Annotated in this window: 55 protein-coding genes (2 of these 55 only partly in view); 40 read left to right on the top strand and 15 right to left on the bottom strand. The window is 61.7% G+C overall.

Going from position 1 to position 56,165, the window contains the following annotated elements:
- The 16 genes from fliR to AB4O09_RS22650 form a co-directional block, all read left to right on the top strand.
- Nucleotides 1-779, top strand: partial view of a flagellar biosynthetic protein FliR gene (fliR, locus tag AB4O09_RS22725; RefSeq protein WP_038858958.1) — the 3' portion only. It extends 4 nt beyond the left edge of the window; the window shows 779 of its 783 coding nt (coding positions 5-783); its start codon lies beyond the left edge, outside the window; its stop codon occupies nt 777-779.
- Between the two features lie 3 nt (nt 780-782).
- Entirely contained in the window at nt 783-1,919 is a 1,137-nt protein-coding gene (gene flhB, locus AB4O09_RS22720; protein ID WP_038858959.1) for a flagellar biosynthesis protein FlhB, read from the top strand.
- Nucleotides 1,920-2,054: 135 nt separating this feature from the next.
- On the top strand, nt 2,055-4,184 hold the full coding sequence (flhA, locus tag AB4O09_RS22715) for a flagellar biosynthesis protein FlhA (protein WP_038858961.1): 2,130 nt from the start codon (nt 2,055-2,057) through the stop codon (nt 4,182-4,184).
- 11 nt (nt 4,185-4,195) lie between these two features.
- Nucleotides 4,196-5,545 carry a flagellar biosynthesis protein FlhF gene (flhF, locus tag AB4O09_RS22710; RefSeq protein ID WP_003199121.1) on the top strand — a complete coding sequence of 450 codons (1,350 nt, stop codon included), beginning with the start codon at nt 4,196-4,198 and terminating at the stop codon, nt 5,543-5,545.
- A 116-nt stretch (nt 5,546-5,661) separates the two neighbouring features.
- Complete coding sequence (gene fleN / locus AB4O09_RS22705; protein WP_003184001.1) at nt 5,662-6,492, top strand: flagellar synthesis regulator FleN; 831 nt, start codon at nt 5,662-5,664, stop codon at nt 6,490-6,492.
- A complete protein-coding gene (fliA, locus tag AB4O09_RS22700; protein WP_003199123.1) occupies nt 6,489-7,232 on the top strand; it encodes an RNA polymerase sigma factor FliA in 744 nt (247 codons plus the stop codon). Before fleN ends, fliA begins: the two co-directional genes overlap by 4 nt.
- Before the next feature lie 167 nt (nt 7,233-7,399).
- Nucleotides 7,400-7,771: a chemotaxis response regulator CheY gene (locus tag AB4O09_RS22695; RefSeq protein WP_003199125.1), complete on the top strand. Its 372-nt coding sequence runs from the start codon at nt 7,400-7,402 to the stop codon at nt 7,769-7,771.
- A gap of 18 nt (nt 7,772-7,789) precedes the next feature.
- Nucleotides 7,790-8,575, top strand: a complete 786-nt coding sequence (locus tag AB4O09_RS22690) for a protein phosphatase CheZ (protein ID WP_003199127.1) — start codon at nt 7,790-7,792, stop codon at nt 8,573-8,575.
- A gap of 30 nt (nt 8,576-8,605) precedes the next feature.
- A complete protein-coding gene (locus AB4O09_RS22685; protein WP_003199130.1) occupies nt 8,606-10,867 on the top strand; it encodes a chemotaxis protein CheA in 2,262 nt (753 codons plus the stop codon).
- 48 nt (nt 10,868-10,915) lie between these two features.
- Nucleotides 10,916-12,049 carry a protein-glutamate methylesterase/protein-glutamine glutaminase gene (locus tag AB4O09_RS22680; RefSeq protein ID WP_013692540.1) on the top strand — a complete coding sequence of 378 codons (1,134 nt, stop codon included), beginning with the start codon at nt 10,916-10,918 and terminating at the stop codon, nt 12,047-12,049.
- Complete coding sequence (locus AB4O09_RS22675) at nt 12,049-12,789, top strand: flagellar motor protein (RefSeq protein WP_003199135.1); 741 nt, start codon at nt 12,049-12,051, stop codon at nt 12,787-12,789. The genes AB4O09_RS22680 and AB4O09_RS22675 overlap by 1 nt, the downstream gene beginning before the upstream one ends.
- A 15-nt stretch (nt 12,790-12,804) precedes the next feature.
- The gene (gene motD / locus AB4O09_RS22670) at nt 12,805-13,689 is read left to right on the top strand and encodes a flagellar motor protein MotD (RefSeq protein ID WP_003199137.1); all 885 of its coding nucleotides are present in this window, start codon (nt 12,805-12,807) and stop codon (nt 13,687-13,689) included.
- A gap of 49 nt (nt 13,690-13,738) precedes the next feature.
- On the top strand, nt 13,739-14,530 hold the full coding sequence (locus tag AB4O09_RS22665) for a ParA family protein (protein ID WP_003199140.1): 792 nt from the start codon (nt 13,739-13,741) through the stop codon (nt 14,528-14,530).
- 96 nt (nt 14,531-14,626) lie between these two features.
- Complete coding sequence (locus AB4O09_RS22660) at nt 14,627-15,502, top strand: CheW domain-containing protein (RefSeq protein WP_003199142.1); 876 nt, start codon at nt 14,627-14,629, stop codon at nt 15,500-15,502.
- A gap of 72 nt (nt 15,503-15,574) precedes the next feature.
- The gene (locus AB4O09_RS22655) at nt 15,575-16,060 is read left to right on the top strand and encodes a chemotaxis protein CheW (protein WP_003199144.1); all 486 of its coding nucleotides are present in this window, start codon (nt 15,575-15,577) and stop codon (nt 16,058-16,060) included.
- A 1-nt stretch (nt 16,061) separates the two neighbouring features.
- Complete coding sequence (locus AB4O09_RS22650; protein WP_003183966.1) at nt 16,062-16,457, top strand: DUF2802 domain-containing protein; 396 nt, start codon at nt 16,062-16,064, stop codon at nt 16,455-16,457.
- 167 nt (nt 16,458-16,624) lie between these two features.
- Here AB4O09_RS22650 and AB4O09_RS22645 read toward each other — a convergent pair whose 3' ends face one another.
- Both AB4O09_RS22645 and fliK read right to left on the bottom strand, forming a co-directional pair.
- Nucleotides 16,625-16,954, bottom strand: coding sequence for an EscU/YscU/HrcU family type III secretion system export apparatus switch protein (locus tag AB4O09_RS22645; RefSeq protein WP_460107538.1), 330 nt, complete (start codon nt 16,952-16,954; stop codon nt 16,625-16,627).
- The gene (gene fliK / locus AB4O09_RS22640; RefSeq protein WP_003199148.1) at nt 16,951-18,522 is read right to left on the bottom strand and encodes a flagellar hook-length control protein FliK; all 1,572 of its coding nucleotides are present in this window, start codon (nt 18,520-18,522) and stop codon (nt 16,951-16,953) included. Before fliK ends, AB4O09_RS22645 begins: the two co-directional genes overlap by 4 nt.
- A 198-nt stretch (nt 18,523-18,720) precedes the next feature.
- Here fliK and ccmA point away from each other — a divergent pair, with 198 nt between their 5' ends.
- From ccmA to AB4O09_RS22585, 11 genes are all read left to right on the top strand, one after another.
- Nucleotides 18,721-19,356 carry a cytochrome c biogenesis heme-transporting ATPase CcmA gene (gene ccmA / locus AB4O09_RS22635; RefSeq protein ID WP_003199149.1) on the top strand — a complete coding sequence of 212 codons (636 nt, stop codon included), beginning with the start codon at nt 18,721-18,723 and terminating at the stop codon, nt 19,354-19,356.
- Entirely contained in the window at nt 19,353-20,021 is a 669-nt protein-coding gene (gene ccmB / locus AB4O09_RS22630) for a heme exporter protein CcmB (RefSeq protein ID WP_003199151.1), read from the top strand. The genes ccmA and ccmB overlap by 4 nt, the downstream gene beginning before the upstream one ends.
- 94 nt (nt 20,022-20,115) lie before the next feature.
- Nucleotides 20,116-20,871 carry a heme ABC transporter permease gene (locus AB4O09_RS22625; RefSeq protein WP_003199153.1) on the top strand — a complete coding sequence of 252 codons (756 nt, stop codon included), beginning with the start codon at nt 20,116-20,118 and terminating at the stop codon, nt 20,869-20,871.
- Nucleotides 20,868-21,044, top strand: a complete 177-nt coding sequence (gene ccmD, locus AB4O09_RS22620; RefSeq protein ID WP_003199159.1) for a heme exporter protein CcmD — start codon at nt 20,868-20,870, stop codon at nt 21,042-21,044. The genes AB4O09_RS22625 and ccmD overlap by 4 nt, the downstream gene beginning before the upstream one ends.
- On the top strand, nt 21,041-21,496 hold the full coding sequence (gene ccmE, locus AB4O09_RS22615; protein ID WP_003199160.1) for a cytochrome c maturation protein CcmE: 456 nt from the start codon (nt 21,041-21,043) through the stop codon (nt 21,494-21,496). Before ccmD ends, ccmE begins: the two co-directional genes overlap by 4 nt.
- 3 nt (nt 21,497-21,499) lie before the next feature.
- Nucleotides 21,500-23,488 (top strand): heme lyase CcmF/NrfE family subunit, encoded by a 1,989-nt coding sequence (locus AB4O09_RS22610; RefSeq protein WP_003199162.1) that lies wholly within the window; start codon nt 21,500-21,502, stop codon nt 23,486-23,488.
- Nucleotides 23,485-24,021, top strand: coding sequence for a DsbE family thiol:disulfide interchange protein (locus tag AB4O09_RS22605; protein ID WP_003199163.1), 537 nt, complete (start codon nt 23,485-23,487; stop codon nt 24,019-24,021). Before AB4O09_RS22610 ends, AB4O09_RS22605 begins: the two co-directional genes overlap by 4 nt.
- Nucleotides 24,018-24,491 (top strand): cytochrome c-type biogenesis protein, encoded by a 474-nt coding sequence (locus AB4O09_RS22600; protein WP_003199166.1) that lies wholly within the window; start codon nt 24,018-24,020, stop codon nt 24,489-24,491. Before AB4O09_RS22605 ends, AB4O09_RS22600 begins: the two co-directional genes overlap by 4 nt.
- Nucleotides 24,484-25,686, top strand: coding sequence for a c-type cytochrome biogenesis protein CcmI (gene ccmI, locus AB4O09_RS22595; RefSeq protein ID WP_223523308.1), 1,203 nt, complete (start codon nt 24,484-24,486; stop codon nt 25,684-25,686). The genes AB4O09_RS22600 and ccmI overlap by 8 nt, the downstream gene beginning before the upstream one ends.
- A 14-nt stretch (nt 25,687-25,700) precedes the next feature.
- Nucleotides 25,701-26,108, top strand: a complete 408-nt coding sequence (locus AB4O09_RS22590) for a hypothetical protein (RefSeq protein ID WP_003199169.1) — start codon at nt 25,701-25,703, stop codon at nt 26,106-26,108.
- A gap of 325 nt (nt 26,109-26,433) precedes the next feature.
- The gene (locus AB4O09_RS22585) at nt 26,434-28,527 is read left to right on the top strand and encodes an LTA synthase family protein (protein WP_003199171.1); all 2,094 of its coding nucleotides are present in this window, start codon (nt 26,434-26,436) and stop codon (nt 28,525-28,527) included.
- Between the two features lie 62 nt (nt 28,528-28,589).
- Here the strand turns inward: AB4O09_RS22585 and AB4O09_RS22580 are convergent, their stop codons facing one another.
- The gene (locus AB4O09_RS22580; protein ID WP_003183939.1) at nt 28,590-28,742 is read right to left on the bottom strand and encodes a DUF3309 family protein; all 153 of its coding nucleotides are present in this window, start codon (nt 28,740-28,742) and stop codon (nt 28,590-28,592) included.
- Between the two features lie 232 nt (nt 28,743-28,974).
- Here AB4O09_RS22580 and AB4O09_RS22575 point away from each other — a divergent pair, with 232 nt between their 5' ends.
- The 3 genes from AB4O09_RS22575 to csrA all read left to right on the top strand — a co-directional run bounded on the left by AB4O09_RS22575 (nt 28,975) and on the right by csrA (nt 30,531).
- The gene (locus AB4O09_RS22575) at nt 28,975-29,790 is read left to right on the top strand and encodes an SDR family oxidoreductase (protein WP_003199173.1); all 816 of its coding nucleotides are present in this window, start codon (nt 28,975-28,977) and stop codon (nt 29,788-29,790) included.
- 57 nt (nt 29,791-29,847) lie between these two features.
- Complete coding sequence (locus tag AB4O09_RS22570; RefSeq protein ID WP_003199175.1) at nt 29,848-30,180, top strand: YnfA family protein; 333 nt, start codon at nt 29,848-29,850, stop codon at nt 30,178-30,180.
- Nucleotides 30,181-30,330: 150 nt separating this feature from the next.
- A complete protein-coding gene (gene csrA, locus AB4O09_RS22565) occupies nt 30,331-30,531 on the top strand; it encodes a carbon storage regulator CsrA (RefSeq protein WP_003199177.1) in 201 nt (66 codons plus the stop codon).
- On the opposite strand, the gene AB4O09_RS22560 is transcribed toward csrA, so the two are convergent.
- The 5 genes from AB4O09_RS22560 to mnmC all read right to left on the bottom strand — a co-directional run bounded on the left by AB4O09_RS22560 (nt 30,520) and on the right by mnmC (nt 38,103).
- Nucleotides 30,520-30,747 (bottom strand): YheU family protein, encoded by a 228-nt coding sequence (locus AB4O09_RS22560; protein ID WP_003199186.1) that lies wholly within the window; start codon nt 30,745-30,747, stop codon nt 30,520-30,522. The genes csrA and AB4O09_RS22560 overlap by 12 nt on opposite strands.
- Nucleotides 30,748-30,923: 176 nt before the next feature.
- Entirely contained in the window at nt 30,924-32,114 is a 1,191-nt protein-coding gene (locus AB4O09_RS22555) for an osmoprotectant NAGGN system M42 family peptidase (RefSeq protein WP_003199188.1), read from the bottom strand.
- Nucleotides 32,115-32,315: 201 nt separating this feature from the next.
- Entirely contained in the window at nt 32,316-34,061 is a 1,746-nt protein-coding gene (gene ngg / locus AB4O09_RS22550; protein WP_460107536.1) for an N-acetylglutaminylglutamine synthetase, read from the bottom strand.
- 3 nt (nt 34,062-34,064) lie between these two features.
- Nucleotides 34,065-35,837 carry an N-acetylglutaminylglutamine amidotransferase gene (locus AB4O09_RS22545; protein WP_013692545.1) on the bottom strand — a complete coding sequence of 591 codons (1,773 nt, stop codon included), beginning with the start codon at nt 35,835-35,837 and terminating at the stop codon, nt 34,065-34,067.
- 283 nt (nt 35,838-36,120) lie between these two features.
- Nucleotides 36,121-38,103, bottom strand: a complete 1,983-nt coding sequence (gene mnmC / locus AB4O09_RS22540) for a bifunctional tRNA (5-methylaminomethyl-2-thiouridine)(34)-methyltransferase MnmD/FAD-dependent 5-carboxymethylaminomethyl-2-thiouridine(34) oxidoreductase MnmC (protein WP_460107534.1) — start codon at nt 38,101-38,103, stop codon at nt 36,121-36,123.
- 150 nt (nt 38,104-38,253) lie between these two features.
- Between mnmC and pap the strand changes: the two genes are divergently transcribed.
- Complete coding sequence (gene pap, locus AB4O09_RS22535; protein ID WP_460107532.1) at nt 38,254-39,771, top strand: polyphosphate:AMP phosphotransferase; 1,518 nt, start codon at nt 38,254-38,256, stop codon at nt 39,769-39,771.
- Between the two features lie 103 nt (nt 39,772-39,874).
- Entirely contained in the window at nt 39,875-41,059 is a 1,185-nt protein-coding gene (locus tag AB4O09_RS22530; protein ID WP_027912730.1) for a thiolase family protein, read from the top strand.
- Between the two features lie 175 nt (nt 41,060-41,234).
- Here AB4O09_RS22530 and AB4O09_RS22525 read toward each other — a convergent pair whose 3' ends face one another.
- Nucleotides 41,235-41,432: a DUF6316 family protein gene (locus tag AB4O09_RS22525; protein WP_003199200.1), complete on the bottom strand. Its 198-nt coding sequence runs from the start codon at nt 41,430-41,432 to the stop codon at nt 41,235-41,237.
- A gap of 190 nt (nt 41,433-41,622) precedes the next feature.
- Between AB4O09_RS22525 and AB4O09_RS22520 the strand changes: the two genes are divergently transcribed.
- Complete coding sequence (locus tag AB4O09_RS22520; protein ID WP_027912729.1) at nt 41,623-42,573, top strand: DMT family transporter; 951 nt, start codon at nt 41,623-41,625, stop codon at nt 42,571-42,573.
- Between the two features lie 93 nt (nt 42,574-42,666).
- Here AB4O09_RS22520 and AB4O09_RS22515 read toward each other — a convergent pair whose 3' ends face one another.
- Nucleotides 42,667-44,061 carry a class II fumarate hydratase gene (locus tag AB4O09_RS22515; RefSeq protein WP_460107530.1) on the bottom strand — a complete coding sequence of 465 codons (1,395 nt, stop codon included), beginning with the start codon at nt 44,059-44,061 and terminating at the stop codon, nt 42,667-42,669.
- Between the two features lie 191 nt (nt 44,062-44,252).
- Between AB4O09_RS22515 and AB4O09_RS22510 the strand changes: the two genes are divergently transcribed.
- The 7 genes from AB4O09_RS22510 (at nt 44,253) to AB4O09_RS22480 (ending at nt 52,307) form a co-directional block, all read left to right on the top strand.
- Nucleotides 44,253-44,780: a DUF2059 domain-containing protein gene (locus AB4O09_RS22510; RefSeq protein WP_003199204.1), complete on the top strand. Its 528-nt coding sequence runs from the start codon at nt 44,253-44,255 to the stop codon at nt 44,778-44,780.
- A 12-nt stretch (nt 44,781-44,792) separates the two neighbouring features.
- Nucleotides 44,793-45,092, top strand: coding sequence for a BolA family protein (locus tag AB4O09_RS22505; protein WP_003199206.1), 300 nt, complete (start codon nt 44,793-44,795; stop codon nt 45,090-45,092).
- A gap of 317 nt (nt 45,093-45,409) precedes the next feature.
- A complete protein-coding gene (gene trhO, locus AB4O09_RS22500; RefSeq protein WP_003199207.1) occupies nt 45,410-46,351 on the top strand; it encodes an oxygen-dependent tRNA uridine(34) hydroxylase TrhO in 942 nt (313 codons plus the stop codon).
- A 36-nt stretch (nt 46,352-46,387) separates the two neighbouring features.
- Nucleotides 46,388-46,990 carry a DsbA family protein gene (locus AB4O09_RS22495; protein ID WP_172436066.1) on the top strand — a complete coding sequence of 201 codons (603 nt, stop codon included), beginning with the start codon at nt 46,388-46,390 and terminating at the stop codon, nt 46,988-46,990.
- Nucleotides 46,983-48,809 (top strand): ABC transporter ATP-binding protein, encoded by a 1,827-nt coding sequence (locus AB4O09_RS22490; protein ID WP_003199211.1) that lies wholly within the window; start codon nt 46,983-46,985, stop codon nt 48,807-48,809. Before AB4O09_RS22495 ends, AB4O09_RS22490 begins: the two co-directional genes overlap by 8 nt.
- 190 nt (nt 48,810-48,999) lie before the next feature.
- Nucleotides 49,000-51,459 carry an EAL domain-containing protein gene (locus AB4O09_RS22485; RefSeq protein ID WP_003199213.1) on the top strand — a complete coding sequence of 820 codons (2,460 nt, stop codon included), beginning with the start codon at nt 49,000-49,002 and terminating at the stop codon, nt 51,457-51,459.
- Nucleotides 51,460-51,536: 77 nt separating this feature from the next.
- On the top strand, nt 51,537-52,307 hold the full coding sequence (locus AB4O09_RS22480; RefSeq protein ID WP_250886181.1) for a TenA family transcriptional regulator: 771 nt from the start codon (nt 51,537-51,539) through the stop codon (nt 52,305-52,307).
- A 139-nt stretch (nt 52,308-52,446) separates the two neighbouring features.
- Here AB4O09_RS22480 and AB4O09_RS22475 read toward each other — a convergent pair whose 3' ends face one another.
- The 5 genes from AB4O09_RS22475 to AB4O09_RS22455 all read right to left on the bottom strand — a co-directional run.
- The gene (locus AB4O09_RS22475; protein WP_003199217.1) at nt 52,447-53,373 is read right to left on the bottom strand and encodes a GGDEF domain-containing protein; all 927 of its coding nucleotides are present in this window, start codon (nt 53,371-53,373) and stop codon (nt 52,447-52,449) included.
- A 355-nt stretch (nt 53,374-53,728) separates the two neighbouring features.
- On the bottom strand, nt 53,729-54,469 hold the full coding sequence (locus AB4O09_RS22470; RefSeq protein WP_013692552.1) for a YciK family oxidoreductase: 741 nt from the start codon (nt 54,467-54,469) through the stop codon (nt 53,729-53,731).
- Nucleotides 54,470-54,660: 191 nt separating this feature from the next.
- On the bottom strand, nt 54,661-55,332 hold the full coding sequence (mupP, locus tag AB4O09_RS22465) for an N-acetylmuramic acid 6-phosphate phosphatase MupP (RefSeq protein WP_038858815.1): 672 nt from the start codon (nt 55,330-55,332) through the stop codon (nt 54,661-54,663).
- A gap of 4 nt (nt 55,333-55,336) precedes the next feature.
- Nucleotides 55,337-56,035: a bifunctional 2-polyprenyl-6-hydroxyphenol methylase/3-demethylubiquinol 3-O-methyltransferase UbiG gene (gene ubiG, locus AB4O09_RS22460; protein ID WP_003199224.1), complete on the bottom strand. Its 699-nt coding sequence runs from the start codon at nt 56,033-56,035 to the stop codon at nt 55,337-55,339.
- Between the two features lie 61 nt (nt 56,036-56,096).
- Nucleotides 56,097-56,165, bottom strand: partial view of a TRZ/ATZ family hydrolase gene (locus tag AB4O09_RS22455; protein ID WP_003199225.1) — the 3' end only. Its footprint extends 1,263 nt past the window's final position; only the last 69 of its 1,332 coding nucleotides appear in the window; the start codon falls outside the window, past its right edge — the gene reads right to left on this strand; it ends in the stop codon at nt 56,097-56,099.

Genomic DNA, 56,165 nt, shown 5'->3' with positions numbered 1-56,165 from the left:
CGATGCTCGCGCTGACGGACACCCAGATCAGTTCCTGGGTGGCATCGTTCATCCTGCCGCTGTTTCGCGTCACCGCGGTGTTGATGAGTATGCCGGTCTTCGGCACGACCCTGGTGCCTCGGCGCGTGCGTTTGTATTTCGCCCTGGCGATCACGGTTGTCATCGCGCCTGGGCTACCACCGATGCCGCCGGTCAATGCCCTGGACCTCAGCGCGCTGATGCTGGTCGCGGAGCAGATCCTTATTGGTACCTTGATGGGGTTCTCGTTGCAGCTGTTTTTTCAGGCGTTCGTAGTCGCCGGACAAATCATCTCGGTCCAGATGGGCATGGCCTTCGCGTCCATGGTCGACCCTACCAACGGTGTGACGACGGCAGTGATTGGTCAGTTCCTGACGATGCTGGTGACGCTGTTGTTTCTTGCCATGAACGGGCATCTGGTGGTGTTCGAGGTATTGACCGAGAGCTTTACCACCATGCCGGTGGGCAGTGCGTTGCTGGTCAATCATTTCTGGGAAATCGCTGGCAAGTTGGGCTGGGTCCTGGGCGCGGCGATGGTGCTGGTATTGCCGGCGATCACCGCGTTGCTGGTGGTCAACATTGCGTTTGGCGTGATGACTCGCGCGGCGCCGCAATTGAATATCTTTTCCATTGGCTTCCCGATGACCCTCGTGCTGGGCATGGTGATCTTCTGGGTCAGCCTGGGGGATATCCTCAACCAGTATCAGCCGCTGGCTGTTCAGGCCTTGCAGCTGCTACGTGACATGGCGCAGGCGCGCTGAACCATGGCCGAGAGCGAGAGTGGTCAGGACAAGACAGAAGACCCCACGGAAAAGCGCTTGCGCGAGTCCCGGGAAAAGGGCGAGATCGCCCGCTCCAAAGAACTCAACACGCTGGCTGTGATGCTGGCCGGGGCGGGTGGGTTGCTGATTTATGGCGGCGGTTTGGCCCTGGACCTGCTGGAAATCATGCGCCTGAATTTCTCCCTGCCCCGTGAGGTGCTGCTGAGTCCTGGCGCCATGGCGCAGTATCTTTTGCATTCTGGCAAGATCGCGATCATTTCGTTGCAACCGATCCTGATTTTTTTGCTGCTGGCAGCCTGTCTAGGGCCGATTTCCTTGGGGGGGTGGCTGTTTTCCGGCAAGACCATGGCTCCGAAATTCAGCCGGATGAACCCTGCGGCGGGCCTCAAGCGGATGTTTTCCACCACAGCGGTGATGGAGCTACTGAAGGCGCTTGGGAAATTCCTGCTAGTACTGTTCGTCGCGCTCACGGTGCTGCAAGCCGATATCGACGACCTGCTGCGCATTGCCCATGAGCCCCTTGAGCAAGCCATTATCCACAGCGTGCAATTGGTCGGCTGGAGCACCTTGTGGATGGCCTGTGGCCTGATCCTGATCGCCGCTATCGACGTGCCGATCCAGCTGTATCAGAGCAAGCAGAAGCTGATGATGACCAAGCAGGAGATACGTGACGAGTACAAGGACCAAGAGGGCAAGCCGGAGGTCAAGCAGCGGATTCGCCAGTTGCAGCGCGAGGTGTCCCAGCGGCGGATGATGGCAGCGATCCCAGACGCCGATGTGGTCATCACCAACCCGACCCACTATGCCGTGGCGCTCAAGTACGACCCCGAGAAAGGCAACGCTCCCGTGTTGCTGGCCAAGGGCAGTGACTTCCTGGCACTGAAGATCCGTGAGATCGCCGTGGCCAATGAGGTGATGCTGCTCGAGTCCCCGGCGCTGGCACGGTCGATTTACTACTCCACCGAACTCGACCAGGAAATCCCCGGCGGCCTGTACCTGGCCGTGGCCCAGGTGCTGGCCTACGTCTACCAGATCCGCCAGCACCGCGCCGGCAAGGGCAAACGCCCCGAACCGCTCAAGGACCTGCCGATCCCGCCGGATTTGCGGCGTGATTCCTGAGTCGGCTCCCACAGGTCAGCGTCCCTTCAACCCCTCTATTTCAGCCTCCGACAAAAGTTGGAAGGCTTCTTGCAATACCCCGTCTGCGCCCCCTCCGGGCGTCAAAAGTTTGCTTCACAGGAACGGGGATTATTGGTGGATCGCTCTCAGTTACTCAGCACCGCGCGCAGCAATGTAGCCGACCTCAGCCGGGGCAATCTGGGCGTGCCGGTGTTGCTGATGGTCATGCTCGCCATGATGATGCTGCCGGTGCCGCCGTTCCTGCTGGACGTGTTCTTCACGTTCAACATCGCCCTGTCGATCGTCGTGCTGCTGGTGTGCGTCTACGCCCTGCGGCCGTTGGACTTTGCGGTGTTCCCGACCATTCTGCTGGTGGCGACGCTCATGCGTCTGGCGCTCAACGTGGCATCCACCCGGGTGGTCATGCTCCATGGCCAGGAGGGGCACGCCGCCGCCGGTAAAGTGATCCAGGCCTTTGGCGAGGTGGTGATCGGCGGCAACTACGTGGTCGGTATCGTGGTCTTCGCCATCTTGATGATCATCAACTTCGTTGTGGTGACCAAGGGCGCCGGGCGGATTTCCGAGGTGAGCGCGCGTTTCACCCTCGATGCGATGCCCGGCAAGCAAATGGCGATCGACGCCGATCTCAACGCTGGCCTGATCGACCAGAGCCAGGCCAAGCTGCGTCGCCTGGAAGTGGCCCAGGAAGCCGAGTTCTACGGTTCCATGGACGGTGCCAGCAAATTCGTGCGCGGTGACGCCATCGCCGGCCTGCTGATTCTGTTCATCAACCTGATCGGCGGCATGGCCGTCGGTATCTTCCAGCACAACATGACGTTCGGCGACGCTGGCAAGGTTTACGCCTTGTTGACCATCGGTGACGGTTTGGTGGCGCAATTGCCATCACTGTTGTTATCCACAGCTGCTGCGATCATGGTGACCCGCGCTTCGGGCTCCGAAGACATGGGCAAGCAGATCGGCCGGCAAATGTTCGCCTCGCCCAAGGCCCTGGCGGTTGCCGCCGGCCTGATGGCAGTCATGGGCCTGGTGCCGGGCATGCCGCACTTTTCCTTCCTGAGCATGGCTGCCCTGGCTGGCGGCGGTGCCTACCTGTTCTGGAAGAAGCAGAACGTGCAGAAAGTCCAGGCCCTGCAAGAGGTCAAGCGCCAGCAGGAGCTGCTGCCGTCGCCGGCCCGTGCCATGGAAACCAAGGAACTGGGCTGGGATGACGTGACGCCAATCGACATGATCGGCCTGGAAGTCGGTTACCGCTTGATTCCATTGGTCGACCGCAACCAGGGTGGTCAGTTGCTGGCGCGGATCAAGGGGGTGCGCAAGAAGCTGTCCCAGGACCTGGGCTTCCTGATGCCGACCGTGCATATCCGCGATAACCTCGACCTGGCGCCGAGCGCCTATCGCCTGACGTTGATGGGGGTGATCCTGGCCGAAGCCGAGATCTACCCCGACCGCGAGCTGGCGATCAACCCCGGGCAGGTCTACGGCTCCCTCAGTGGCATCACCGCCAAGGATCCGGCTTTCGGCCTGGAAGCGGTGTGGATCGAAATCAGCCAGCGGGCCCAGGCCCAGTCCCTCGGCTATACCGTGGTGGACGCCAGTACGGTGGTGGCGACCCACTTGAACCAGATCCTGTACAAGCATTCCAGCGAGCTGATTGGCCACGAAGAAGTCCAGCAACTCCTGCAAGTACTGGCCAAAGGCTCGCCGAAGCTGGCCGAAGAGCTGGTGCCGGGCGTGATTTCGTTGTCGCAGTTGCTCAAGGTGCTGCAGGCGCTGTTGGCCGAACAGGTGCCCGTGCGCGACATACGCAGTATTGCCGAGGCTATCGCCAACAACGCCTCCAAGAGTCAAGATACCGCCGCCCTGGTGGCTGCGGTTCGGGTCGGCGTGTCCCGCGCAATCGTCCAAAGCATTGTAGGCACTGAGTCTGAGCTGCCTGTGATCACGTTGGAGCCAAGGTTGGAACAGATATTGCTCAATAGTCTGCAGAAGGCAGGACAAGGCTCGGAAGAGGGTGTCCTGCTGGAGCCAAGCATGGCCGAGAAGCTGCAGCGTTCGCTGATCGAAGCAGCCCAGCGGCAAGAGATGCAAGGCCAACCGGTGATCCTGCTGGTGGCCGGCCCGATTCGCGCGATGCTCTCGCGATTCGGGCGCCTCGCGGTCCCGGGGTTGCATGTGCTGGCGTACCAGGAAATACCGGACAACAAGCAAGTGACCATCGTTGCGACAGTAGGGCCCAACGGCTGAGGTAGTGGTTTATGCAAGTGAAGCGTTTTTTCGCCGCCGACATGCGTCAGGCCATGAAACTGGTTCGTGACGAGCTGGGCGCTGAAGCAGCCATCATTGGCAACCGTCGTATCGCCGGCGGTGTCGAGCTGACGGCGGCCCTGGATTACAAACTGTCTGCGCTGGCCCCGCGGGTTCCGAACATGGAACTCGAAGATGAGCTGCGCAAGACTCAATCGCGCATCGCCAGCGCCCAGGCCGAGTTGAGCCTGCGCAGCAGTGAAGGCGAGGCCGCGGCAGGCACCAATCGTCAATTGTTCGCCGGTCAGCCGCTGACGGCCGGCCTGCCGTTGACGGCTGCCGAACCGCTGATCGAGCAGGCCCACGCCGAACCGCGTCGTCCTGAGCCGGCGCCCGCGGCGCCTGCCCGGGGTGTCGATCCGCGCGCCCTGGACTCGATGCGCTTTGAACTCAACAGCCTGCGCGAGCTGATGGAAGTCCAGCTCGGCTCCCTGGCCTGGAACCAGCTGCAAGGCAGCCGTCCAGCCCAGGCCAACCTGTGGCGTCGCCTGCAACGCATCGGCCTGTCCGGCCCGTTGTCCCGGGACCTGCTGGCGCTGATCAATGGTATCGAAGAGCCTCGCCAGGCCTGGCGCATGTTGCTGGCGCACCTGGCGCGGATGATCGCGACCCCGGAAGTCGAGCCGCTGGAAGAAGGCGGGGTAATTGCCATGGTCGGTCCTGCCGGCATGGGCAAGACCACCACCCTGGCCAAGCTCGCCGCCCGTTATGTACTCAAGTACGGCGCCCAGAGCATTGCCCTGGTGAGCATGGACAGTTTCCGCATCGGTGCCCAGGAGCAACTCAAGACCCTCGGCCGGATCCTCAATGTGTCGGTGACCCATGTGGATCCGGGCCAGTCCCTGGCCCAGGCGCTGGAGCCGCTGCTGCGCAAACGCGTCGTGCTGATCGATACCGCAGGCCTGCAAGCCAGCGATCCAGCCCTGCGCATGCAGCTCGAAAGCCTGGCCGGACGCGGTATCAAGTCAAAAAATTATCTCGTGTTGGCAACCACCAGCCAGAAACAGGTTCTAACCGCCGCATACCACAGCTACAAACGCTGCGGGCTGGCCGGCTGCATCCTGACTAAGCTGGACGAAACGGCAAGCCTGGGCGAGGTGTTGAGCCTGGCGATCGGTCATGAATTACCGGTGGCCTACCTGACCGACGGGCCGCGGATCCCGGATGATTTGCATCTGCCGCGCCGTCATCAACTGGTCAGTCGTGCCGTGAGTGTGCAAATGCAGGAAGAACCCAGCGAAGAAGCCATGGCTGATATGTTCGCTGATATCTACCACAGCCCGACCAAGCAGGTCGGCTGAGGTAATCATGAATATTTTTTGTACCTACATCGATGGTCTGCCATGCATTGTTCCGTATGCGAACGCGCAGCCAGTAATGTGGCCTCCGTCTAAGTAAGACAAGGTAAAGAACGAACATGGGCAGCATGCATCCCGTACAGGTGATCGCGGTGACCGGCGGCAAAGGTGGCGTCGGGAAGACTAACGTGTCAGTGAACTTGTCCCTGGCTCTGGCAGAGCTTGGCCGACGGGTCATGCTGCTGGACGCCGACCTGGGCCTGGCGAACGTCGACGTGTTGTTGGGGCTTACACCCAAACGCACGCTGGCGGACGTGATTGAAGGGCGCTGTGAGCTGCGTGACGTGTTGTTGCAGGGGCCGGGCGGGATTCGCATCGTGCCGGCTGCCTCAGGCACCCAGAGCATGGTTCACCTGACCCCGGCCCAGCACGCGGGCCTGATCCAGGCTTTCAGCGACATCGGCGACAACCTCGATGTGCTGGTGATCGACACCGCAGCCGGTATCGGTGACTCGGTCGTCAGTTTCGTCCGCGCGGCCCAGGAAGTGCTGCTGGTGGTCTGCGACGAACCGACGTCCATCACCGACGCCTATGCCCTGATCAAGTTGCTTAACCGCGACTATGGCATGAACCGCTTCCGCGTCCTGGCCAACATGGCCCAGAGCCCGCAGGAAGGACGCAACCTGTTCGCCAAGTTGACAAAGGTCACGGATCGCTTCCTGGACGTCGCCCTACAATACGTCGGCGCAGTGCCTTACGACGAAAGCGTACGCAAGGCCGTCCAGAAGCAACGTGCCGTTTATGAAGCCTTTCCACGCTCCAAATGCGCGCTGGCGTTCAAGGCCATCGCCCAGAAGGTCGATACCTGGCCACTGCCGGCCAACCCTCGCGGGCATCTGGAATTTTTCGTCGAGCGTCTTGTGCAACAAACAGCAGGGCCCGTGCTATGACAGCCAGCGGTTACAACCATCTCTATAAAAAATCGGCACGGGACGCCCAATACGAATTGATCGAGCGTTACGCGCCACTGGTCAAGCGTATCGCCTATCACTTGCTGGCGCGGTTGCCGGCCAGTGTCCAGGTTGAAGACTTGATCCAGGCGGGCATGATCGGCCTGCTCGAAGTGTCGAACAAATACGACGCGAGCAAGGGCGCGAGTTTCGAGACGTATGCCGGTATTCGCATTCGCGGTGCCATGCTCGATGAAGTCCGCAAGGGCGATTGGGCGCCGCGTTCGGTACACCGCAATACCCGCATGGTCAGTGATGCAATTCGGGCAATTGAAGCTAAAACCGGGCGTGACGCTAAAGATCACGAGGTTGCGGCCGAACTCCAGTTGAGTCTCGACGATTATTACGGGATTTTGAACGATACCTTGGGCAGCCGCCTGTTCAGTTTCGACGACCTGTTGCAGGACGGCGAACATGAAGGGCTGCACGAGGATAACGCGAGTGCTCACATGGAGCCGTCGCGTGACCTGGAAGATGAACGTTTCCAGAGCGCGCTGGCGGAAGCGATTGCCAATTTGCCGGAGCGTGAGCGGCTGGTCTTGGCGCTGTACTACGACGAAGAGCTGAACCTCAAGGAAATCGGTGAGGTCCTGGGGGTCAGCGAATCGCGGGTCAGCCAGTTACACAGCCAGTGCGCGGCCCGTTTGCGGGGGCGTTTGGGGGAGTGGCGAGCGCGTTGACAGGCAGTGTGGGGACACTGCGAACGAGGCTGGCCTGGCAGGTGCTGTGCCAGTCTCCATCCGTGGTGCTCCAGACCGTTGTCGAGTGTTGTGCCGGATTGATTGAAATGGCGCGTCCAGGTGCTGGGCGCGTTTAAGACTGCTTGGAGGTCGAATTGGACAAGAACATGAAAATCCTCATCGTTGATGACTTCTCAACGATGCGGCGGATCATAAAAAACCTGTTGCGTGACCTTGGGTTCACCAACACGGCCGAAGCAGATGACGGGACCACTGCGCTCCCGATGTTGCACAGTGGCAACTTCGATTTTCTGGTCACCGACTGGAACATGCCGGGCATGACCGGTATCGACCTGTTGCGCCAGGTGCGTGCCGACGAAAAACTCAAGCATCTTCCGGTGCTGATGGTCACTGCCGAAGCCAAGCGCGAGCAGATCATCGAAGCGGCCCAGGCCGGTGTAAACGGCTATGTGGTCAAACCCTTCACGGCCCAGGCGTTGAAAGAGAAGATTGAAAAAATCTTCGAACGCATCGGTTAACGGCGCCACGGGGGAGCTATGGATAACGAATCTTCAATGGGTGATTTCGAATCGACCCTGAAAAAACATGCCCGCGAACTGGTCGACAGCCTTGAAAAAGGTCGTTTTGGCGATGCGGTTCAAATGATCCATGAGCTCAACCAGACCCGTGACCGCGGTCTGTATCAGGAGGTGGGCAAGCTCACGCGTGAATTGCACAGCGCGATTGTCAATTTCCAGATCGACCCGAATATGCCGCAGGCCGAGGAAGTCTCGCAGATCACCGACGCCACCGAGCGTCTGGGTTATGTGGTCAAGCTGACCGAGGCCGCGGCCAACCGCACCATGGACCTGGTGGAAAGCGCAACGCCCCTGGTCAACGGCCTGAGCGAAGAAGCCCAGGCCTTGAGCACCGACTGGGGTCGGTTCATGCGGCGCGAAGTCGGCGCCGAAGAGTTTCGGGAGTTGGCCCGTCGGGTCGACGGTTTCCTGGCGCGCAGCAGCACCGAGAACCGCGCGGTGGCAAGCAACCTCAACGATATTCTGCTGGCTCAGGACTATCAGGACCTGACCGGCCAGGTGATCAAGCGTGTGACCCAACTGGTCACCGAAGTGGAAAGTAACCTGCTCAAACTGGTGTTGATGGCCAGCCAGGTAGACCGCTTTGCAGGCATCGAACACGACCGTGAAGCGATGCTTGCTGAAAAAGATCCACAAAAACATCTCTCTCAGGGTGAAGGTCCGCAGATTCATGCCGATAAAAGAGAAGACGTTATGTCCGGTCAGGACGATGTGGACGATTTGCTGTCCAGCCTTGGATTCTGAGTTTTAGCCCTGTTTTAGGAGCAGCCATTAATGAGCTTCGGCGCCGATGAAGAGATCCTTCAGGATTTCCTGGTTGAGGCCGGCGAGATTCTAGAGCAACTGTCCGAACAGCTGGTCGAGCTGGAAAGCCGACCAGATGATGCGGATCTGCTCAATGCAATTTTTCGCGGTTTCCACACTGTAAAAGGAGGCGCCGGCTTCCTCCAGCTCAACGAGCTAGTGGAGTGCTGTCACATTGCCGAAAACGTGTTCGACATCCTGCGCAAGGGTGAGCGTCGCGTTGATTCGGAACTGATGGACGTGGTGCTTGAAGCGCTGGATGCGGTCAACAGCATGTTCAGCGAAGTGCGTGAGCGCTCGCCGATCACCGCTGCCACGCCTGAGTTGCTCGCCGCGCTGGCACGCCTGGCGGAGCCGCAATCGGCTGATGAAGCGGCTCCGGTTGCCGAGGCAGTGGCTGAAGAGCCGGTCGCCGAAGAGTCGGGCGACATCACCGATAACGAATTTGAACAACTGCTGGATTCGCTGAACGCCGTCAAGGCCCAAGCCGAAGCGCCGGCGGCACCTGCTGCGCCGCCCGCCAATGCAACAGCTGACGCCAGTGATGAAATCACCGACGACGAGTTCGAGTCATTGCTCGACCAGCTCCATGGCAAAGGCCAGTTCGCTCCCGATGCGGTCACGCCAGCGGCGACTCCGGCTGCCCCGAAAGCGGCGGGCGACAACTCCGACATCACCGACGACGAATTCGAAGCCTTGCTCGATCAGTTGCACGGCAAGGGCACGTTTGCCGTTGACGCGCTGGATTCGGCCATCGCTTCCGCGCCGACGCCAGCCAAGCCGGCTGCCGCCGCGGCTGGCAGCGACCTGATCAGCGATCACGAATTCGAATCGCTGCTCGACGAACTGCACGGCAAAGGCAAGTTTACAGAAGTCGGGAAGGCCGCGGCTGCTCCTGCTGCCGGCACTACCGCCACTGCTGTTCCAGCAGCCAAGGCTGCGCCCAAACCCGCTGCCAAGGCACCGGAACCGAAGGCCGAACCCGCCAAGCCTGCTGCCACTGCGGCCCCGGCACCTGCCCGTGCTGCGGCGGCTGCGCCAGCGGAAAAACCGGCCAGCGAAGCCGAGACCACCGTTCGGGTCGATACCGCACGCCTGGACGAGATCATGAACATGGTCGGCGAACTGGTGCTGGTGCGTAACCGTCTGGTGCGCCTGGGCCTCAATAGCCAGGACGAAGCCATGTCCAAGGCCGTGTCGAACCTCGACGTGGTCACGGCGGACCTGCAGACCGCGGTCATGAAGACCCGGATGCAGCCGATCAAGAAAGTCTTCGGGCGCTTCCCGCGCCTGGTTCGCGACCTGGCTCGCCAGCTCAAGAAAGAAATCAACCTGGAACTGGTGGGTGAAGAGACCGACCTCGACAAGAACCTTGTCGAGGCCCTGGCCGACCCGCTGGTCCACTTGGTGCGCAACGCGGTCGACCACGGCATCGAGTCGCCGGAAGAGCGCGAAGCCTCGGGCAAGGTCCGCAGCGGCAAGGTGATCCTGGCCGCCGAGCAGGAAGGCGACCACATCCTGCTGTCGATCTCCGACGACGGCAAAGGCATGGATCCGAACGTGTTGCGATCCATCGCGGTGAAACGCGGTGTGATGGACAAGGATGCCGCCGACCGCCTGAGCGACACCGAGTGCTACAACCTGATCTTCGCCCCGGGTTTCTCGACCAAGACCGAGATTTCCGACGTGTCGGGCCGTGGCGTGGGCATGGACGTGGTGAAAACCAAGATTTCCCAGCTCAACGGTTCGATCAATATCTACTCGACCAAGGGCCAGGGCTCGAAGATCGTCATCAAGGTCCCGCTGACCCTGGCGATCATGCCGACCCTGATGGTGATGCTGGGCAACCAGGCCTTCGCCTTCCCGCTGGTCAACGTCAACGAGATCTTCCACCTCGACCTGTCGCGCACCAACGTGGTGGACGGCCAGGAAGTGGTGATCGTACGGGACAAGGCACTGCCACTGTTCTACCTCAAGCGCTGGTTGGTCAGCTCCGCTGCTCATGTGGAGCAGGGCGAGGGCCATGTGGTGATCCTTTCGGTGGGCACCCAGCGGATCGGCTTCGTCGTCGACCAGTTGGTGGGCCAGGAAGAAGTGGTCATCAAGCCGTTGGGCAAGATGCTCCAGGGCACCCCGGGCATGTCCGGCGCCACCATCACCGGCGACGGCCGCATCGCGTTGATTCTCGATGTGCCAAGCATGCTCAAGCGTTACGCCGCCCGGCGTATTTGATTCTGGAGGGGCGTGGCCCAGGGCCGCGCCTCGTCTAACGGAGTGTTTATGGTAGTTAAAGTCCTGGTGGTGGACGATTCGGGGTTTTTCCGCCGCCGCGTCTCGGAAATTCTTTCGGCGGACACGAGTATTCAGGTCGTCGGTACCGCGACCAACGGCAAAGAGGCGATCGATCAGGCCCTGGCACTCAAGCCGGACGTGATCACCATGGACTACGAGATGCCGATGATGGATGGCATCACGGCCGTGCGGCATATCATGCAGCGCTGCCCGACCCCGGTATTGATGTTCTCGTCCCTGACCCATGAAGGCGCCCGAGTGACCCTCGATGCGCTGGACGCCGGGGCGGTGGATTTCCTGCCGAAAAATTTCGAAGACATTTCGCGCAACCCCGACAAAGTCCGGCAGTTGCTGTGCGAAAAGGTCCACAGCATTTCCCGCAGCAATCGTCGTGTCGGTGCCTACAGCGCACCGGCGCCAGCCCCTGTTGCGGCGCCAAGCCCGGCGCCGACTGCATCGAGCAGCTTCAATCCGGCACCGGTACGCAGTGCATCGGCACCAGCCCCTGCGCCGGCTCGCCCGGTGCCCGCCAGTGCGTCGTCGCCGGCCCCCAAGCGCAAAGCCTACAAGCTGGTCGCTATCGGCACGTCCACGGGTGGCCCGGTGGCGCTGCAACGGGTCCTGACCCAGTTGCCGGCCAACTTCCCGGCCCCCATCGTGCTGATCCAGCACATGCCGGCGGCGTTCACCAAGGCTTTCGCGGAGCGCCTGGACAAGCTGTGCAACATCAGCGTCAAGGAAGCCGAGGATGGCGACATCCTGCGTCCAGGCCTGGCGTTGTTGGCGCCAGGTGGCAAGCAGATGATGATCGATGGCCGCGGCGCGGTGAAAATCCTGCCGGGCGACGAGCGTCTGAACTACAAGCCTTGCGTGGACATTACCTTCGGTTCCGCGGCCAAGTCCTACGGTGACAAAGTTCTGGCGGTGGTGCTCACCGGCATGGGCGCCGACGGTCGCGAAGGCGCGCGCCTGCTCAAGCAGGGTGGCAGTGCGATCTGGGCCCAGGACGAAGCCAGCTGCGTGATCTACGGCATGCCAATGGCCATCGTAAAAGCCGATCTCGCCGACGCAGTGTACGGATTGGACGACATCGGTAGACACCTGGTCGAGGCCTGCCTGTAATGGATGTACTCAGCCTGATCGGCATCATCATGGCGTTCGTCGCCATCATTGGCGGCAATTATCTGGAAGGCGGTCATTTGGGCGCGCTGGCCAACGGCCCGGCGGCGTTGATCGTGCTCGGTGGCACCATTGGCGCGGCGCTGTTGCAGTCGCCCATGAGCGCTTTCAAGCGCGCCATGCAAGTGCTGATCTGGATTCTGTTCCCGCCCCGTGTCGACCTGGCCGGTGGTATCGATCGTGTGGTGAACTGGAGCCTGACCGCTCGCAAGGAGGGCCTGCTGGGGCTGGAAGGGGTGGCCGATGCCGAGCCCGACAGCTACTCACGCAAAGGCCTGCAATTGCTGGTGGACGGCGCCGAGCCGGAAGCCATCCGCAGCATCCTGGAAGTGGATTTCTACACCCAGGAAAGCCGCGATATCGAAGCGGCCAAGGTGTTCGAAAGCATGGGCGGCTACGCGCCGACCATCGGCATCATCGGTGCGGTGATGGGCCTGATCCATGTGATGGGCAACCTGGCCGATCCGTCGCAATTGGGTAGCGGCATCGCCGTGGCGTTCGTCGCCACGATCTATGGCGTGGCGAGTGCCAACCTGGTGCTGCTGCCGATCGCGGCCAAGCTCAAGTCCATCGCGTTGCGCCAGTCGCGCTATCGCGAAATGCTGCTGGAAGGGATCCTGTCGATCGCCGAAGGTGAAAACCCGCGCTCCATTGAGTTGAAGCTCCAGGGCTTCATGGACTGATGGGAGACAAGGAATATGGCACGTCGCAGGCACACCGAAGAACACGTCAACCATGAACGCTGGCTCGTTTCCTACGCCGACTTCATCACCCTGCTGTTCGCCTTTTTCGTGGTCATGTATTCGATCTCGTCGGTCAACGAAGGCAAGTACAAAGTCATTTCCGAGGCGTTGATCGGCGTCTTCACGGATTCCGACCGCGCGCTCAAACCGATTCCCATCGGCGATGAGCGCCCCAAGACCACCACGCCGGCCAAGCCCTTGGTCAAGGACAGCGAACAGGTCGATGCCGGTATCGCCGGCGGTAGCGATCCGTTGAAAAGCATCGCCGACGATATCAGCGCGGCGTTCGGTGACCTGATCAGCTCCAACCAGATGACCGTGCGTGGCAACGAGTTGTGGGTCGAGATCGAGCTCAATTCCAGCTTGTTGTTCGGCAGCGGCGACGCCATGCCCAGCGACATGGCGTTCAACATCATCGATAAGGTCGCGGCGATCCTCAAGCCCTTCGACAACCCGATCCATGTCGAAGGCTTCACGGACGACCAACCGATCCGTACTTCGCAATACCCGACCAACTGGGAGCTGTCCTCGGCCCGTTCGGCGAGCATCGTGCGCATGCTGGCGATGCAGGGCGTGAACCCCGGCCGCCTGGCCTCGGTGGGCTACGGCGAGTTTCAGCCGGTCGCCAACAACGCCACGGCCGAGGGGCGTGCGCGCAACCGGCGGGTGGTGCTGGTGGTGTCGCGCAACCTCGATGTGCGTCGCAGCCTGACCGGTACCGGTACGGCCAAAGCAACTCCAGATGCGGCATTGAAGCGGGCTGGCACACAAACTGCACCGGCTCCGGTCAAGTCGCCGGGAAGACAGAGTGCCGTCAATTCTCCGTCACCCGCTTTATAACCGAGCTATTTCTCGGTCGAGCCTGTTTCGGCCGGGAGGAACGATCCAAATGAGAGTCTGGGCAGTCGCCAATCAAAAAGGTGGTGTGGGCAAGACCACATCTTCCATCGCTTTAGCCGGGTTGCTGGCCGAGGCGGGCAAGCGCGTGGTCATTGTCGACCTGGACCCCCATGGCTCGATGACCAGCTATTTCGGCTACGATCCCGACAGCCTGGAGCACAGCAACTACGACCTGTTCCTGCACAAGGGCGTTGTGCCCGAGGGCCTGCCGGGGCAGTTGCTGTTGTCCACCAGCGACGAGCGGATTTCCCTGCTGCCATCGAGCACCGCCCTGGCCACCCTGGAGCGACAGTCGCCGGGGCAGGGCGGGTTGGGCCTGGTGATCGCCAAGAGTCTGGCGCAGCTGTGGCAGGATTTCGATTACGCGATCATCGACAGCCCGCCGTTGCTGGGTTTGCTGATGGTCAATGCCTTGGCAGCCAGCCAACAATTGGTCATTCCGGTGCAGACCGAGCACCTGGCGGTCAAGGGCCTGGAGCGCATGGTCAATACACTGGCGATGGTCAACCGCTCGCGCAAGCAGACGCTGGCCTTCAACATCGTGCCAACCCTGTTCGATCGTCGTACCCAGGCCTCCCTGGGCACCTTGCGGGTGTTGCGGGACAAGTACCCGGAAGACATCTGGCAAGGCTATATCCCCGTTGATACCCGCTTGCGGGACGCCAGCCGTGCCGGTGTGACCCCGTCGCAATTCGATGGCAAGAGCCGCGGAGTGCTGGCCTATCGGGCGCTGCTCAAGCACCTGTTGACCCAACAGCTTGTTCCGCAGCAGGTGGCTTAAGGTGACGAGGCTTTCCACTGGCATTGTGTTCGCCTGCGAACGCTCAAGTCCTGCCGCATTCATGCCGATAACCTCTTCAAGTGGCGCACTGTTCCTATGAGCCGCCCGATAAAGACAACCTCGCGTCCGCAAATGGCCCTGCAGTCCTATCTGGATGGGCTGCTGCAGGAAGCGACCGAAGAATTGCCACCACAGCCAAGCGTGATCGAGGCGTTGCCCGAGAACGTCGAAGCCAAGGGTGTGCTGGATGAGTTTCAGGCGGCCGTGCTCGAAGAGCAGGCCCGTGACGCACAGAAATCAGTGATAGCTGCAGCGGTCGAGGCACCGTTTATCAAGCCCCAGGTGGCGGTCATGGACGCGCCTGCGCCGATCCTGGCGCCGGTCTCGACCGTTGCCCCGCTGCTACAAGGCCTGGTGACGCCGGTGGTGGAAATCCACCTGCCGCCGAGCAATCCGCCGCCACCGGTGCCGGGCGACGACCGTCCGGCCTGGGCCGCCGAGCCGTTCGAGTGTCTGTTGTTTGATGTGGCCGGGTTGACCCTGGCGGTGCCGCTGGTATGCCTGGGGTCGATTTATTCCCTGGCCGGGCAGGAATTGACGCCGTTGTTTGGCCAGCCGGAATGGTTCCTCGGAATCCTGCCGAGCCAGGCCGGCAACCTGAAGGTACTGGATACGGCACGCTGGGTCATGCCGGACCGTTATCGCGATGATTTTCGCCAAGGCTTGCAGTACGTGATTTCAGTGCAGGGCTACGAGTGGGGTTTGGCGGTGCATCAGGTCAGCCGTTCGCTGCGCCTGGACCCGAACGAGATCAAGTGGCGCAGCCATCGAGGGCAACGGCCATGGCTGGCCGGTACGGTGATCGAGCATATGTGCGCCTTGCTGGACGTTTCCGAGCTGGCGGAGCTGATCGCCAGCGGCGGGGCAAAACACCTGGGTGGCAGTAAGAAGCCGGTCCAGAAACCGAAATAAGATAACCGGCGGCGCCCAGCGTCGTCGGACAGAATACACGCCGCCACAGGCGGTTTTTCGAGGGGTCAGGGTATGAATGATAAGGCGTCGTCTCAAAAGGGTTCTGAAGATCCGATTCTGCAATGGGTGACCTTCAAGCTCGATAACGAAACCTACGGCATCAACGTGATGCGCGTTCAGGAAGTGCTGCGCTATACCGAGATCGCCCCGGTACCGGGTGCACCGAGCTACGTGCTGGGCATCATCAACCTGCGTGGCAACGTGGTCACGGTGATCGATACCCGCCAGCGCTTCGGCCTGATGAATGCCGAGATCAGCGACAACACCCGGATCGTCATCATCGAAGCCGACAAGCAAGTGGTTGGCATCATGGTCGACAGCGTCGCCGAAGTGGTTTACCTGCGCCAGTCGGAAATCGAGACTGCGCCGAACGTGGGTAATGAAGAATCCGCCAAGTTCATTCAGGGCGTGTGCAACAAGAACAACGAGTTGTTGATTCTGGTTGAACTGGACAAGATGATGAGCGAAGAAGAGTGGTCGGAACTGGAGAGTATCTGATTTGATTCTTGAGGTAGCAGTCATTGTCCTGTTCCTTTTCTGGGCAGGCACGCTGGCGATGTTCTTGGCGTACATACGTGGCCAGCGGCAGATCGCCGCTCAGCAGGCCCAGGGAGATGCGCTGCGCGACCAGCGCATCAAGGACCTGGCCAAGCGCGTCGATGATTACCAGAACGGCACCGTGCGCATGGGCGAAGCGCTCCATGAGCTGCGTGCCGTGGTCGCGCCGTTGCCGGATAAACTTGCCCAGCTGGAACAGCGCGACCCCTCCAGCCTGTCCTTTGCCCAGGCCGCCCGCCTGGTGGGCATGGGCGCCAGTGTCGACGAACTGACCCAAGCCTGCGGCCTGACCCAGGCCGAGGCGGAGTTGATGAGTAAACTGCATAAGGGCGGCTGATCGCCTTCACCCCCCGATCCAATTGTGGGAGCGAGCTTGCTCGCGATAGCGGTGTGACAGTCAACAGAGATGTTGAATGTGAGTCCGCCATCGCGAGCAAGCTCGCTCCCACAGGTTTTTTTGTCGCTCACACACTGATCATTCCAGCCCAAGCACCGCCGCTGTGATCAGTAGTCGTCGCCGCGGTCGGTCACATCTTTCTCGACACTCGGCGCATTCGGGTCGTAGCCCTGGGGAAACTTGCCCTTGAGGTTCCAGGCAAACGCAATGATCTCGGCAATCGTGCGGTACAGCTCTTCCGGGATGCTGTCCCCCAGCTCCGTCCGCGCCAACAGCTTCACCAGCTCGGCATTTTCATAGATCGGCACTTCGCTTTCGCGGGCGATGCGCAGGATTTCCTCGGCCAGGGCTTCGTCGCCCTTGGCGGTGAGGGTCGGGGCGTGGTGGCCGTCGTACTTGAGGGCGATGGCCTGGCGGGGTTCGGTATGGGTTGTCATGCGGTTTCGTCCACCCAGCGTTGTTCCAGGCGAGTCTTGGGGCCTTGGGGCGGGGTGCCGAGGTGGCAGTCCAGTTCGCCGACGTTCAGGCCACAGGTCACCAGGCGTTCACGCAAGGCTGTCAGGTTGCTTTCGATCAGGCTTGCGGTGTACGGCCGTTCTGCCCACAGCTGGCTGGACAGGCTGCCGCTGAGCAACTGCGCCTGAACCTGCAGTGGGCCGAGCGGTTCCATGTCGAACGCCAATTCCACCCGCCAGAGCTGCTGTTTTGGCTCGCGTTCTTCCCGGCGCTCGTTGGGTTGCTCCCGGGGCGGGGTTTCCTCACGCTGGAACTTGACCTGCAACGGCACGATGTCCTGCAAGTTGCGCATCGGGATCTCCAATTGCCAGGTGCTCATCAGCCGACCGTCGTCGGTCAGGCCGGTCTGTTCCAGGCTCGACAACTGATGGCTTTGCAGGCGTGACACGGCGGCAGCGGCCAGGCGCAGCAGGTGTTCGAGGTCGCCTTCTTCGTCCTGGCCTTTCATCTGGCGCGAGGGCAGGGGGAAGCTGGTGGGTTGTGGCTTGGCGCTGACCTGGCCGAGCATCCCCAGGGCGCTGCGTACGAAGCTAGGCAGGACTTGGGCCAACGTATTGGCGGCAATGATGGCGCTGAGGTTGGTGGAGGTGGGTAGGGCCGGTGTCAGTTGGGCGATCAGTTTCAGCAGGTCGCCTTTCATGTCCGGCGCCAGGCTCGGCGGCTGCCCGGCGAGCAACTTGCTTTCCAGGAACACACCGCTGGCGACCATGGCCTGGGCCAGCCCCTTGGGCGTACTCAGTTGCTGGACATCCGGCAGGCTGGCCAACAGGCGTGTCACCGCGGCGCGCAGCTCGGCACCGGTGTCGTCGGTGGCCGGAAGGTTTTGCAGGGCGGTGATCAGGCTGTCCAGCGAGCCCTGCTGGCTCATTTGCGTGACCAACTGCTGGCTCACCGCCAATTGCTCCTGGCGGTTGCTCAGCGGAACGAACTTCAGCGTCTGAGTATCTTGCACCTGGGCACTCAACAGCGTGCCGATGCGCAGCGGCTGCGGGCTGTCGATGTCCAGGGTGCTACCCGCCTGGGCGGTATTGAGCAAGCTTACCAACGACCGATACACCGCCGGTTGTCCCGGCAGCTGCGGCAACGCCTGACTGGTCAGCACTTTGCCTTGCAGCAGGGTGCCGACCGGCAACTGCGCCGTGTCGATTCGGGTGAGGGTGGCGACGCTGGAGGCCACGGCCTGTTGCACGGCAATCGCCAGGTTGCTGGCGGACGGCTGCGTCACGGCCAGGCTGGTGCCTTGGGGCAACGGCTGGGTGCTGGTGGCCTGCACGGTGGTCTGGCGGCCGCTCTCCAGGGTGACCTTGAGCAACAGCTGGAAAGTCTGGTCGGCCTGCTTGAGCGACAGCACTTCGGCCTGGGCGGTCTGGCCCGAGCTGATCAGGCCTTCGGTCGGCACCAGCAGTTTGAGCAGCTCGCCATTGACCGCTGGCATACGCGTGGTTGCCGTGGCCTGGGGCAGCGGCAGGATGTTCATGTCGCCTGTCATTTGCGGTCTTACCTTGGGGAAATAAGCTCTCTTGAGAGGAGGTTAGGGCATGTATAATGCCGCCCGTCTTTCAGGGAGTGGCGAAAACCTTGCAATTGTTTGACGCAGCTCTGTGGAACAGCTCGTCAATGCATCTATGCTGCATCTCTTTAACGGCCGCTGCACCGCCGACTTGAACCGTATAAGGCCCGCGATCCCTTGACCAGTCCTCTCCTGCAAACCGTCGGCCTCGCCTGTGAGCGAGACTTGCGACTGCTTTTCGAAAATCTCGAATTGAGACTCTCGCGTGGCGACATGGTGCAAATCAGTGGTCCCAACGGCAGCGGCAAGACCAGCTTGCTGCGCCTGCTGGCCGGGTTGATGCAACCCACCGCAGGCCAAGTGTTGCTCAATGGCCAGCCCTTGCACAGCCAGCGTAGCGAACTGGCCCGCAACCTGCTCTGGATCGGCCATGCCGCCGGTATCAAGGATTTGCTGACCCCCGAAGAGAACCTCAGTTGGCTCTGCGCATTGCATACGCCGGCCGGCCGCGAAGCGATCTGGCAGGCGTTGGCGGCGGTAGGGCTGCGCGGCTTCGAAGACGTGCCGAGCCACACCTTGTCCGCCGGCCAGCAACGCCGCGTGGCCCTGGCCCGGCTGTATCTGGACAGCCCGCCGCTGTGGATTCTCGACGAGCCGTTCACCGCCCTGGACAAGCAGGGTGTCGCGCAGCTCGAGGAACACTTGGCCCAGCACTGTGAAAACGGTGGCATGGTGCTCTTGACCACTCACCACACGCTGGCGCGGATGCCGGCCGGTTATCGCAACATTGATCTGGGGAACTGGGCCGTATGAGTGTGTTTGGCCTGTTGCTTGCCCGCGAGGCGCGCCTGCTGTTCCGTCGTCCGGCCGAATTGGCCAATCCGCTGGTGTTCTTCGCGATAGTGATTGCGTTGTTCCCGTTGGCGGTCGGGCCGGAGACTCAATTGTTGCAAACCTTGTCTCCGGGACTGGTCTGGGTCGCCGCGCTTTTATCGGTCCTGCTCTCGCTGGACGGGCTTTTCCGCAGTGATTTCGAAGACGGTTCACTGGAACAGTGGGTCCTTTCGTCGCACCCCCTGGCCCTTCTGGTTTTAGCCAAGGTACTGGCACACTGGGTTTTTTCCGGGCTGGCACTGGTATTGCTCTCGCCACTGCTGGCAATGATGCTGGGGCTGCCCGGCGCGTGCATGCCGGTGCTGCTGGTGTCGCTGCTGCTGGGCACGCCGGTGCTGAGCCTGCTCGGTGCGGTGGGCGCGGCGTTGACGGTGGGGTTGAAGCGCGGCGGCCTGTTGCTGGCGCTGCTGATCCTGCCGTTGTATATCCCGGTCCTGATCCTGGGCAGTGGTGCCTTGCAAGCGGCGTTGCAAGGAATGCCCGCGACCGGTTATCTGCTGTGGCTTGGTAGCCTGACCGCCCTGGCGATAACCCTGACACCCTTTGCAATAGCCGCTGGCCTGAAGATCAGCGTCGGCGAATAATAACGAGGCCTGGTCAAAAATTGACCACTTCTTTGGAAGTAAAGGCTGCCCCGGCGGTTCGTGACGGCGAGCCGCAACCGTGATGGAAACAGCAATGAACTGGACCTGGTTTCACAAGCTCGGCTCACCCAAGTGGTTCTACGGCATCAGCGGCAAACTACTCCCATGGTTGAGCATCGCTGCACTGTTGTTGATTGGTTCCGGCGTAGTCTGGGGCCTGGCCTTCGCACCGCCGGACTACCAGCAGGGCAACAGCTTCCGCATCATCTACATCCACGTACCCACGGCGATGCTGGCCCAGTCCGTCTACGTGATGCTGGCGGTGTGCGGTGTGGTAGGGCTGGTGTGGAAGATGAAGCTGGCCGACGTGGCCCTGCAATGCGCTGCGCCCATCGGTGCCTGGATGACTGCCGTGGCGCTGGTCACCGGGGCCATCTGGGGCAAGCCGACCTGGGGTTCGTGGTGGGTCTGGGATGCGCGACTGACGTCGATGCTGATCCTGCTGTTCCTGTACTTCGGTCTTATTGCGCTGGGCAACGCCATCAGCAATCGTGACAGTGCCGCCAAGGCCTGCGCGGTACTGGCGATTGTCGGTGTGATCAACATCCCGATCATCAAGTACTCGGTGGAGTGGTGGAACACCCTGCACCAGGGGGCGACTTTCACGCTTACCGAAAAACCGGCAATGCCCGTCGAAATGTGGCTGCCGCTGTTGCTGACCGTGTTGGGTTTCTACTGTTTCTTCGGCGCGGTGCTGCTGCTGCGCATGCGCCTGGAAGTGCTCAAGCGCGAGTCCCGGGCCAGTTGGGTGAAGGCCGAAGTACAGAACAGCCTGGAGGCCGCTCGATGAGTTTCGCTTCATTCGGCGATTTCCTCGCCATGGGCCATCATGGCCTGTATGTCTGGTCAGCCTATGGCATCTGCCTGGTGGTGCTGGCCCTCAACGTGGCGGTGCCAATCCTGGCCCGCAAGCGGTATCTGCAACAAGAGGCGCGTCGTCTGCGCCGGGAGAACGGTCAGTGAATCCGCTGCGCAAAAAACGTCTTGTCATCATTCTTGCGATCCTGGTGGGTGTCGGTGCCGCGGTCGCCCTGGCCCTGAGCGCCCTGCAGCAAAACATCAACCTGTTCTACACCCCGACCCAGATCGCCAACGGCGAAGCGCCCAAGGACACCCGCATCCGCGCTGGCGGCATGGTGGAAAAAGGCTCGCTGGAGCGCTCCGGGGATTCCCTGGACGTGAAATTCAATGTCACCGACTTCAACAAGACCGTGACCATCACCTATCGCGGCATCCTCCCGGACCTGTTCCGCGAAGGGCAGGGCATCGTCGCCCTGGGCAAGCTCAACGCCGACGGCGTAGTGGTGGCCGACGAAGTGCTGGCCAAGCACGACGAAAAATACATGCCGCCGGAAGTGACCAAGGCGCTGAAAGACAGCGGTCAGTCGGCGCCCGCTCCCGTGAAGGAGGGCTGATCAATGACTGCTGGCATCTTTATTCCCGAGTTGGGCCACCTGGCGATGATCCTTGCCCTGTGTTTCTCCCTGGTACAGGCCGTGGTGCCCTTGCTCGGTGCCTGGCGCGGCGACCGCTTGTGGATGAGCCTGGCCCAGCCGGCGGCGTGGGGGCAGTTCGCCTTCATGCTGTTCGCCTTCGGTTGCCTGACCTATGCGTTCATGGCCGACGATTTTTCCGTGGAATACGTCGCCAGCAACTCCAATAGCGCCTTGCCCTGGTACTACAAGTTCAGCGCCGTGTGGGGCGCCCACGAAGGCTCGCTGCTGCTTTGGGCGTTGATCCTGGCCGGCTGGACCTTCGCCGTCTCGGTGTTCTCCCGGCAGTTGCCCCAGGTGATGCTGGCCCGGGTGCTCGCGGTGATGGGCATGATCAGCACCGGTTTCCTGCTGTTTTTGATCGTCACCTCCAACCCGTTCGAGCGCATCCTGCCGCAGATGCCGACGGATGGCCGCGACCTCAACCCATTGCTGCAAGACATCGGCCTGATCGTTCATCCGCCCATGCTCTACATGGGCTACGTCGGCTTCTCCGTGGCCTTCGCCTTCGCCATCGCCGCGTTGCTCGGTGGTCGTCTCGATGCGGCGTGGGCACGCTGGTCGCGTCCGTGGACCATCGTCGCCTGGGCCTTCCTCGGCATCGGTATCACCCTCGGTTCATGGTGGGCCTACTACGAACTCGGCTGGGGCGGCTGGTGGTTCTGGGACCCGGTGGAAAACGCCTCGTTCATGCCCTGGTTGGTGGGCACGGCGCTGATCCATTCCCTGGCGGTCACGGAAAAACGTGGTGTGTTCAAGAGCTGGACCGTGCTGCTGGCCATCGCGGCGTTCTCGCTGAGCCTGCTGGGGACGTTCCTGGTGCGCTCGGGCGTGCTGACGTCGGTGCATGCCTTCGCCTCGGACCCTGAGCGTGGCGTGTTCATCCTGATGTTCCTGCTATTTGTGGTCGGCGGTTCGCTGACGCTGTTCGCCCTGCGTGCGCCGGTGGTCAAGAGCCAGGTTGGCTTCAACCTCTGGTCGCGGGAAACCCTGTTGCTGGGCAATAACCTGGTGCTGGTGGTGGCCGCGTCGATGATCCTGCTGGGGACGTTGTACCCGCTGGTGCTCGATGCGTTGTCCGGTGCCAAGCTGTCGGTGGGCCCGCCGTACTTCAATGCGCTGTTCATCCCGCTGATGGCTATCCTGATGGTAGTAATGGCCATCGGTATGCTGGTGCGTTGGAAAGATACCCCGGTCAAGTGGCTGCTGGGCATGTTGACCCCGGTGCTGCTGGGCACCGCCGCGCTGGCCGTGGTGGCCGGCGTGGCGTATGGCGATTTCAACTGGGCGGTACTGGCGACGTTCGTGCTGGCAGCCTGGGTATTGCTGGCGGGTGTACGGGACATCTTCGACAAGACCCGGCACAAAGGCCTGATCAAGGGGCTGCCGACCCTGACCCGCAGTTACTGGGGCATGCAGGTCGCACACCTGGGCATCGCCGTCTGCGCTCTGGGCGTGGTGCTGTCCAGCCAGAACAGCGCCGAGCGCGACCTGCGCCTGGCGCCGGGTGAGTCCATGGACCTGGCCGGCTATCAGTTCGTTTTCGAGGGCGCCAAACATTTCGAGGGCCCGAACTTCACATCCGACAAAGGCACTGTGCGAGTCCTTCGCAACGGCCAGGAAATCACCGTGCTGCACCCGGAAAAACGTCTCTACACCGTGCAGAACTCGGTGATGACCGAAGCCGGCATCGATGCCGGTTTCACCCGCGATCTCTACGTGGCGCTGGGCGAGTCCCTGGGCGACGGCGCGTGGGCGGTGCGGGTCCACGTCAAGCCATTCGTGCGCTGGATCTGGTTCGGTGGCTTGCTCACCGGCCTGGGTGGGGTGCTGGCGGCGCTGGATCGGCGTTATCGAGTCAAGGTGAAAACCCGGGTGCGTGAAGCCCTGGGCGCGACGGGAGCCACTGCATGAAACGTTGGTTGATGTTGGTGCCGCTGGCGCTGTTCCTGTTGATGGCGGTGTTTTTGTACCGCGGGCTGTACCTGAATCCGACCGAGTTGCCCTCGGCGATGATCGGCAAGCCGTTTCCGGATTTCTCCCTGCCTTCGGTGCAGGGTGATAAAACCTTGACCCGCGCCGACCTGCTGGGCAAGCCGGCGCTGGTCAACGTGTGGGGCACCTGGTGCATCTCCTGCCGGGTCGAGCACCCGGTGTTGAACAAACTGGCCCAGAACGGCGTGGTGATCTACGGCGTCAATTACAAGGACGTCAACGTCGACGCCTTGAAGTGGCTGGCCGAGTTCCACAATCCGTATCAACTGGACATTCGCGATGAAGACGGTTCCCTGGGCCTGAACCTGGGTGTCTACGGTGCGCCGGAAACGTTCTTCATCGACGCCAAGGGCGTTATCCGCGACAAGTTCGTCGGCGTGATCGACGAACAGGTCTGGCGCGAGAAACTGGCCGCCAAGTATCAGGCACTGGTGGACGAGGCCAAGCCATGAAGCGCTGGTTAGCCGCCGCCATCCTCGGCCTGAGCCTTGCCGGCGTGGCCCACGCCGCCATTGATACCTACGAATTCGCCAACGACGGCGAGCGCGAGCGGTTTCGTGAACTGACCAAGGAACTGCGCTGCCCCAAGTGCCAGAACCAGGACATCGCCGACTCCAACGCACCGATTGCCGCCGACTTGCGCAAGGAGATCTTCCGCATGCTCGGCGAGGGCAAGGACAACCAGCAGATCATCGATTTCATGGTCGATCGCTACGGTGAGTTCGTGCGCTACAACCCCGCCCTGTCCTCCAAGACGGCGCTGCTCTGGTTCGGCCCCGCCGGGCTGTTGTTCGGTGGTTTCGTCGTCATTGCAGTGATCGTGCGCCGCCGCCGGGTCCAGCGCACGGCCGCCCCGGACACGCTTTCTGTCGAAGAGCGCCAGCGCCTCGACCAACTGTTGGATAAAACCAAGCATGATTGATTTCTGGCTCGCCGCAGGTCTGCTTCTTCTGGTAGCCCTGAGTTTTCTGTTGATCCCTGTCCTGCGTGGTCGTCGCGCTCAACGCGAGGAGGACCGTACCGCGCTCAACGTGGCGCTGTACCAGGAACGCGTTGCCGAACTGCAAGCCGAGCGGGAGGAGGGCGTGCTCAACGCCGCGCAACTGGACACCGGTCGCGCCGAAGCTGCCCGTGAACTGCTCGCCGACACCGAGGGCGCCGATGCACCACGCGAATCCCGGTTGGGCAAGCCGTTGCCATTGCTCGCCGCTGTGCTGGTGCCGGTGTTGGGCCTGGCGCTGTACCTGCATTTCGGTGCCAGCGACAAGGTCGAGCTGACCCGTGAATTCGCCCAGGCGCCGCAGTCGATGGAAGAGATGACCCTGCGCCTGGAACGTGCGGTGGCGGCGCAACCGGATAACGCCGAGGGCCTGTATTTCCTCGGGCGTACCTACATGGCGCAGGATCGGCCCGCAGACGCGGCAAAGATCTTCGAGCGCACCGTGGCGGTGGCCGGTCGCCAACCCGAACTGCTGGGCCAATGGGCCCAGGCGCAGTATTTTGCCGATGGCAAGAAATGGTCGGACAAGCTCCAGGCGCTGACCGACGAAGCGCTGAAGCTCGATCCGAAGGAAGTCACCAGCCTCGGCCTGCTGGGTATCGCCGCTTTTGAGGGTGAGCGCTATCAGGACGCGATCGATTACTGGGGACGCCTGCTGGTGGAACTGCCCGAGGGCGACAAGTCCCGTGAAGCGCTGCAGGGCGGCATTACCCGTGCCACCGAGAAGCTGCAAGCCAGTGGCGGCAAGGTCGCCCAGGCGCCGGTGGCCAAGGCTGCGGCACTGCTCAAGGTGCGCGTCGACCTGGCGCCGGCACTCAAGGCCAAGGTGCAGCCGGGCGACAGCGTGTTCATCTTCGCCCGCGCCGTTTCCGGCCCGCCTGCGCCACTGGCCGCCAAGCGCCTGACGGTCGCCGATCTGCCGGTCACGGTAGAGCTGGGTGACGCGGACGCAATGATGCCGCAGTTGAAACTGTCGAACTTCCCCGAAGTCCAACTGGTGGCGCGCATCTCCCGGGCCGGCCAGCCGACCGCGGGTGAGTGGGTCGGCCGCAGCCAGCCCCTGGCGAGCACCACCACGGCGCAGCAACAATTGACCATCGACAGTCCGGACAAATAACAGGAATTCGCACCATGACCGCCATCGCTCGTATCACCCTGCTCACGCTCGTCATGGGCCTGAGCGCTTGTGCGGTCCAGCGTCCGTCGGAGCCCTCGGCACCGCTGCCACCGATCCCGCCGTCGACCCCGACCAGCAAACCGGTCCCGTCCACAGCGCCGGGCAAGCCTGTCATCCCGAACAAGCCGGCCAAACCGCTGCCGCGCACCTCCGCCAGCTTCGCCCCACCGCCAGGTGGCAACAGCCATTGGGACGCCAAGCTTGGGGTCTATGTGCTGGACAACCAGACGAACACGTTCTATCGCCAGCGAACCTATTACCGCTGGAACAACGGTTGGAGCCGTTCCGTCAGCCCGAATGGTCCATGGGAAGACACCAGCATCGAAGGCGTGCCAGCGGGCTTGGGGCGGCAATTCCATTAAGCAACGGGAACCCCGGAGGAAGGGGGCATCTGTGGGAGCAAGCTTTGCTCCCACAGATAAATCCCCTTGCTACCATAGCGTTCGGTTGAGCCGCATCGCCAGGCTGGGCTTTTTGTGTTTCTGAATATTCTTTGAACGAAATTTTCACAAAATCTTGCGGACAATCCCCCGCGCTCATATCGCCGCCGGTTATTTAATGGCAATGCCATAGCCGTTCGTGCAACATTTGCGCACTCGCGCAAGCCCCGAGGCCAGACTTTGGTCAACAGAGGGCGCGCCGTTGTTTCTTTTTGTCACTCCAATTCCGATAGGGTCCTTAAACGACATGGCAATCCCGGACGCCCTGAGTCAGCAGCGTACTACGCATCGCCTGCTGCAACCGACCGTCAAATCACACCTGGCCTACACGTTGCTCTGTGCCCTGGTGATGATGGTCATGTTCAGCCTGCTGCGCGTGGCGCTGCTGGTCTATAACCGCGAGATGATCCTCGACACCCCGGCCTCGACCTTCGTTGAAGCCTTTGTCAATGGCCTGCGTTTCGACTTGCGCCTGGTGGTCTATCTCTGCATCCCGTTGTTGCTGGCGTTGTTCAGCGCCAGGGCCATGGCCGCCCGTGGGTTCTTTCGTTTGTGGCTGACCGTCACTTCCAGCATCGCGCTGTTCCTGGGCTTGATGGAGATGGATTTCTACCGTGAATTCCACCAGCGCCTCAACGGTCTGGTCTTCCAGTACGTAAAGGAAGACCCGAAAACCGTGATGAGCATGCTCTGGTACGGTTTTCCGGTGGTGCGCTACCTGCTGGCGTGGGCCGGCGGCACCATCATCCTCAGCCTGGCGTTCAAGGGCGCCGACCGCGCCACGCGTCCCCGTGGGCCGTTCAGTGGCGGCACCATCGGCACCCGGCAGATCGCTCCGTGGTATGGGCGTGTCGTGGTGTTCATCGTTTGCCTGCTGGTCGCTGTGACCGCCGCGCGTGGCACCTTGCGCCAAGGGCCGCCCCTGCGCTGGGGCGACGTCTACACCACCGATTCGAACTTCGCCAACCAGTTGGGCCTCAACGGTACCTTGTCGCTGGTGGCCGCGGCGAAAAGCCGGATGTCCGAAGACCGCGACAACATCTGGAAAGCCACCCTCGAGCAACCGTTGGCACAGCAGACTGTGCGCGACATGCTGGTGATGCCTGACGATAAACTGGTGGACACCGCGACCGCCGCCGTGCGCCGCGACTACACGCCGCCGGCCGACAAGACCCTGCCGATCAAGAACGTGGTCGTGATCCTCATGGAAAGCATGGCCGGTCACTCGGTTGGCGCCCTGGGCGCGCCGGGCAACATCACGCCTTACCTGGACAAACTGTCCAAGGAAGGCCTGTTGTTCGACCGTTTCTTCTCCAACGGTACCCACACCCACCAAGGCATGTTCGCCACCATGGCGTGCTTCCCGAACCTGCCCGGTTTTGAGTACCTGATGCAGACGCCGGAGGGCAGCCACAAGCTGTCGGGCCTGCCGCAACTGCTCAGCGCCCGTGACTACGACGACGTGTATGTCTACAACGGCGATTTTGCCTGGGACAACCAGTCGGGTTTCTTCAGCAGCCAGGGCATGACTACATTCATCGGGCGTAACGACTTCGTGAACCCGGTGTTCTCCGATCCGACCTGGGGCGTGTCCGACCAGGATATGTTCGACCGTGGCCTGATCGAGCTCAAGGCGCGGGAAAACGGCAAGCCGTTCTATGCCTTGCTGCAAACCTTGTCCAACCACACCCCTTATGCGCTGCCGACGCCGTTGCCGGTCGAGCGGGTCACCGACCGTGGCAGCCTGAACGAACACCTGACTGCCATGCGTTACTCCGACTGGGCGCTGGGCCAGTTCTTCGAGAAGGCCCGCAAGGAGCCTTACTTCAAGGAAACCCTGTTCGTCGTGGTCGGCGACCATGGCTTTGGCAACGAACGCCAGATCACCGAGATGGACCTGGGCCGTTTCAACGTACCGATGCTGTTGATCGGTCCGGGCGTCCAGGAAAAATTCGGCCAGCGTAACCACACCGTGGGTACCCAGGTCGACATCGTGCCGACCATCATGGGCCGGATCGGTGGGCAAGTACGGAACCAGTGCTGGGGCCGTGACCTGTTGAACCTGCCGCAAGGCGATCCCGGTTTTGGTGTGATCAAGCCGTCGGGCAGTGATCAGACCACCGCGATCATCCGGGGTGACACCGTCCTGATGCTTCCCAAGGAAAAGGAAATGGCGCCGAAGATGTATCGCTATGAGCTGGGCGCCAATCCGCATGCGCAAATCATCCAGGATGCACCCGACGCTGCCGAGATGAAGCTCAAGCTCGAATCCTTCCTGCAAACCGCGACCAAGAGCCTGCTGGATAACACCGCCGGGGTTGTTGACGGCAAGCCGGACTGATAAACGGCGCACATAAAAAAGAGGCCTGCAAGGGCCTCTTTTTTTTGCGCTTACTTAGTGGTTTATATCTTGCCCAGTAGTAGCAGGACCAACAGCACCACCAACACCACACCGATGATACCGGACGGGCCGTAACCCCAACTTCTGGAGTGCGGGAAGACTGGGAGACCACCGATCAGCAGGAGGATCAGGATAATGATAAGTATTGTGCCCATTGTAGATTTCCTTATTGGTCAGTTCTGGAGTGATGCAACTTCCAACTACCAGCGCGCATGCGTTAAATCCGGGCGGCTTAATAAGTCCGACCGTCGCGCCTTGTAGAAAATTCAAAGTTTTTGTAGCGCCTACGGTTTGCCCTCGCCATTCAGCAATCTGATGGAGCGTGGGTCCGCTGAATGCCTTCGCTACACTCGGCCTATCTCTCCCGGAACAACAAGGCTGTCTGCTATGCAAAATCGCATGATGATCACTGGTGCCGGCTCCGGCCTGGGTCGCGAAATCGCGCTGCGCTGGGCCCGCGAAGGATGGCGCCTGGCCTTATCGGATGTCAGCGAGCCGGGCCTCGTGGAAACCCTCAAGCTAGTGCGTGGTGCCGGTGGCGACGGCTTTATCCAGCGCTGCGACGTGCGCGACTACAGCCAATTGACTGCGTTCGCCCAGGCCTGCGAAGAGAAGTTCGGCGGTATCGATATCATCGTCAACAATGCCGGCGTGGCCTCGGGCGGCTTCTTCAGCGAGCTTTCCCTGGAGGATTGGGACTGGCAGATCGCGATCAACCTCATGGGCGTGGTCAAGGGCTGCAAGGCGTTCCTGCCGCTGCTGGAAAAAAGCCGTGGCAAGATCATCAACATCGCCTCCATGGCAGCCCTGATGCAGGGCCCGGCCATGAGCAACTACAACGTGGCCAAGGCAGGTGTCGTGGCGCTGTCGGAAAGCCTGCTGGTGGAACTGGCGCAGCAGGAAGTTGGCGTACACGTGGTGTGCCCGTCGTTCTTCCAGACCAATCTGTTGGACTCCTTCCGCGGCCCGACCCCGGCCATGAAAGCCCAGGTTGGCAAGTTGCTGGAAAGCTCACCGATCAGCGCCACGGATATTGCCGACTACATCTACCAGCAGGTCGCCCAGGGCCAGTTCATGATCCTGCCCCACGAACAGGGACGCATGGCTTGGGCGCTCAAGCAGAAGAACCCACAGTTGCTGTACGACGAAATGACCGTCATGGCCGACAAGATGCGCGCCAAGGCCCGGCAAAACCTCAATTGACCTGGATGCCCGATGTCCTCAGGATGGCGCCATTCGGCCCTCCTGATGGACATTTGCATGCTCAATTACCTGTGGTTTTTTCTCGCCGCGCTGTTTGAGATCGCTGGCTGCTACGCCTTCTGGATGTGGTTGCGCCAGGGCAAGAGCGCCTGGTGGATCGCCCCGGCGGTGCTCAGCCTCACCCTGTTCGCGCTGTTGCTGACCCGCATCGAAGCGACGTACGCCGGGCGCGCCTACGCCGCTTATGGCGGCCTCTATATCATTGCCTCGATCGGCTGGCTGGCGGTGGTTGAGCGGGTGCGACCACTGGGGTCCGACTGGATTGGCGTGGCGCTCTGCGTGTTGGGGGCGAGTGTGATTCTATTCGGCCCGCGGTTCTCGGCGCCCTGAAATACCGGCGGTCCGACAGGGTTTTGCAGGAAGTTTCCGTCAGTCACAAGAACTTTGCTTGTAGGGCCTTACTGAATTCTCGTGGGTGACTTGAGAACAGGAAACAGGCCGGGCATGGTCAGGGTCCAGACATTCTTAAGGACAAGAACCATGCTTGTATTAAGCCGCGCTGTAGGTGAGTTGATTTCCATCGGTGACGATATTTCCGTCCGTGTGCTGTCGGTCAGCGGCGGCACGGTGCGTTTTGGCGTGGAAGCGCCACGGCATGTCGATGTCCATCGTTCCGAAATCTACGACAAGATCCAGAAGAAAAAGGCCCATGCCACTCGCAAGGCCTGTTCAGTCGAATAGGTGTTTGGGCACGTCGTGCTTGAGCATCAGTTGACACTGTTCACTTTCGGGGTCGAAGACGATCAACGCCTGGCCTTTGGTCAGGGCTTGCCTGACCCGCAGAACCCGCGTTTCCAGGGGCGTGTCGTCACCATTGTCGGTGCCGTCGCGGGTCACGAAATCCTCGATCAGGCGGGTGAGCGTGTCGACTTCGAGTTGGTCGTGGGGGATGAGCATGGGGTACCTCGGCTAGACAATAGGGCGATGCTACGGCCAATGGGCTTTTGCGGCTAGCCTTGGGTTTTGTGGAGCCTGTCCTGGCCTCATCGCGAGCAAGCTCGCTCCCACAATGGAGCACCTTGTGGGAGCGAGCTTGCTCGCGATGGCAATAGCCCAGACAGTGAAATGTCGGGTTAGTTATCGGAGCGCTGCCCAATCAGGCTGTCCACCGACGGTACCCGGGTATCACTTTCCATCTGTGTATCGTGTTCGATCTGATGACTGAAACGGTCCAGTGAACCCTGGGCTGGTTGCGCGTCGCTGGCGAACACCGGCGGGCTGAGGATGTAGGCGCCGAGCAGGCGACTGAGGGCGGCCAGGCTGTCGATGTGGGTGCGTTCGTAGCCATGGGTGGCGTCGCAGCCGAAGGCCAGCAGGGCGGTGCGGATATCGTGGCCGGCGGTGATGGCCGAATGAGCGTCGCTGAAGTAGTAGCGGAACAGGTCGCGGCGTGCCGGTACCTCGTTCTCCTTGGCCAGTTTCAGCAAGTGCCGCGACAGATGATAGTCGTAGGGGCCTCCGGAATCCTGCATCGCCACGCTGACTGTGTGTTCGCTGGAATGCTGGCCTGGCGCGACAGGCGCGATGTCGATGCCAACGAATTCGCTGACATCCCAGGGCAGTGCGGCCGCGGCACCGCTGCCGGTTTCCTCGGTGATGGTGAACAGTGGGTGACAGTCGATCAGCAGTTCTTCGCCGCTGTCGACAATCGCCTTGAGCGCCGCCAGCAGCGCCGCGACCCCGGCCTTGTCGTCCAGGTGACGAGCGCTGATGTGGCCGCTTTCGGTGAATTCCGGCAGGGGGTCGAAGGCGACGTAATCGCCGATGCCCACCCCCAGGGTTTCGCAATCGGCGCGGGTGGTGCAATAAGCGTCCAGGCGCAGCTCGATGTGGTCCCAACTGATGGGCAGTTCATCCACGGCGGTATTGAACGCGTGCCCGGATGCCATCAACGGCAGCACGCTGCCACGGATCACGCCGGTGTCGGTAAACAGGCTGACTCGGCTGCCTTCGGCAAATCGGCTGGACCAGCAACCCACGGGGGCCAGGGTCAGGCGGCCGTTGTCCTTGATGGCCCGCACCGAGGCACCGATGGTATCCAAGTGCGCCGACACGGCCCGGTCGGGGCTGCTCTTGCGCCCCTTGAGCGTGGCGCGAATGGTGCCACGGCGGGTCATTTCAAAAGCGATACCCAGCTCTTCGAGCCGCTCGGCGACGTAGCGCACGATGGTGTCGGTAAAGCCGGTAGGGCTGGGGATGGCGAGCATCTCCAGCAGGACCTTTTGCAGGTATTCGAGATCCGGTTCGGGAATTTTGCTGATCATGGAAACTCCTGATGGGTTGAACGCATCGATGGTTTCGATGAGTGTGTCCGACTGTTGGATGGCGGTGCCTGAACTGGCCTCATCGCGAGCAAGCTCGCTCCCACAGAGGTCCTACGATGAACACAGAATGTGTAAACACCAGAAATCCCATGTGGGAGCGAGCTTGCTCGCGATGGCATCTGTTCAGGCACTACGCCTCTGCTAGGCCGCCGTCTGGCTATGGGGAAACAACAAATCCACAAAGCGCTCGGCGGTGGGTTGTGGTTCGTGGTTGGCCAGGCCTGCGCGTTCGTTGGCTTCGATGAACACGTACTCGGGTTGATCGGCCGCCGGCACCAGCAGGTCGAGGCCGACCATGGGGATGTCGAGCGCCCGCGCGGCGCGCACCGCCGCATCGACAAGGGTCGGATGCAGGATGCCGGTGACATCCTCCAGCACGCCGCCGGTATGGAGGTTCGCCGTACGCCGTACGAACAGGTGCTCCCCAGCGGGTAGCACGCTGTCGTAGTCGAACCCCGCCGCGCTGAGCGTGCGCAGGGTCTCGGCGTCCATCGGGATTTTACTTTCGCCGCCCGTGGCCGCTTGGCGTCGGCGGCTCTGGGCTTCGATCAACGCGCCGATGGTGTGCCGGCCATCGCCGATCACCTCCGCCGGGCGCCGGATCGCCGCCGCCACCACTTCGAAACCGATCACCAGAATGCGCAGGTCCAGTCCCTCGTGGAAGCTTTCCAGCAAGACCTGGCTATCGAACTGCCGGGCCGCTTCGATGGCGCTCTGCACCTCCTCGATGGTGCGCAGGTCTACCGCCACGCCTTGGCCCTGTTCACCGTCCAGCGGCTTGACGACCACCCGTTCGTGCTCGTCGAGAAACGCCAGGTTGTCATCGGCATTGCCCGCCAACTGTTGGGCCGGCAGGTTCAGGCCGGCGTTTTTCAGCACTTTGTGGGTCAGGCTTTTGTTCTGGCACAGCGTCATGCTGATGGCGCTGGTCAGGTCGCTCAAGGATTCGCGGCATCGGACCCGACGGCTGCCGTGGATCAGGGTGAACAAGCCGGCCTCGGCATCGTCCACCTGCACGTCGATGCCTCGGCGGTGAGCTTCTTCGACAATGATTCGCGCATAAGGATTGAACTGCGCTTCGGGGCCTGGCCCCAGGAACAACGGCTGGTTGATGCCGTTCTTGCGTTTGATGGCGAAGGTCGAGAGATTGCGAAAGCCGAGTTTGGCGTAGAGGTTTTTCGCCAGGCGATTGTCGTGCAACACCGACAGGTCGAGGTAACTCAAGCCACGGCTCATGAAATGCTCGATGAGGTGACGCACCAGCACTTCGCCAACACCGGGCCGCGGACATTGCGGGTCGACTGCCAGGCACCAGAGGCTGCTGCCGTTTTCCGGGTCGTTGAAGGCTTTCTGGTGATTCAGACCCATGACGCTGCCGATCACCGCACCGGTGTCGTCATCTTCGGCCAGCCAGTAGACCGGGCCACCCTCATGGCGCGGGGTCAGGCGCAGCGGGTCGATGGGCAACATGCCTCGGGCTTGGTACAGCTGGTTGATGGCCTGCCAGTCGGTCTCGCTCTGGGCCCGACGAATCCGGAAACCGCGAAACACCCGGGTGGACTGGCGATAGTCGCTGAACCACAAGCGCAAGGTGTCGGACGGATCGAGGAACAGTTGTGCCGGTTCCAGCCCCAGTACTTGCTGGGGCGCGGCCACGTACAAGGCAATGTCGCGTTCGCCGGGTTGTTCGTTGAGCAGTTCCTGGGCCAGGCTTGCCGGGTCCGGGAAGGTGTGGCCGATCAAAAGTCGGCCCCAGCCGCAATGCACCGCGATCGGGTCGGCACCCAACTCGCTGCCGTCTTCGGCCAGGCGTGCCTGCAGGCGTTCGTAGGAGGGCGCCTGGCCACGCAAGAGGCGTTGATTGTGAACTGTTGCATGAGGTTTCATCGATCAGATTCCTTGCTCGCTGAGCCACAGGTTCAGCGCCGCCAGTTGCCACAGTCGCGAGCCGCGCAATGGCGTGAGCTGGCCGTTGGGGTCGGTCAGCAGGCGGTCGAGCATGGCCGGGTTGAACAGGCCGCGGTCCTGGCTCGGGTCCAGCAGCAACTCGCGAACCCAGGCCAGCGTATTGCCTTCCAGGTGCTTGAGGCCTGGCACCGGGAAATAGCCTTTCTTGCGGTCGATCACCTCGCCGGGGATCACCCGCCGGGCGGCTTCCTTGAGTACCTGCTTGCCGCCATCGGGCAGCTTGAACTTCGCTGGGACCCGGGCCGAGAGTTCCACCAGGCGGTAGTCCAGGAAGGGCGTGCGCGCTTCCAGGCCCCAGGCCATGGTCATGTTGTCGACACGCTTGACCGGGTCGTCCACCAGCATCACGGTGCTGTCCAGGCGCAGGGCCTTGTCTACCGCCGCATCGGCCCCGGGCTGGGCGAAATGTTCTTTGACGAAGTCACCGGCCGCGTCGTTGGCCATCAGCCATTTGGGCTGCACGGTGGCGGCATATTCTTCGTAGCTGCGGTCGAAGAACGCGGCGCGATAGGCCGCGTACGGATCGCTGGCGCCATCGACCTGCGGGTACCAGTGGTAACCGGCGAACAGCTCGTCGGCGCCCTGGCCGCTTTGCACCACTTTGCAGTGCTTGGCCACTTCCCGCGATAGCAGGTAGAAGGCGATGCAGTCATGGCTGACCATCGGCTCGCTCATGGCACGGAACGCTGCCGGCAGTTGCTCGATGATCTCTTTCTCGTCGATACGCAGTTGGTGGTGGCGGGTGGCGTAGTGCTTGGCGATCAGGTCTGAATACTGGAACTCGTCACCACGCTCGCCGCCGGCATCCTGGAAACCGATAGAGAAGGTCGACAGGTCTTCTACGCCGACCTCGCGCAGCAGTCCCACAAGCATGCTCGAATCCACGCCACCGGAAAGCAGCACGCCGACATCCACGGCGGCGCGTTGGCGAATGGCGACCGCTTCACGGGTGCTGTCGAGCACGCGGTCGATCCAGTCTTCCAGGTTCAGGTGCTGTTCGTCGGCCCGTGGTCCGTAGGGCAGGGTCCACCAGGTTTTCTGCTCGGTGCTGCCGTCGGCTTCGATGCGCATCCAGGTGGCGGGCGGCAGTTTTTCAACACCCGCCAGCAAGGTGCGAGGCGCCGGGACCACCGCGTGGAAATTCAGGTAATGGTTGAGGGCCACCGGGTCGAGCATCGGGTTGATATCGCCACCCTTGAGCAGTGCTGGCAATGCCGAGGCGAAACGTAGCCGTTGGCCGGTGCGCGACAGGTACAGCGGCTTGACGCCGAGGCGGTCGCGGGCGATGAACAGCCGCTTGGCATCGCGTTCCCAGATGGCGAAGGCGAACATGCCGTTGAGCTTGGGCAGCAGCGCTTCGCCCCAGGCGTGATAGCCCTTGAGCAGCACTTCGGTGTCGCCACCTGAATAGAAGCTGTAGCCCAGGCCTTCGAGCTCGCTGCGCAGTTCCGGGTAGTTGTAGATCGCGCCGTTGAAGGCCAGGGACAGGCCCAACTGATTGTCGATCATCGGCTGGGCCGAGCCGTCCGACAGGTCCATGATTTTCAGGCGCCGATGGCCCAGGGCAATTGGCCCTTGGCTATGAAAGCCCCAGGCGTCGGGGCCGCGAGGGGCCAGGTGATGGGTGATTCGCTCTACGGCCGCAAGGTCCGCAGGTTGTTGATCGAAACGTAACTCTCCAGCTAATCCGCACATAAGTCCTTACCGGTTTTTCCGTTGGGGAGGGGTCAAGCCGCACACGCCAAAAGGGCGGGTACCCTGAAACTGACCGGAGGGATTGCTGTGAGTTTTAGATCGATGCGTTATAAGCCGGCCCGTGGGGGGATGGTCTGCCACGGGATTTCAAAGATGGGCGAACCTGTGGGCGCTGAGCTTGCTCGCGATGGCGGTGGATCAGTCGGCATCCAAGTAGGCTGACACATCGCCATCGCGAGCAAGCTCAGCTCCCACAGGATTTGTGGTGAGCCATCCATCTGTGTCAGGCCTTGCCCCGAATCAATGCTCGCAACGCAAACCGGTTTGGATGGCAGGCTTCGGCCACGCTGCGGGGCAGTGGCAGGGGTTCGTTGTCCAGCCAGGCGGCGATCAGTTCGCCCGACAGCGGGGCGGTGATCAGGCCGCGGGAACCGTGGCCGCTGTTGATGTACAGGTCATCGAGCCACGGGCAGGGGGCGTCCGGTACTTGGCGGGCGTCTTTGCCGAGGGCCGCATAGGCTTCGGTAAAGGCTTGACGATCCGCTAATGGGCCGACAATCGGCAGGTAATCCGGGCTGGTGCAACGGAACGCCGCGCGACCTTCGAGGCGTTCCGGATCCAGGCTGCCGGCATTCAGGCGGTCCACCAGGTCCAGGGAAATTTCTTCAAGCATCTGCAGGTTGCCGGCATGCTCGGCGGCCGTGGGCGTCAGGTCGTCGCTGTTGAAATCGAAACTGGCGCCCAGGGTGTGCTCGCCCAGTCGCGGCGGGGCCGCATAACCTTCGGCACAAACCACGGTCGCCAGGCTCTGGCTGCGGGTGGTTTGTGGCAACCGGGTGATTTGCCCACGAATGCGCTTGAGCGGCAAGTCGGCGGCCGCTTCGAAACGTTTGATCTCGGCGGCGCTGGCGAGGATCGCCACCGGCGCGCTGGCCAGGCAACGTTCGCCGTCCCACGCCTGCCAATGGCCGTCCACGCGGCGCAGTTGCAGCACTTCATGATGGGGCTGCACGTCAATCGCCGGCCCCGAGGCTTGCCAGCGACACAACGCCGGTGGATGCACCCAGCCGCCCTCGGGATAAAACAGACCACCACAGGCCAGACCGATGCCGGACCGCACCTGCGCCTCGGACTGATCGAGGGTATGCAGCAAATCCCTTGGGAACGCCTCGGCCAGTTGCGCCTGACGCTCGGCTTCCTTGCTGTTGAAGGCCAGTTGCAAGACGCCGCAGGCTTCCCAGTCAGTGCCGCGTTGCAGTTGCTCCAGCACGCGCCGGGTGTAGCCGAAGCCGCTGAGGATCATCTGCGACAACGCCGTGCCGTGGGCCGACAGCTTGAGATACAGCACGCCCTGGGGGTTGCCGGAAGCTTCCTCGGCCAACCCGGCATGACGCTCCAGCAACGTCACCTGCCAGCCACGTGCGGCGAGGCTGGCAGCGCTGGCACAACCGGCCAGGCCGCCGCCGATCACCAGTGCCCGGCGTTCGCCGGTCAGCGTGGCGGGGCGGGCGTACCAGGGTTTTGCCGGGGCCGGGGCCGGTGTCTGCTCCGGCCAGCCGAGAAACACACCGCGCAGGATTTCCCACTTGTGGCCGATGCCCGGCGTGCGCTTCATCTTGAAACCCGCCGCGTTCAGCAATCGCCGGACCCAACCGGTGCTGGTGAAGGTGCTGAGGGTGGCGTCGGGTGCGGCCAGCCGGGCCAGTTCGGCGAACAGCTCGGCGGTCCACATCTCGGGGTTCCTGGCCGGCGCGAAACCGTCGAGGAACCAGGCGTCGATCTGACCGTCCAGCTGCGGCAACTGCTCCAGGGCATCGCCGATCAACAGGGTCAGCGTCACCCGTCCGTCCGCCAGGACCAGGCGCTGGAAGCCCTGGTGGATCGCCACGTACTGCTCAAGCAATTGCTCCGCCTGAAGACTCAGTTGCGGCCACAAGGCCAGGGCCCGGCCCAGGTCCTGGGGGGTCAAGGGGTACTTCTCGACACTGACGAAATGCAGCCGGGCGCCTGCCGGTGCGCACTGTTCGAACAGTTGCCAGGCACAGAGGAAATTCAAGCCGGTGCCAAATCCGGTTTCGCCGATCACCAGCCGCCCGTCATCGGCCAGGGCCGCGAAACGCTCGGCCAGGTTGTTCTGCTCAAGGAACACATAACGGGTTTCTTCCAGCCCCGACTGGTCGGAAAAATACACATCGTCGAACACCCGCGAACGCGGGCGACCCTGATCATCCCAGTCGAGTTGGGCGTGTTGCTGGATGGGCGTCATGGCTGGCTCGGTCAAAACTGAGCGGCCATTCTAGCCGATCGGTATCGGCTTGCTTGACCCATCGCAACAGAGCGCGCATCTGGATGGAATCTGCTGCACAGGGCCGCATCCAATCCGCTAGTCTTGGCCCATCCCCGGAAGGAGCTGCCCATGTTTGAATCCGCTGAAATCGGTCACGCCATCGATAAAGAAACCTTTGAGGCCGAAGTGCCGGCCCTGCGTGAAGCGTTGTTGGAGGCGCAGTTCGAGTTGCAGCAGCAGGGCCGGTTTCCGGTCATCGTGCTGATCAATGGCATCGAAGGTGCGGGCAAGGGCGAGACGGTGAAGTTGCTCAACGAGTGGATGGACCCGCGGCTGATCGAAGTGCGCACCTTCGACCAGCAGACCGACGAGGAACTGGCGCGGCCTCGAGCGTGGCGCTACTGGCGGATGCTGCCGGCCAAGGGGCGCATGGGGATTTTCTTCGGCAACTGGTACAGCCAGATGCTGCAAGGCCGAGTCCATGGCGAGTTCAAGGACCCACGGCTCGACCAGGCGATTGCCGGTGCCGAGCGCCTGGAAAAAATGCTCTGCGACGAAGGCGCGCTGATCTTCAAGTTCTGGTTCCACCTGTCCAAGAAACAGATGAAGGCCCGGCTCAAGGGGCTCAAGGATGACCCACTGCACAGCTGGCGCATCAGCCCGCTGGACTGGCAGCAGTCCCAGACCTACGACAAGTTCGTCAAATACGGTGAGCGCGTGCTGCGCCGCACCAGTCGCGATTACGCGCCGTGGCATGTGATCGAAGGGATGGACAGCTGTTATCGCAGCCTCACCGTCGGACGGATCCTGCTCGACGGCTTGCGCCAGGCCCTGGACCGTCCGAAGGTCAAACCGCAAAAGGTCGGCGTGGCGCCGCTGCCCGCGCTGGACGGCCAGGTCACGCTGCTCGACAGCCTGGACATGACCTTGCGCCTGGACAAGGCCGATTACGAAGAACAGCTGATCACCGAGCAGGCGCGGTTCGCCGGCCTGCTGCGGGACAAGCGCATGCGCCAGCATGCCTTGGTGGCGGTGTTCGAGGGCAATGATGCGGCAGGCAAGGGCGGGGCGATCCGGCGGGTCGCGGCAGCCCTGGACCCGCGTCAATACAGCATCGTGCCGATTGCCGCGCCCACTGAAGAAGAGCGCGCCCACCCCTACATGTGGCGGTTCTGGCGGCATATTCCCGCGCGGGGCAAGTTCACCATGTTCGACCGCTCCTGGTACGGCCGGGTGCTGGTGGAGCGGGTCGAAGGCTTTTGCAGCCAGGCCGACTGGCTGCGGGCCTATGGAGAAATCAACGATTTCGAGGAGCAGGTCGCCGATGCCGGCTTGGTGGTGGTCAAGTTCTGGCTGGCCATCGACAAGGAAACCCAGCTGGAGCGTTTCCAGGAGCGCGAGGACATTCCATTCAAGCGCTTCAAGATCACCGAGGACGACTGGCGCAACCGCGACAAGTGGGACGCTTACCGCGCAGCGGTGTGCGACATGGTCGACCGCACGAGCACCGAGATTTCCCCTTGGACATTGGTGGAAGCCAACGACAAGCGCTGGGCGCGGGTCAAGGTGTTGCGTACTCTCAACCAGGCGCTGGAGGCGGCTTTCGAGCGGAGTGCAAAGCAGGCTCGCAAGAAAAAGAAGGGCTAGGGCGATGGGTGCGCATACGCGGGGTGAATGATTGTCGCGGTCGGTTATGCAGTGGATTTATGCTCGATTCACTCTCAACCGGCTACAACAATGAGGTACAGCCATGCGTGAAGTGGTGATCGTCGACAGCGTACGGACCGGCCTGGCCAAGTCCTTTCGCGGCAAGTTCAACATGACCCGTCCAGACGACATGGCGGCCCATTGTGTCGATGCCTTGCTGGCGCGCAACGACATCAATCCGGCCAGTGTCGAGGACTGCATCGTCGGGGCCGGGTCCAATGAAGGCGCCCAGGGCTACAACATCGGGCGCAACGTGGCGGTGCTCTCGAGATTGGGCACCGGCACCGCCGGCATGACCCTCAACCGCTTCTGTTCCTCGGGCCTGCAAGCCATTGCCATCGCCGCCAACCAGATCGCTTCCGGTTGCAGCGACATCATCGTGGCGGGCGGCGTGGAATCTATCAGTCTGACGATGAAAAGCGTCAACACCGACAATCTGATCAACCCGCTGCTCAAGGAGCAGGTGCCCGGGATCTATTTCCCCATGGGCCAGACGGCCGAGATCGTTGCCCGTCGTTACCAGGTCAGCCGCGAGGAACAGGACCGCTACGCCTTGCAGAGCCAGCAGCGCACCGCCAAGGCCCAGGCGGCCGGGTTGTTCAATGACGAAATCATCCCGATGGCGGTCAAGTACCGGGTCGAGGACAAGAACACTGGCGCTGTCCAGATCCTCGACGGTGTGGTCGATCACGACGATTGCAACCGTCCGGACACCACCTACGAAAGCCTGGCCGGCCTGAAACCGGTATTCGCCGAAGACGGTTCGGTGACGGCGGGCAACTCGTCGCAGTTGTCCGACGGGGCCTCGATGACCTTGGTGATGAGCCTGGAAAAAGCCCTGGCGCTGGGGCTCAAGCCCAAGGCGTTTTTCCGCGGCTTCACCGTGGCCGGTTGCGAGCCGGACGAGATGGGCATCGGCCCGGTGTTTTCAGTGCCCAAGCTGCTCAAGGCCAAGGGCTTGCAGATCGCCGATATCGACCTGTGGGAACTCAACGAGGCCTTTGCTTCCCAGTGCCTGTACAGCCGCAACCGGTTGGAAATCGATCCCGAGAAATACAACGTCAACGGCGGCTCGATCTCCATCGGTCATCCGTTCGGCATGACCGGCTCGCGGCAAGTGGGGCACCTGGTGCGCGAGCTGCAACGACGCAACCTGCGCTATGGCATCGTGACCATGTGCGTGGGCGGCGGGATGGGGGCTACGGGGTTGTTTGAGGCGGTGGGATAACCGGGCGCTGACGAGGGGATTATTTATGGCAAGGGGATTTGTCTCTGTGGGAGCAAGGCTTGCCCGCGATGAAGTTGATGCGGTCTCTCAAACCGAGGTGTCTGCATTGCGAGCAAGCTTTGCTCCCACAGGTAAATTCCCTTGCCACAAGGAGCTGCGCCAGCCGTGAGAGTGTTTAGCTGGCAACCTGAGTCAACTGCTGCATCCGCTGGATATACGCTTCTATCTCCACTTCTGCCGCTTCGCGGGTGGCGAACGGACCCTCTTGGGTGCCCTCACGTGTATTGAAATAAAACTCGCCGTTAACCCGGCAGATCCGGTCACTGCGAAAAATAGTCGTAGGGGCGGGATCCAAGGCGCGTTTTCCAAGCATGTCGGGTCTCCAGAGTGCAGCGAGGTCTGTTTCAAATGAGCATATGTGTTGTCCCAGATTCCCGCCTGTCCAACCGATCGACGGCTACGACCCCTACAATCCCATGGGCGGCCTCTGCCAAACTGTCCCTGTGTCGTGACGCAATAGACGCCTAGAATGGACGTCCTTTGTCTTGGGCTTCGAGGGTTGCATGCACATATCGTCCGGTCGCTGGGTCTACGGCCTGTTCCTCGCCCTGTTGACTGCCCTGCTATGGGGAATCCTGCCGATCAAGCTCAAGCAAGTGCTGCAAGTGATGGATCCGGTCACCGTGACCTGGTTTCGCTTGCTGGTGTCCGGCGGTTTGCTGTTCATCTATTTGGCCGCCACCCGGCGCCTGCCCAGTCACAAGGTCCTGGGCCCACGGGGCGGCTGGCTGGTAGCGATGGCGGTGCTCGGGCTGGTGGGCAACTACGTGTTGTACCTGATGGGCCTGAACCGCTTGAGCCCCGGCACCGCACAATTGGTGGTGCAGATGGGACCGATCATGTTGCTGGTCGCCAGTCTGTTCGTGTTCAAGGAGCGTTTCAGCGTGGGGCAGGGCATCGGCCTGCTGGTGTTGCTGATCGGTTTTACGCTGTTTTTCAACCAGCGCCTGGGCGAGTTGCTGACGTCCCTGAGCGACTACACCGCCGGGGTCCTGATGGTGTTGCTGGCGTCGACGGTCTGGACGTTTTATGCCCTGGGCCAGAAGCAATTGTTGACGGTGTGGAATTCGTTGCAGGTGATGATGGTGATCTACCTGTTCTGCGCGTTGCTGCTCACGCCCTGGGTGCATCCGTTGGAGGCGCTGCAATTGAGCCCGTTGCAAGGCTGGCTGTTGCTCGCATGCTGCCTCAACACGCTGATTGCCTATGGCGCGTTTGCCGAAGCCTTGGCCCATTGGGAGGCGTCGCGGGTCAGCGCGACCCTGGCGATCACGCCGCTGGTGACGTTCGCCGCAGTGGCGACGGCGGCTTGGTGGTGGCCTGATTATGTCCATGCCGAGCAGATCAATCTGCTGGGGTATGGCGGGGCGGTGCTGGTGGTGCTGGGGTCGGCGCTGGTTGCCCTGGGCCCGTCGCTGATCGCCGGGCTCAGGGCCCGGCGCGTGGGACATTAGCCCCCTGTGGGAGCGAGCCTGCTCGCGATGGCGGCCTGACAGGCAATAGAAATGTCGAGCCTGCCGGCCCCATCGCGAGCAGGGGGACTGGCGTTAACCCTGGCTACCGGCCTCCAGCATATTCTCCGGCCGCACCCAGGCATCGAACTCTTCATCGGTCAGGTACCCCAGTTTCAGCGCCGCCTCACGCAGGGTCAAGCCTTCGCCGTAGGCTTTCTTGGCGATTTCCGCAGACTTGTCGTAGCCGATGTGCGGGTTCAGCGCAGTCACCAGCATCAACCCACGCTCCAGATGCGCGGCCATCTGCTCGGCATCCGGCTCGAGCCCGGCGATGCAGTGCTGCTGGAAGTTGCTGCAGCCATCGGCCAGAAGGCGAATCGATTGCAGCAGGTTGTGGATGATCACCGGTTTGAACACGTTCAACTGCAAATGCCCCTGGCTGGCGGCAAAACCGATGGTCACGTCGTTGCCCATGACCTGGCAGGCCAGCATCGACAAGGCTTCGCACTGGGTCGGGTTGACCTTGCCGGGCATGATGGAACTGCCCGGTTCGTTGGCCGGCAGTTTCACCTCGGCGAACCCGGCCCGTGGTCCGGAGCCCAGCAGGCGCAGGTCGTTGGCAATCTTCATCAAGGTCACGGCGAGGGTTTTCAGCGCGCCAGACAGGGACGTCAGGGGTTCATGGCCGGCCAGCGCGGCAAACTTGTTCGGCGCGGTGACGAACGGCAGGCCCGACAGCGCCGCCAGTTCAGCGGCAATCGCTTCGCCGAAACCATGGGGTGAATTGAGCCCGGTGCCGACTGCCGTGCCGCCCTGGGCCAGTTCGCAGACCGCCGGTAGCGTGGCGCGGATCGCCCGTTCGGCGTAATCGAGTTGAGCAATGAACGCCGACAGTTCCTGGCCGAAGGTGATTGGCGTGGCATCCATCATGTGGGTTCGGCCGGTCTTGACCAGTTTCATGTGGCGCGCCGCCAGTTCCGCCAGGCCACCGGAAAGCTCGCTGATGGCCGGAAGCAATTGCTGGTGGACGGCCTGGGCGGCAGCAATGTGCATCGCAGTGGGGAAGCAGTCGTTGGAACTCTGCGAGCGGTTGACGTGGTCGTTGGGGTGCACCGGGCTCTTGCCGCCGCGAGGGTTGCCGGCCAGTTCGTTGGCGCGCCCGGCGATCACCTCGTTGACGTTCATGTTGCTCTGGGTTCCGCTGCCGGTCTGCCAGACCACCAGTGGAAACTGGTCGTCATGCTGGCCGGCCAGCACTTCGTCGGCGGCCTGTTCGATCAGGCGGGCGATGTCGGCGGGGAGGTCGCCATTGCGATCATTGACCCGCGCGGCGGCTTTCTTGATCAGTGCCAATGCGTGCAACACCGACAGCGGCATGCGTTCGTTGCCAATGGCGAAGTTGATCATGGAACGCTGCGTCTGGGCGCCCCAGTAGGCGTCGTCCGGGACTTCAACCTGGCCAAGGCTGTCGGTTTCGATACGGCTCATCGGGTCAAACTCCTTAAGGGCTGAATGCGCAGTTTAGGCCCAGATGGGCGGCGCCGGTTCCCTCAATCTAGGAGCGATGGGTTCGGCCCGTCAATCGGACCCGGCAAGCATCGGGGTTGAGGCCCAGCGTTTTTTAGGCGCAGAATGGTCGCCCTTGGGGTTTTACCTCGCCTGTAATGAAAGGAAACTCGATGACCCGTCTTCGTGCCATCTGTACCGCAGTTGCTCTGGTGTGTGCCAGCGGCCCTGTTTTCGCCGATACCGCCAGCCACAACGCCAGCGCCGAAGCGTTCCTGACCCTGGCGCACGCTGACAAACTGGGCACTCCGGTATACATGCAAGTGCAGCAGATGTTTGCCCAGCGCTTTGAACAGACCAAGGCCCCTGAGTCGAAAAAAGCCACCCTGGAAACCTACCAGGCCAAGGCCAATGCCGCGTTGGACCAAGCCATCGGCTGGAACAAGCTCAAGCCGGACATGGTCAAGCTCTACACCAGCAACTTCAGCGAATCTGAGCTCAAGGACCTGGTCGCTTTCTATCAATCGCCACTGGGCAAGAAAGTCCTCGAGAAAATGCCGCAGTTGACCCAGCAATCGGCCCAACTGACCCAGGCCAAGCTTGAAAGCGCGGTACCGGTGGTCAACAAGCTGCTGGCGGACATGACGGCCGAGCTCGAGCCAAAAGGCGCCGCCCCTGCCCCTGCCAAGAAAAAGCCGTAAGCGGAGCCTGGTATGAGCATGCAACAACGCATCGAATCGACACTCGGGCTCTTGCAGCCCGAGTATTTGCAAGTGCTGGATGAAAGCCACATGCACAGCCGTGGCCTGCAGACCCACTTCAAGGCCGTGGTGGTCAGCCAGCAGTTCGAAGGGCTCAATCGCGTCAAGCGCCACCAGAAGGTCTACGGCACGCTGGGCGAGCTGATGGGTGAGTTCCATGCGTTGGCGCTGCACACCTACACCCCCGAAGAATGGGCGCAGATCGACGCGGCCCCGGCTTCGCCGACGTGTGCCGGTGGCAGCAAGCACTGATTGGGCTGCGGTGGATGGCAAAGCCTTGAGTCTGTGGGAGCAAAGCCCTATGGGAGTGAGCACCTGTGGGAGCAAAGCTTGCTCGCGATGAAGTTGATGCGGTCTCTCAAAAACCGAGGTGTCCGCATCGCGAGCAAAGCTTTGCTCCCACAGGGCCTTGCTCCCACAGAGTGATCCTCACGGCACTGTTGCGCACAGCAATCGCTGTCTGCACCCCTCCTGTTTTTTGTTAGAATCCGCAACGCGCCGCTCACTCGGCGCGTTTTTTTTCGCATCCGGTTCACCCTTTACGAGGGTAGCCACCTGGAGAAACACCCATGGCACAACCCATTGTCGTGGCGGCACTGTATAAGTTCGTCACCCTGGAAGATTATGTCGAGCTGCGTGAGCCCTTGCTCAAGGCCATGCTCGACAACGGCATCAAAGGCACGTTGCTGATCGCCGAAGAAGGCATCAACGGCACGGTCTCCGGCACTCGCGAAGGCATCGACGGCTTGCTGGCCTGGCTCAAGAACGATCCGCGCATGATCGACATCGACCATAAAGAGTCGTACTGCGATGAGCAGCCGTTCTACCGCACCAAGGTCAAGCTCAAGAAAGAAATCGTCACCCTCGGCGTCGAAGGCGTGGACCCTAACAAGCAGGTCGGCACTTATGTCGAACCGCAGGACTGGAACGCGCTGATCAGCGATCCGGAAGTGTTGTTGATCGACACCCGTAACGATTACGAAGTGTCCATCGGCACCTTCGAGGGCGCCATCGACCCCAAGACCACCAGCTTTCGTGAATTCCCTGAGTACATCAAGGCCAACTTCGACCCGGCCAGGCACAAGAAAGTCGCGATGTTCTGCACCGGCGGCATTCGTTGTGAAAAAGCCTCCAGCTACATGCTCGGCCAGGGTTTCGACGAGGTCTATCACCTCAAGGGCGGCATCCTGAAATACCTCGAAGAGGTCCCCCAGGAAGAAACCAAGTGGCGCGGCGACTGCTTCGTGTTCGACAACCGCGTGACTGTTCGCCACGACCTCAGCGAAGGGGACTACGATCAATGTCACGCTTGTCGTACCCCGGTAAGCGTAGAAGACCGCGCCTCGGAGCACTATGTGCCTGGCATCAGTTGCCCGCATTGCTGGGATAAACTGAGCGAGAAGACCCGTCGCAGCGCCATCGACCGGCAGAAGCAGATCGAGTTGGCCAAGGCTCGCAACATGCCGCACCCGATCGGCTACAACTACAAGCAAACATCTTCAGAGGCTTGAACCATGGCGTCACGCCTGCTCTATGTGATGGACCCGATGTGCTCCTGGTGCTGGGGCTTTGCGCCGGTGGCCGAGGCGTTGGTAGAGCAGGCGCATGCCGCGGGGGTGGAGTTGCACCTGGTGGTGGGTGGTTTGCGCACTGGCAGCGGTTCGGCGCTGGAGCCGACCACCCGTCGCTACATTCTTGAACACTGGCAGGCGGTCACCCAGGCCACCGGCCAGCCTTTCAAGCTCGAAGGCGCATTGCCGGACGGTTTTGTCTACGACACCGAGCCTGCCTGCCGGGCACTGGTCACGGCTCGCAGCCTGGCCCCGGACCTGGCCTGGAAGTTGGTGAAGTTGATCCAGCAGGCTTTTTATGTGCAAGGCCGCGACGTGACCCACGCCAGCGTGCTGGTGGAGTTGGCCGAACAGGCCGGGCTGCCCCGCATCGAATTCGCCGCGGCCTTCGACCGCGCCGACCAACATGCGGCCACCGCTGCGGATTTCACCTGGGTACAGGACCTGGGCATTGCCGGATTCCCCACACTGTTGGCCGAGCGTGATGGGCAGTTGGCCTTGTTGACCAACGGTTACCAGCCCCTGAGCCAACTGTCGCCTTTGCTGGGCCGCTGGCTGGAGCGCGCGACCTGTGCCTGACCGGCCGCCAGATACGTCGGCCTCGCAGCGCATCGACCGGTTGAGTTGGGCGGAAATCCGTCGCCTGGCCCTCAAGCATAAAAAAGCCCTGTGGATCGCCAACGGCGTGGCCGTGCTGGCGACGCTGTGCAGCGTGCCGATCCCGTTGCTATTGCCGTTGCTGGTGGATGAAGTCCTGCTGGGGCATGGCGATGCGGCCCTGAAAGTCATGAACCAGGCGTTGCCCATGGGCTGGCAGCGCGCGGCCGGCTACATCGGGCTGATGTTGCTGGTAACCCTGGCCCTGCGCTGTGGCGCATTGCTGTTCAACGTGGTGCAGGCGCGCTTGTTCGCCCGGTTGGCCAAGGACATCGTCTATCGCATTCGCATCCGGTTGATCGAACGTCTCAAACGAATTTCCCTGGGCGAATACGAAAGCCTGGGCAGCGGCACCGTGGCGGCCCACCTGGTCACCGACCTGGACACCCTGGACAAATTCATCGGCGAAACCCTCAGTCGTTTCCTTGTGGCGATGCTGACCCTGGTGGGCACCGCCGGGATCCTGGTGTGGATGCACTGGGAGCTGGCGCTGCTGATCCTGCTGTTCAATCCGCTGGTGATCTACGCCACGGTGCAGTTGGGCAAGCGGGTCAAGCACCTCAAGAAACTGGAGAACGACAGTACCTCGCGCTTCACCCAGGCCTTGACCGAAACCCTGGATGCCATCCAGGAAGTGCGCGCTGGTAACCGCCAGGGTTACTTCCTTGGCCGCTTGGGAATGCGCGCCAAGGAGGTCCGTGATTACGCCGTGAGTTCGCAGTGGAAGACCGACGCCTCGAACCGCGCCAGTGGTTTGCTGTTCCAGTTCGGCATCGATATTTTTCGCGCGGCGGCCATGCTCACCGTGGTGTTTTCCGACCTGTCCATCGGCCAGATGCTGGCGGTCTTCAGCTACCTCTGGTTCATGATCGGGCCGGTCGAGCAACTGTTGAACCTGCAGTACGCCTATTACGCCGCTGGCGGTGCCTTGAACCGGATCAATGAACTGCTGGCCCGGGCCGACGAGCCCCAGTACACGGGCGTTGTCGATCCGTTCAAGGGCCGTGACACGGTGGGCATCGAGATCCAGGGGTTGAGTTTCGGCTACGGCGAGGAGCTGGTGCTCAACCAGTTGAACCTGTCCATCTCGCCGGGCGAGAAAGTCGCCATCGTCGGGGCCAGCGGCGGCGGCAAGAGCACCCTGGTGCAGTTGTTACTGGGGCTGTACACGCCGCAATCGGGCAGCATTCGTTTCGGTGGCGCCACGCAGCAGGAGATCGGCCTGGAGACCATCCGGGAGAATGTTGCGGTGGTGTTGCAACATCCGGCGCTGTTCAACGACACGGTGCGGGCCAACCTCGCCATGGGCCGTGAGTGCAGTGACGACGACTGCTGGCGGGCTCTGGAAATCGCCCAGCTCGATGCCACCGTACGGGCGCTGCCCCAGGGCCTGGAGAGCGTCGTTGGACGTTCCGGGGTGCGGCTTTCGGGCGGACAGCGTCAACGGCTGGCTATCGCTCGCATGGTATTGGCCGATCCGCGGGTGGTGATTCTCGACGAAGCCACCTCGGCACTGGACGCTGCCACCGAGTACAACCTTCACCAGGCATTGGCGCGTTTTTTGAGCGCACGCACCACGCTGATCATCGCCCACCGGCTCTCGGCGGTGAAGCAGGCCGATCGGGTATTGGTGTTCGACGGTGGGCAAATCGCCGAAGACGGCGACCATTTGCAGCTGATTGCCGAAGGTGGCCTGTACGCCCGACTCTATGGTCATTTGCAACAGATTCAGCAGCCTTGAGTTTCTAGCGCTTTTCTGCGCTTAGTATCGGAAAAAAAGCAGGCAAACACGCCGATTTTTCTGAATTCCACGCAAAGTCTGTCGATCTGTTCATCCATTCATTCGAAGGGTCGAAAACTAGCCTAGGCTATTGAGTCAGGAGCGGAATTCTGGCGGGTGTTCATCCGGCAATACCTGTGCAAGGGACCTCATGAAGCAAAAGCAGACTCTCGGAACACCACGGCTGCTGGGCATCGTCTGGCCCTTTATCGCCGTCGTGCTATTTCAGGCATTGCTTGGCGGCGTCAGCCTTTACGTGCTGTCCGCCGTTCGCGGCTATGTGGCGGGGGAGAGTCTCTGGTCCAAGGGCCAGAAAGACGCCATCTATTACCTCAATCTCTACGCCGACAGCCGCGACGAGGCGATTTTCCGCAAATACCAGCAAGCCATCGCCGTCCCCGAGGGCGGCCATGAACTGCGGGTGGCGCTGGACCGCAAACCGCCGGATCTCGAAGCCGCACGGGCCGGGATTCTCCAAGGTGGCAACCATCCTGATGACGTGTCCAGCGTGATCTGGTTGTACCTCAATTTTCGCCACTTCAGTTACCTGGAAGAAGCCATCGATCTCTGGACGGTGGGCGACGGCTACCTGATCGAGCTGGATAACGTCGCCCGGCAGATGCACAGCAGCATTGCCGCAGGCCAGGCGTCGGAAGTGGATATCCGCGGCTGGAAGGCCCAGATATTTGCGATCAACGACTCCGTTACCCCGGCTGCCAAGGCATTCAGCGACGCACTGGGCGAGGGCTCGCGTTTTATCCTGCGGCTCCTGCTGGTGACCAATTTCGCCACTGCCCTGGGATTGATCGTCCTGGCGTTGTTGCGCACCCATAAACTGCTCGCCCAGCGGCAGGTGTTCGCCAACGCGCTGCAGATGGAGAAAGAGCGGGCGCAGATCACCCTGCAATCCATTGGCGACGGGGTCATCACCACCGACGTCGAGGGCGCCATCGCCTACATGAACCCCGCTGCCGAAGCGATGACCCATTGGAAAGCCGAACACGCCACGGGCTTGCCCCTGGCGGCGCTGTTCAATTTGCTCGATGACAATGCCCAGACCGAGGGGCTGACCCTGATCGAGCACATCCTCAGCGGCCGGCTCAGCGGCGCCAGCGAACATTCCAAACTGATCCAGCGCCTGGATGGCAGCACCGTGTCGGTCACCCTGGTGGGCGCGCCAATCCGTCATGCGGGCAAGGTCAGCGGCGCTGTGCTGGTGTTGCATGACATGACCCAGGAACGCCAATACATCGCCAACCTGTCGTGGCAGGCTACCCATGACGCCTTGACTGGCCTGGCGAACCGCCGGGAATTCGAATATCGCCTCGAGCAGGCCTTGCACAACCTCACTCGCCAGGTCGGGCGCCATGCCTTGATGTTTCTCGACCTGGACCAGTTCAAGCTGGTCAACGACACCTGCGGCCATGCAGCGGGTGACGAATTGTTGCGCCATATCTGCGCCTTGTTGCAATCAGGGCTGCGGGAAAACGACACCCTGGCCCGGCTGGGCGGGGATGAGTTCGGGATCTTGCTGGAGAACTGTTCGCCGGAAGCGGCGGAAAAGATTGCCGAAGGGCTGCGCCAGACCGTGCAGAACCTGCACTTTGTCTGGAAGGGCCGGCCGTTCGTGACCACCGTGAGCATCGGCCTGGTGCATATCGCCCAGACGCCGACGACCCTCGAGGCGTCCCTGCGGGCTGCCGACATGGCCTGCTACATGGCCAAGGAAAAGGGCCGCAACCGGGTCCAGGTCTATCATGCCGACGACTCGGAGCTGTCCCTGCGTTTTGGCGAAATGGCCTGGGTCCAGCGCTTGCACATGGCCCTGGAGGAAAATCGCTTCTGCCTCTACGCCCAGGAAATCGCCGCGTTGGGCCCGGGCGAGCATGGTGGCGGGCACATTGAGATCCTGCTACGCCTGCATGACGAAGCCGGGCGGATGATCCTGCCGGACAGCTTCATTCCCGCGGCGGAACGCTACGGCCTGATGACCTCCCTGGACCGTTGGGTGGTGGAGAATGTCTTCAAGATCATCCGCCAGTGCCTGAATGATTCGCGACAGGGGCCCATGGCGATGTGTGCGATCAATCTGTCAGGCACAACGATCGGAGATCAGGCGTTCCTCGATTTCCTGCGTAAACAGTTCGCGGCCTACTCGATTCCGCCGGAAATGATTTGTTTTGAAATTACAGAAACCAGCGCTATTTCGAATTTGGGCAGTGCGATCCGCTTTATCAATGAACTCAAGAGCTTGGGATGTTACTTCTCGCTGGATGACTTTTGCGCCGGAATGTCTTCATTCGCTTACCTGAAACATTTACCTGTAGACTTCCTGAAGATCGACGGGAGTTTCGTAAAGGATATGCTGGACGACCCGATTAACCGTGCAATGGTCGAAGTGATCAATCACATCGGCCACGTCATGGGTAAGCGCACGATTGCCGAGTTTGTTGAAACCGCCCAGATCGAGCAGGCATTGCTGGAAATAGGGGTGGATTACGCTCAGGGGTATGTGATCGAACGCCCGCAATTGTTTACCTGCGACACGTTGCAATGTCGGCCGGCCCGGCCCCAGCCGTTGTTATTCAAGGCCCCCGGCACGTTCCGCTGAACCTCTTGTTGATCCGGAAAATCACAATCAAAAGGAGCCCGACAGTGATCGACACATTCAACCGAACAGGCCCGCTCATGGACGCCACGAGCTATCCGAAATGGGCACAGCAGCTCATTACCGATTGCAGCGAGAGCAAGCGCCGGGTTGTCGAACACGAACTGTATCAGCGCATGCGCGACAACAAGCTCAGCGCCAGGACCATGCGCCACTACCTCATTGGTGGTTGGCCGGTCGTCGAACAGTTCGCTTTATACATGGCACAGAACCTCACCAAGACCCGCTTTGCCCGCCACCCCGGCGAGGACATGGCGCGTCGCTGGCTGATGCGCAACATTCGTGTCGAACTCAACCATGCCGACTACTGGGTCAACTGGAGCGCCGCCCATGGCGTGACCCTGGAAGACCTGCAAGCCCAGCATGTGCCGCCTGAGCTGCATGCCTTGAGCCACTGGTGCTGGCACACCAGTTCCTCGGATTCGTTGATCGTGGCCATCGCCGCGACCAACTATGCGATTGAGGGGGCCACGGGAGAGTGGTCGGCGCTGGTGTGTTCCAGCGGTGTCTACGCGGCCGCTTTCGCCGAGGAAGACCGCAAGCGGGCCATGAAGTGGCTGAAGATGCATGCCCAGTACGACGATGCCCATCCTTGGGAAGCCCTGGAAATCATCTGTACGCTGGCGGGGATGAACCCAAGCAAAGCCCTGCAAACGGAGCTGCGCCAGGCCGTGTGCAAGAGCTATGACTACATGTACCTGTTCCTGGAGCGTTGCATGCAACTGGAGCAGTCGGAGACGGTGAGCAAGTCTTCATCCACCCGCGAGCGCCTGGCACTGGCGGAAAGCTGATTTGCATCGCTGCGAATAAGTAACCCAGTGTGGGAGCGAGTCTGCTTGCGAAGAGGTCTGGACAGTCAACGGGGAGGTTGACAGCCAGATCGTCATCGTCGGATCGCCGCCCGGAGCAAGCTCGCTCCCACCATTGTTTTCAGCCTGCCATTGCCAGTCGATTACGTCCTTCGCGCTTGGCCACGTACAGTGCGCTGTCAGCCCTGCGCAGCAGGCTTTCCGATGATTCCCCTGGTAGCAGGGTGGCGCAACCCAGGCTGACCGTCAGCTCGATCCTTGTGCCTGCGGCGAAATAATCCTGGGTCTGGGCGGCATAACGCAGCCGTTCACCGACCATGGCCGCAGCATCCCGGCTGGTATTGGCCAGCAGGATCAGAAATTCTTCACCGCCGAACCTGAACACCATGTCCACGTTGCGCAGCTGGCTCTTGATCGACTCGGCCACGGCCTTGAGCACTTCGTCGCCAACGCCGTGACCATGGCTATCGTTGATGCGCTTGAAATGGTCGATGTCGAGCATCAGCACCGACAAGGGCTGCGAATGACGCTTGGCCATGTCGATCTCACGCATCAGCGTCTGGTCCATGGCAATGCGGTTGCCGGTACCGGTCAGCGGATCGCGCAGGGCGCTCTGGGTCGCGGCGCGATAGAGCAGTGCGTTGCGCAGTGGATACAGCAGCGTCGACATGATGGATTCAAGGTCGCTCTGTTCCGCTTCAGTGAAGCGCTGGTTGCGACGGAATACCAGTTCACCCAGGTGTTCGCCTTCATGGCTGAGGTTATAGCTGAGGGTGTGATGCCCGCGTTGCCCGAACTCCAGGCGCAGATCACTGGCTTTGTGCTGGTAGGCCAACGCATCCAGGGGCACCAGCCGCTGGACTTCCCGGAAAAACAGGCCGAGGATTCGCTGTGGCTCCAGGCTGGTCTGCAGCTGCTGGCTCAGTTGCTGGCGCAATTGCGAAAGACTGACGGAGCGTGCCGCGAGCGGCGATGGCTGGCCAAGACCCAGACGCTGCAATTTGGCGCTGTCGAAGTCAATCGCGTTGATCTGGGTGGGCGTTTTCATATTGGCGTTAGCCCCTAAGCTAAATCTGTCCTGGCAGGTTGGGTGTGGCGGCTTTGGGCTGCGCGTCGTACTGGTCCTTCAGTCCCGTAGGACACTGATTTGAGTTTAGTCTGCTTTCCCTGGCAGGCATAAGTCTCGTCTCAACGTCCATTACTTGCCGAACATGGCATGTTTGAGGAAGTTTAGAGCGAAAGTCGTGCCATTCGGTTCACTTCAATAAAAACCGATTGAAAATCAATGAATTGGTAGAAAGATACGGCAGTCCTGGCGACGTGGACTTGGCGGTTCGCCTCGCTGGGCATCGACCCAAGGCCCGTACCGCGACGGTAAATCGTCGCGACACGGGCCGGGCTCACTATTGCGCGTTGAACGCCTGGCCGTTGACGCCGGAGCTGTCCGGGCCCATGAGGTACAGGTAGACCGGCATGATCTCCTCGGGCGTCGGATTGTTGAGCGGGTTTTCCCCCGGGTAGGCCTGGGCGCGCATGCTGGTGCGGGTGGCGCCGGGGTTGATGCTGTTGGCGCGCACGGCGGCGACGGTGTCGACTTCGTCGGCCAGGGTCTGCATCAGCCCCTCGGTGGCGAACTTGGACACGCCATAGGCGCCCCAATACGCCCGGCCCTTGCGCCCGACGCTGCTGGAGGTGAATACCACGGACGCATCCTTGGACAGCTTGAGCAGGGGCAGCAAGGTGCTGGTGAGCATGAACATCGCGTTGACGTTGACGTGCATCACCCGCATGAAATTCTCACCGGACAACTGTTCCAGGGGGGTACGCGGGCCGATGATCGAGGCGTTGTGCAGCAGGCCGTCCAGATGACCGAACTCGGTTTCGATCATGGCCGCCAGTTCATCGTACTGATGAGGCAGCGCGGTTTCGAGGTTGAACGGGATCACCGCTGGCTGCGGATGACCGGCCGCTTCGATTTCATCGTAGACCTGGGTCAGGTTGGCTTCGGTCTTGCCCAGCAGCAGCACGGTGGCGCCATGGGCGGCGTAGGCTTTCGCGGCAGCGGCACCGATCCCGCGGCCGGCGCCGGTGACCAGAATCATCCGGCCATTGAGCAGATCGGGGCGGGCGGAATAATCAAACATAAAAAAACCTCAACAAATCAATCTGTTGGCAGAAGCTGTAGTGTCAGGGGATTGAGCCCCGCCATTGGAAGCAGGCTGTGGGAGCAAAGCTTGCTCGCGAAACAGGCGCCTCGATTTCTGGACGACCGCATCGCCTTCATCGCGGGCAAGCCTTGCTCCCACATAAATTCCTTCATCACAAGACAGTCATATCAGCAACCGCACAGCGCGTTATCCAGCACCTCGCGCAGTGCCGATGGGTGATCGATCACCACATCCGCGCCCCAGTGCCTGGGGTTGTCGTCCGGGTGGATGTAGCCATAGGTCACCGCACACGTCTTGGTGCCGGCGCTGCGACCGGACTCGATGTCCCGCAGATCATCACCCACGAACAGCACGCTGGCCGGGTCCAGGTCGAGCAGCTTGCACGCCAGGGTCAGTGGTTCCGGGTCCGGCTTGCTGTTTTTCACATGGTCAGGGCAGATCAGCACTTTCGAGCGTTCGGCCAGGCCCAGTTGCTGCATGATCGGTTCGGCGAAGCGCACCGGCTTGTTGGTGACCACGCCCCAGATCAGGTTGGCCGCTTCGATATCGGCCAGCACCTTGGCCATGCCGTCGAACAAATGGCTGTGGACCGCGCAACCCTTGAGGTAGCGGTCGAGGAACTCCTGACGCAGTTCCTCGAACCCCGGTGATTCCGGGTCCATGGAAAAGGTCACAGCGACCATCGCCCGGGCACCGCCGGAAATCTCGTCGCGAATGTGCTGCGTGTTCATCGGTGGCAAGCCACGGTCGGCGCGCATGGCCTGGCAGATGGCGATGAAATCCGGCGCGGTGTCGAGCAGCGTGCCGTCCATGTCGAAGAGAACCGCTTTGAGACGCATCGACTTACTCCTCGCGCAGGGTCTGGATCATGTAGTTGACGTCGACGTCGGCGGCCAGCTTGTAGTGCTTGGTCAGCGGATTGTAGGTCAGGCCAATGATGTCCTTGACGGTCAGCCCGGCCGCACGGCTCCAGGCGCCCAGTTCGGAAGGGCGGATGAATTTCTTGAAGTCGTGAGTGCCGCGAGGCAGCAGCTTCATGATGTATTCGGCGCCGACGATGGCGAACAGGTAGGCCTTCGGGTTGCGGTTGATGGTGGAGAAAAACACCTGGCCGCCCGGCTTGACCATGCGGAAGCAGGCGCGGATGACCGACGACGGATCCGGCACGTGCTCGAGCATTTCCAGGCAGGTGACCACGTCGAATTGGCCGGGCATTTCTTCGGCCAGGGCTTCGGCGGTGATCTGCCGGTATTCCACGCTGACGCCCGACTCCAGCTGATGCAGTTGTGCAACCGCCAGTGGCGCTTCGCCCATGTCGATGCCCATCACCGTCGCCCCGCGCTGGGCCATGGCTTCGCTGAGGATACCGCCGCCACAACCGACGTCGAGCACCTTCTTGCCAGCCAGGTTGACCCGTTCGTCAATCCAGTTGACCCGCAGCGGGTTGATGTCGTGCAGCGGCTTGAATTCACTTTCGCGGTCCCACCAGCGATGGGCCAGGGCTTCGAATTTGGCGATTTCGGCGTGGTCGACGTTGCTCATGTGCAGATCCTCGAAAAGCTTGAAAAATCAGGTGCCCCGAGCCGTGGCTCAAGGGGCGTGGTTATTCGTTGTGGCCGCTGATGCGGCGACCCCAGGCCTGGGCCGTGGCGATCAGTCTTGATTCGTCCAT

Source organism: Pseudomonas sp. H1_F01, from assembly GCF_054681425.1.
The sequence above is the reverse complement of the archived record's forward strand: the minus strand, read 5'-3'. Positions and strand labels throughout refer to the sequence as shown.

Bases quoted from the DNA above. Each gene is read 5' to 3' on its own strand.
- flhB (WP_038858959.1), top strand. From the start codon at position 783: ATGGCCGAGAGCGAGAGTGGTCAGGACAAGACAGAAGACCCCACGGAA.
- flhF (WP_003199121.1), top strand. From the start codon at position 4,196: ATGCAAGTGAAGCGTTTTTTCGCCGCCGACATGCGTCAGGCCATGAAA.
- fleN (WP_003184001.1), top strand. From the start codon at position 5,662: ATGGGCAGCATGCATCCCGTACAGGTGATCGCGGTGACCGGCGGCAAA.
- fliA (WP_003199123.1), top strand. From the start codon at position 6,489: ATGACAGCCAGCGGTTACAACCATCTCTATAAAAAATCGGCACGGGAC.
- AB4O09_RS22695 (WP_003199125.1), top strand. From the start codon at position 7,400: ATGAAAATCCTCATCGTTGATGACTTCTCAACGATGCGGCGGATCATA.
- AB4O09_RS22690 (WP_003199127.1), top strand. From the start codon at position 7,790: ATGGATAACGAATCTTCAATGGGTGATTTCGAATCGACCCTGAAAAAA.
- AB4O09_RS22685 (WP_003199130.1), top strand. From the start codon at position 8,606: ATGAGCTTCGGCGCCGATGAAGAGATCCTTCAGGATTTCCTGGTTGAG.
- AB4O09_RS22680 (WP_013692540.1), top strand. From the start codon at position 10,916: ATGGTAGTTAAAGTCCTGGTGGTGGACGATTCGGGGTTTTTCCGCCGC.
- AB4O09_RS22675 (WP_003199135.1), top strand. From the start codon at position 12,049: ATGGATGTACTCAGCCTGATCGGCATCATCATGGCGTTCGTCGCCATC.
- motD (WP_003199137.1), top strand. From the start codon at position 12,805: ATGGCACGTCGCAGGCACACCGAAGAACACGTCAACCATGAACGCTGG.
- AB4O09_RS22665 (WP_003199140.1), top strand. From the start codon at position 13,739: ATGAGAGTCTGGGCAGTCGCCAATCAAAAAGGTGGTGTGGGCAAGACC.
- AB4O09_RS22660 (WP_003199142.1), top strand. From the start codon at position 14,627: ATGAGCCGCCCGATAAAGACAACCTCGCGTCCGCAAATGGCCCTGCAG.
- AB4O09_RS22655 (WP_003199144.1), top strand. From the start codon at position 15,575: ATGAATGATAAGGCGTCGTCTCAAAAGGGTTCTGAAGATCCGATTCTG.
- AB4O09_RS22645 (WP_460107538.1), bottom strand. From the start codon at position 16,954: ATGACAACCCATACCGAACCCCGCCAGGCCATCGCCCTCAAGTACGAC.
- fliK (WP_003199148.1), bottom strand. From the start codon at position 18,522: ATGACAGGCGACATGAACATCCTGCCGCTGCCCCAGGCCACGGCAACC.
- ccmB (WP_003199151.1), top strand. From the start codon at position 19,353: ATGAGTGTGTTTGGCCTGTTGCTTGCCCGCGAGGCGCGCCTGCTGTTC.
- AB4O09_RS22625 (WP_003199153.1), top strand. From the start codon at position 20,116: ATGAACTGGACCTGGTTTCACAAGCTCGGCTCACCCAAGTGGTTCTAC.
- ccmD (WP_003199159.1), top strand. From the start codon at position 20,868: ATGAGTTTCGCTTCATTCGGCGATTTCCTCGCCATGGGCCATCATGGC.
- AB4O09_RS22610 (WP_003199162.1), top strand. From the start codon at position 21,500: ATGACTGCTGGCATCTTTATTCCCGAGTTGGGCCACCTGGCGATGATC.
- AB4O09_RS22605 (WP_003199163.1), top strand. From the start codon at position 23,485: ATGAAACGTTGGTTGATGTTGGTGCCGCTGGCGCTGTTCCTGTTGATG.
- AB4O09_RS22600 (WP_003199166.1), top strand. From the start codon at position 24,018: ATGAAGCGCTGGTTAGCCGCCGCCATCCTCGGCCTGAGCCTTGCCGGC.
- ccmI (WP_223523308.1), top strand. From the start codon at position 24,484: ATGATTGATTTCTGGCTCGCCGCAGGTCTGCTTCTTCTGGTAGCCCTG.
- AB4O09_RS22590 (WP_003199169.1), top strand. From the start codon at position 25,701: ATGACCGCCATCGCTCGTATCACCCTGCTCACGCTCGTCATGGGCCTG.
- AB4O09_RS22585 (WP_003199171.1), top strand. From the start codon at position 26,434: ATGGCAATCCCGGACGCCCTGAGTCAGCAGCGTACTACGCATCGCCTG.
- AB4O09_RS22580 (WP_003183939.1), bottom strand. From the start codon at position 28,742: ATGGGCACAATACTTATCATTATCCTGATCCTCCTGCTGATCGGTGGT.
- AB4O09_RS22575 (WP_003199173.1), top strand. From the start codon at position 28,975: ATGCAAAATCGCATGATGATCACTGGTGCCGGCTCCGGCCTGGGTCGC.
- AB4O09_RS22570 (WP_003199175.1), top strand. From the start codon at position 29,848: ATGCTCAATTACCTGTGGTTTTTTCTCGCCGCGCTGTTTGAGATCGCT.
- csrA (WP_003199177.1), top strand. From the start codon at position 30,331: ATGCTTGTATTAAGCCGCGCTGTAGGTGAGTTGATTTCCATCGGTGAC.
- AB4O09_RS22560 (WP_003199186.1), bottom strand. From the start codon at position 30,747: ATGCTCATCCCCCACGACCAACTCGAAGTCGACACGCTCACCCGCCTG.
- AB4O09_RS22555 (WP_003199188.1), bottom strand. From the start codon at position 32,114: ATGATCAGCAAAATTCCCGAACCGGATCTCGAATACCTGCAAAAGGTC.
- ngg (WP_460107536.1), bottom strand. From the start codon at position 34,061: ATGAAACCTCATGCAACAGTTCACAATCAACGCCTCTTGCGTGGCCAG.
- AB4O09_RS22545 (WP_013692545.1), bottom strand. From the start codon at position 35,837: ATGTGCGGATTAGCTGGAGAGTTACGTTTCGATCAACAACCTGCGGAC.
- mnmC (WP_460107534.1), bottom strand. From the start codon at position 38,103: ATGACGCCCATCCAGCAACACGCCCAACTCGACTGGGATGATCAGGGT.
- pap (WP_460107532.1), top strand. From the start codon at position 38,254: ATGTTTGAATCCGCTGAAATCGGTCACGCCATCGATAAAGAAACCTTT.
- AB4O09_RS22530 (WP_027912730.1), top strand. From the start codon at position 39,875: ATGCGTGAAGTGGTGATCGTCGACAGCGTACGGACCGGCCTGGCCAAG.
- AB4O09_RS22525 (WP_003199200.1), bottom strand. From the start codon at position 41,432: ATGCTTGGAAAACGCGCCTTGGATCCCGCCCCTACGACTATTTTTCGC.
- AB4O09_RS22520 (WP_027912729.1), top strand. From the start codon at position 41,623: ATGCACATATCGTCCGGTCGCTGGGTCTACGGCCTGTTCCTCGCCCTG.
- AB4O09_RS22515 (WP_460107530.1), bottom strand. From the start codon at position 44,061: ATGAGCCGTATCGAAACCGACAGCCTTGGCCAGGTTGAAGTCCCGGAC.
- AB4O09_RS22510 (WP_003199204.1), top strand. From the start codon at position 44,253: ATGACCCGTCTTCGTGCCATCTGTACCGCAGTTGCTCTGGTGTGTGCC.
- AB4O09_RS22505 (WP_003199206.1), top strand. From the start codon at position 44,793: ATGAGCATGCAACAACGCATCGAATCGACACTCGGGCTCTTGCAGCCC.
- trhO (WP_003199207.1), top strand. From the start codon at position 45,410: ATGGCACAACCCATTGTCGTGGCGGCACTGTATAAGTTCGTCACCCTG.
- AB4O09_RS22495 (WP_172436066.1), top strand. From the start codon at position 46,388: ATGTGCTCCTGGTGCTGGGGCTTTGCGCCGGTGGCCGAGGCGTTGGTA.
- AB4O09_RS22485 (WP_003199213.1), top strand. From the start codon at position 49,000: ATGAAGCAAAAGCAGACTCTCGGAACACCACGGCTGCTGGGCATCGTC.
- AB4O09_RS22480 (WP_250886181.1), top strand. From the start codon at position 51,537: ATGGACGCCACGAGCTATCCGAAATGGGCACAGCAGCTCATTACCGAT.
- AB4O09_RS22475 (WP_003199217.1), bottom strand. From the start codon at position 53,373: ATGAAAACGCCCACCCAGATCAACGCGATTGACTTCGACAGCGCCAAA.
- AB4O09_RS22470 (WP_013692552.1), bottom strand. From the start codon at position 54,469: ATGTTTGATTATTCCGCCCGCCCCGATCTGCTCAATGGCCGGATGATT.
- mupP (WP_038858815.1), bottom strand. From the start codon at position 55,332: ATGCGTCTCAAAGCGGTTCTCTTCGACATGGACGGCACGCTGCTCGAC.
- ubiG (WP_003199224.1), bottom strand. From the start codon at position 56,035: ATGAGCAACGTCGACCACGCCGAAATCGCCAAATTCGAAGCCCTGGCC.